General features: G+C 64.1%; 49 protein-coding genes and 1 pseudogene (1 of these 50 only partly in view). 28 read left to right on the top strand and 22 right to left on the bottom strand.

The features are described 5' to 3' along the window. Positions 1-539, bottom strand: the 5' portion of a protein-coding gene (locus tag CAG31_RS25955; protein WP_085586602.1) for an NAD-dependent epimerase/dehydratase family protein. It extends 400 nt beyond the left edge of the window; the window shows 539 of its 939 coding nt (coding positions 1-539); it begins with the start codon at positions 537-539; its stop codon lies off the left edge, out of view. Between the two features lie 232 nt (positions 540-771). On the opposite strand from CAG31_RS25955, the gene CAG31_RS25950 reads away from it, so the two are divergent. After that, positions 772-2,286, top strand: coding sequence for a sensor domain-containing diguanylate cyclase (locus CAG31_RS25950; RefSeq protein ID WP_139831399.1), 1,515 nt, complete (start codon positions 772-774; stop codon positions 2,284-2,286). A 15-nt stretch (positions 2,287-2,301) separates the two neighbouring features. Here CAG31_RS25950 and prpR read toward each other — a convergent pair whose 3' ends face one another. After that, the gene (gene prpR / locus CAG31_RS25945; RefSeq protein ID WP_085586598.1) at positions 2,302-4,254 is read right to left on the bottom strand and encodes a propionate catabolism operon regulatory protein PrpR; all 1,953 of its coding nucleotides are present in this window, start codon (positions 4,252-4,254) and stop codon (positions 2,302-2,304) included. A gap of 203 nt (positions 4,255-4,457) precedes the next feature. Between prpR and CAG31_RS25940 the strand changes: the two genes are divergently transcribed. From CAG31_RS25940 to CAG31_RS25900, 9 genes are all read left to right on the top strand, one after another. Then, on the top strand, positions 4,458-5,516 hold the full coding sequence (locus tag CAG31_RS25940) for a phosphotransferase family protein (RefSeq protein WP_085586596.1): 1,059 nt from the start codon (positions 4,458-4,460) through the stop codon (positions 5,514-5,516). After that, positions 5,513-5,869: a DUF6285 domain-containing protein gene (locus CAG31_RS25935; protein ID WP_085586594.1), complete on the top strand. Its 357-nt coding sequence runs from the start codon at positions 5,513-5,515 to the stop codon at positions 5,867-5,869. Before CAG31_RS25940 ends, CAG31_RS25935 begins: the two co-directional genes overlap by 4 nt. A 53-nt stretch (positions 5,870-5,922) precedes the next feature. Continuing rightward, the gene (locus tag CAG31_RS25930; RefSeq protein WP_085586592.1) at positions 5,923-7,095 is read left to right on the top strand and encodes an acyl-CoA dehydrogenase family protein; all 1,173 of its coding nucleotides are present in this window, start codon (positions 5,923-5,925) and stop codon (positions 7,093-7,095) included. Beyond that, the gene (locus tag CAG31_RS25925; protein WP_085586590.1) at positions 7,095-7,862 is read left to right on the top strand and encodes an SDR family NAD(P)-dependent oxidoreductase; all 768 of its coding nucleotides are present in this window, start codon (positions 7,095-7,097) and stop codon (positions 7,860-7,862) included. Before CAG31_RS25930 ends, CAG31_RS25925 begins: the two co-directional genes overlap by 1 nt. 94 nt (positions 7,863-7,956) lie before the next feature. Next, the gene (locus CAG31_RS25920; protein ID WP_256575588.1) at positions 7,957-9,615 is read left to right on the top strand and encodes an acyl-CoA synthetase; all 1,659 of its coding nucleotides are present in this window, start codon (positions 7,957-7,959) and stop codon (positions 9,613-9,615) included. Positions 9,616-9,766: 151 nt separating this feature from the next. Then, positions 9,767-10,924: an iron-containing alcohol dehydrogenase gene (locus CAG31_RS25915; RefSeq protein ID WP_085586588.1), complete on the top strand. Its 1,158-nt coding sequence runs from the start codon at positions 9,767-9,769 to the stop codon at positions 10,922-10,924. Between the two features lie 10 nt (positions 10,925-10,934). After that, positions 10,935-12,266: an APC family permease gene (locus tag CAG31_RS25910; protein ID WP_085586586.1), complete on the top strand. Its 1,332-nt coding sequence runs from the start codon at positions 10,935-10,937 to the stop codon at positions 12,264-12,266. An 89-nt stretch (positions 12,267-12,355) separates the two neighbouring features. Beyond that, positions 12,356-13,609: a diaminobutyrate--2-oxoglutarate transaminase gene (locus CAG31_RS25905; RefSeq protein WP_085586584.1), complete on the top strand. Its 1,254-nt coding sequence runs from the start codon at positions 12,356-12,358 to the stop codon at positions 13,607-13,609. 138 nt (positions 13,610-13,747) lie between these two features. Continuing rightward, positions 13,748-14,599, top strand: a complete 852-nt coding sequence (locus CAG31_RS25900) for an aminotransferase class III-fold pyridoxal phosphate-dependent enzyme (RefSeq protein WP_256575587.1) — start codon at positions 13,748-13,750, stop codon at positions 14,597-14,599. Between the two features lie 19 nt (positions 14,600-14,618). Here the strand turns inward: CAG31_RS25900 and CAG31_RS25895 are convergent, their stop codons facing one another. Beyond that, positions 14,619-15,257 (bottom strand): paraquat-inducible protein A, encoded by a 639-nt coding sequence (locus CAG31_RS25895; RefSeq protein WP_085586582.1) that lies wholly within the window; start codon positions 15,255-15,257, stop codon positions 14,619-14,621. Between the two features lie 226 nt (positions 15,258-15,483). Here CAG31_RS25895 and CAG31_RS25890 point away from each other — a divergent pair, with 226 nt between their 5' ends. From CAG31_RS25890 to CAG31_RS25870, 5 genes are all read left to right on the top strand, one after another. Then, positions 15,484-16,104 (top strand): paraquat-inducible protein A, encoded by a 621-nt coding sequence (locus CAG31_RS25890; RefSeq protein ID WP_085586580.1) that lies wholly within the window; start codon positions 15,484-15,486, stop codon positions 16,102-16,104. Then, the gene (locus tag CAG31_RS25885; protein ID WP_085586578.1) at positions 16,097-18,409 is read left to right on the top strand and encodes a PqiB family protein; all 2,313 of its coding nucleotides are present in this window, start codon (positions 16,097-16,099) and stop codon (positions 18,407-18,409) included. The genes CAG31_RS25890 and CAG31_RS25885 overlap by 8 nt, the downstream gene beginning before the upstream one ends. A 40-nt stretch (positions 18,410-18,449) precedes the next feature. Continuing rightward, positions 18,450-18,965: a transcriptional regulator gene (locus CAG31_RS25880; protein ID WP_085586576.1), complete on the top strand. Its 516-nt coding sequence runs from the start codon at positions 18,450-18,452 to the stop codon at positions 18,963-18,965. Positions 18,966-19,339: 374 nt separating this feature from the next. Continuing rightward, positions 19,340-20,866, top strand: a complete 1,527-nt coding sequence (locus tag CAG31_RS25875) for an NAD(P)/FAD-dependent oxidoreductase (protein ID WP_085586574.1) — start codon at positions 19,340-19,342, stop codon at positions 20,864-20,866. Further along, the gene (locus CAG31_RS25870; protein WP_085586572.1) at positions 20,863-21,738 is read left to right on the top strand and encodes an alpha/beta fold hydrolase; all 876 of its coding nucleotides are present in this window, start codon (positions 20,863-20,865) and stop codon (positions 21,736-21,738) included. The genes CAG31_RS25875 and CAG31_RS25870 overlap by 4 nt, the downstream gene beginning before the upstream one ends. A gap of 284 nt (positions 21,739-22,022) precedes the next feature. Here CAG31_RS25870 and CAG31_RS25865 read toward each other — a convergent pair whose 3' ends face one another. Further along, positions 22,023-22,634, bottom strand: coding sequence for a TetR/AcrR family transcriptional regulator (locus CAG31_RS25865; RefSeq protein WP_085586570.1), 612 nt, complete (start codon positions 22,632-22,634; stop codon positions 22,023-22,025). A gap of 401 nt (positions 22,635-23,035) precedes the next feature. On the opposite strand from CAG31_RS25865, the gene CAG31_RS25860 reads away from it, so the two are divergent. From CAG31_RS25860 to CAG31_RS25830, 8 genes are all read left to right on the top strand, one after another. Further along, the gene (locus CAG31_RS25860) at positions 23,036-23,923 is read left to right on the top strand and encodes a phytanoyl-CoA dioxygenase family protein (protein ID WP_085586568.1); all 888 of its coding nucleotides are present in this window, start codon (positions 23,036-23,038) and stop codon (positions 23,921-23,923) included. 124 nt (positions 23,924-24,047) lie between these two features. Beyond that, positions 24,048-25,418 carry an FAD-binding oxidoreductase gene (locus CAG31_RS25855; protein WP_085586566.1) on the top strand — a complete coding sequence of 457 codons (1,371 nt, stop codon included), beginning with the start codon at positions 24,048-24,050 and terminating at the stop codon, positions 25,416-25,418. Positions 25,419-25,466: 48 nt separating this feature from the next. Then, complete coding sequence (locus tag CAG31_RS25850; protein WP_085586564.1) at positions 25,467-26,129, top strand: hypothetical protein; 663 nt, start codon at positions 25,467-25,469, stop codon at positions 26,127-26,129. A gap of 81 nt (positions 26,130-26,210) precedes the next feature. Beyond that, a complete protein-coding gene (locus CAG31_RS28525; RefSeq protein WP_170930071.1) occupies positions 26,211-26,357 on the top strand; it encodes a hypothetical protein in 147 nt (48 codons plus the stop codon). Positions 26,358-26,780: 423 nt separating this feature from the next. Then, on the top strand, positions 26,781-28,202 hold the full coding sequence (locus tag CAG31_RS25845; protein WP_085586562.1) for a DUF1329 domain-containing protein: 1,422 nt from the start codon (positions 26,781-26,783) through the stop codon (positions 28,200-28,202). Between the two features lie 26 nt (positions 28,203-28,228). Beyond that, positions 28,229-29,872: a DUF1302 domain-containing protein gene (locus CAG31_RS25840; protein WP_368665201.1), complete on the top strand. Its 1,644-nt coding sequence runs from the start codon at positions 28,229-28,231 to the stop codon at positions 29,870-29,872. 8 nt (positions 29,873-29,880) lie between these two features. Continuing rightward, positions 29,881-32,295, top strand: a complete 2,415-nt coding sequence (locus CAG31_RS25835) for an RND family transporter (protein ID WP_085586558.1) — start codon at positions 29,881-29,883, stop codon at positions 32,293-32,295. A 10-nt stretch (positions 32,296-32,305) separates the two neighbouring features. Next, entirely contained in the window at positions 32,306-33,277 is a 972-nt protein-coding gene (locus CAG31_RS25830; protein ID WP_085586555.1) for a YCF48-related protein, read from the top strand. A gap of 62 nt (positions 33,278-33,339) precedes the next feature. On the opposite strand, the gene CAG31_RS25825 is transcribed toward CAG31_RS25830, so the two are convergent. Then, positions 33,340-34,209 (bottom strand): phytanoyl-CoA dioxygenase family protein, encoded by an 870-nt coding sequence (locus tag CAG31_RS25825; protein WP_085586553.1) that lies wholly within the window; start codon positions 34,207-34,209, stop codon positions 33,340-33,342. 252 nt (positions 34,210-34,461) lie between these two features. On the opposite strand from CAG31_RS25825, the gene CAG31_RS25820 reads away from it, so the two are divergent. Beyond that, on the top strand, positions 34,462-35,721 hold the full coding sequence (locus tag CAG31_RS25820; protein ID WP_218189833.1) for a CdaR family transcriptional regulator: 1,260 nt from the start codon (positions 34,462-34,464) through the stop codon (positions 35,719-35,721). A gap of 78 nt (positions 35,722-35,799) precedes the next feature. After that, entirely contained in the window at positions 35,800-36,342 is a 543-nt protein-coding gene (locus CAG31_RS25815) for a hypothetical protein (protein WP_085586551.1), read from the top strand. A 25-nt stretch (positions 36,343-36,367) separates the two neighbouring features. Here the strand turns inward: CAG31_RS25815 and CAG31_RS25810 are convergent, their stop codons facing one another. The 13 genes from CAG31_RS25810 to CAG31_RS25750 form a co-directional block, all read right to left on the bottom strand. After that, positions 36,368-37,417, bottom strand: coding sequence for a hypothetical protein (locus CAG31_RS25810; RefSeq protein ID WP_085586549.1), 1,050 nt, complete (start codon positions 37,415-37,417; stop codon positions 36,368-36,370). Between the two features lie 72 nt (positions 37,418-37,489). Beyond that, positions 37,490-39,865, bottom strand: coding sequence for a hypothetical protein (locus CAG31_RS25805; protein ID WP_085586546.1), 2,376 nt, complete (start codon positions 39,863-39,865; stop codon positions 37,490-37,492). Between the two features lie 10 nt (positions 39,866-39,875). Then, positions 39,876-41,015, bottom strand: coding sequence for a hypothetical protein (locus tag CAG31_RS25800; protein WP_085586544.1), 1,140 nt, complete (start codon positions 41,013-41,015; stop codon positions 39,876-39,878). Next, on the bottom strand, positions 40,994-42,439 hold the full coding sequence (locus CAG31_RS25795; RefSeq protein WP_085586542.1) for an alkaline phosphatase family protein: 1,446 nt from the start codon (positions 42,437-42,439) through the stop codon (positions 40,994-40,996). Before CAG31_RS25795 ends, CAG31_RS25800 begins: the two co-directional genes overlap by 22 nt. Continuing rightward, a complete protein-coding gene (gene eboE / locus CAG31_RS25790) occupies positions 42,429-43,661 on the bottom strand; it encodes a metabolite traffic protein EboE (RefSeq protein ID WP_085586540.1) in 1,233 nt (410 codons plus the stop codon). The genes CAG31_RS25795 and eboE overlap by 11 nt, the downstream gene beginning before the upstream one ends. Then, a complete protein-coding gene (locus CAG31_RS25785) occupies positions 43,658-44,542 on the bottom strand; it encodes a TatD family hydrolase (RefSeq protein WP_085586538.1) in 885 nt (294 codons plus the stop codon). Before CAG31_RS25785 ends, eboE begins: the two co-directional genes overlap by 4 nt. A gap of 36 nt (positions 44,543-44,578) precedes the next feature. Next, positions 44,579-45,349 (bottom strand): EboA domain-containing protein, encoded by a 771-nt coding sequence (locus CAG31_RS25780; RefSeq protein WP_085586536.1) that lies wholly within the window; start codon positions 45,347-45,349, stop codon positions 44,579-44,581. Beyond that, positions 45,346-46,233, bottom strand: a complete 888-nt coding sequence (locus tag CAG31_RS25775) for a UbiA family prenyltransferase (protein ID WP_085586534.1) — start codon at positions 46,231-46,233, stop codon at positions 45,346-45,348. Before CAG31_RS25775 ends, CAG31_RS25780 begins: the two co-directional genes overlap by 4 nt. Beyond that, positions 46,230-48,104: a 3-dehydroquinate synthase gene (locus tag CAG31_RS25770; RefSeq protein ID WP_085586532.1), complete on the bottom strand. Its 1,875-nt coding sequence runs from the start codon at positions 48,102-48,104 to the stop codon at positions 46,230-46,232. Before CAG31_RS25770 ends, CAG31_RS25775 begins: the two co-directional genes overlap by 4 nt. 332 nt (positions 48,105-48,436) lie before the next feature. Continuing rightward, on the bottom strand, positions 48,437-49,636 hold the full coding sequence (locus CAG31_RS25765) for an ATP-binding protein (protein WP_085586530.1): 1,200 nt from the start codon (positions 49,634-49,636) through the stop codon (positions 48,437-48,439). 10 nt (positions 49,637-49,646) lie between these two features. Then, positions 49,647-50,336: a response regulator gene (locus tag CAG31_RS25760; RefSeq protein ID WP_085586528.1), complete on the bottom strand. Its 690-nt coding sequence runs from the start codon at positions 50,334-50,336 to the stop codon at positions 49,647-49,649. A 72-nt stretch (positions 50,337-50,408) separates the two neighbouring features. Further along, positions 50,409-51,233 carry a MipA/OmpV family protein gene (locus CAG31_RS25755; RefSeq protein WP_085586526.1) on the bottom strand — a complete coding sequence of 275 codons (825 nt, stop codon included), beginning with the start codon at positions 51,231-51,233 and terminating at the stop codon, positions 50,409-50,411. Between the two features lie 176 nt (positions 51,234-51,409). Then, the gene (locus CAG31_RS25750) at positions 51,410-52,366 is read right to left on the bottom strand and encodes a GlxA family transcriptional regulator (RefSeq protein WP_085586524.1); all 957 of its coding nucleotides are present in this window, start codon (positions 52,364-52,366) and stop codon (positions 51,410-51,412) included. Positions 52,367-52,388: 22 nt separating this feature from the next. Here CAG31_RS25750 and CAG31_RS25745 point away from each other — a divergent pair, with 22 nt between their 5' ends. Together CAG31_RS25745 and CAG31_RS25740 are read left to right on the top strand one after the other, a co-directional pair. After that, on the top strand, positions 52,389-53,483 hold the full coding sequence (locus CAG31_RS25745) for an SLAC1 anion channel family protein (RefSeq protein WP_256575586.1): 1,095 nt from the start codon (positions 52,389-52,391) through the stop codon (positions 53,481-53,483). 73 nt (positions 53,484-53,556) lie between these two features. Next, entirely contained in the window at positions 53,557-53,883 is a 327-nt protein-coding gene (locus tag CAG31_RS25740; protein ID WP_085586520.1) for a multidrug efflux SMR transporter, read from the top strand. Between the two features lie 9 nt (positions 53,884-53,892). Here the strand turns inward: CAG31_RS25740 and CAG31_RS25735 are convergent, their stop codons facing one another. Next, positions 53,893-54,804 carry a LysR family transcriptional regulator gene (locus CAG31_RS25735; RefSeq protein ID WP_085586518.1) on the bottom strand — a complete coding sequence of 304 codons (912 nt, stop codon included), beginning with the start codon at positions 54,802-54,804 and terminating at the stop codon, positions 53,893-53,895. A gap of 103 nt (positions 54,805-54,907) precedes the next feature. On the opposite strand from CAG31_RS25735, the gene CAG31_RS25730 reads away from it, so the two are divergent. Continuing rightward, on the top strand, positions 54,908-55,660 hold the full coding sequence (locus tag CAG31_RS25730; RefSeq protein WP_085586516.1) for an SDR family NAD(P)-dependent oxidoreductase: 753 nt from the start codon (positions 54,908-54,910) through the stop codon (positions 55,658-55,660). A gap of 192 nt (positions 55,661-55,852) precedes the next feature. Here the strand turns inward: CAG31_RS25730 and CAG31_RS25725 are convergent. The 3 genes and pseudogenes from CAG31_RS25725 to CAG31_RS25715 form a co-directional block, all read right to left on the bottom strand. Further along, positions 55,853-56,023: pseudogene (locus CAG31_RS25725) on the bottom strand (RHS domain-containing protein); the annotation flags it as partial. A 210-nt stretch (positions 56,024-56,233) separates the two neighbouring features. Beyond that, positions 56,234-56,566 (bottom strand): hypothetical protein, encoded by a 333-nt coding sequence (locus CAG31_RS25720; protein WP_085586514.1) that lies wholly within the window; start codon positions 56,564-56,566, stop codon positions 56,234-56,236. A gap of 1 nt (position 56,567) precedes the next feature. Then, positions 56,568-57,246, bottom strand: a 679-nt coding sequence (locus tag CAG31_RS25715; RefSeq protein WP_139832659.1) for an RHS repeat-associated core domain-containing protein, incomplete at its 5' end; no start/stop codon positions are given.

Here is a 57,246-nt window from a genome sequence, read left to right as displayed (position 1 = left end):
GTCTTGCCGGCCTTGAGGTTGTCGAGGATCAGCGCGTTGGTGAAGCTCTGGGTCTTGCCTGGCCCATAGAACTCCGGAGCGCGGCCGATGACGACCGGGATCTCGCTTCGCTGCATTTCCCGCAGGACCATGGACGCCATCTGTGCGCGCACCCGGCCTTTGCGGCCGAACGGCTCGAACGGAGCGTCTTCGCTCAGCACGCGGGCATCTTGGGGGTACATGTAGGTGTTGTCGAAATACACGAACTTCGCCCCGGCCGCGCGGGTCGCGTCGAGTGCGTTTTGCAGCATCTCGGGGAATTGGGTTTCCCACACCTGGGTGTCCGGCGGCAGCCCGGCGGTGAAGTAGACGATGCTGCTGCCTTTCACTGCCTTGGTCGCTTGTTCGGCATCCAAAAGGTCGGCCGGCGCCAAGGTGTCGGTGTCATTGACCTTGAGGGGCTTGCGGCTGACGAGCCGGATGTCTTGCGTATGGTTTCGGTGCAGTTCGCGAACCAGCTCCATGGCGATCTGGCCGGTTGCTCCCAGGACGGTTTGCATGGTGTTTCCTATGAGGATTGAGGATGTCGAGTCGGGGTGGTGTGCACCCTAAGATTAAAGCTGCCTTTAAGGTCAAGCGCATTCTTTGGGCGGCGGCGGGCAAACCAGGAGCCCGACGGGCGGATTTTTCGCCGGCCGCCTAAAGTTCGGACGGGCCCGGCAGAAAACTCGTAGGCCTCGCCGGGCGCTCCGTCCGGTGATCGACCCCTTCGGTTTGCAGACTCCCACCGCCATGAATGCCTTGTTGCTGTCACCCCACCTGATCGGTACCAACATCCTGATTGCCAGCGCCATCATTTGCCTGGCCCTGTGGTACTACTCGCGGCCCCATCCGGGGCCCGGCCTTTGGACGTGCGGCGTCCTGCTGGTGACGGTGGGCCAGTACCTGGCGCAGGGCACCGCCTATACGGCCTCGCTGCCCTACAACGTCTTGTGCCACAGCTTGCTGACCGCGGGAGAAACGGTTCTGGTCATCGGCGTGTTCCGTTTCCTCGGCCGCCCCACGCCCTGGTGGCTGATACCGGTGACTTTCCTGGCGGCGGCGCCCTGGTGGCTTTGGCACTGGCTTTTGCAGCCGTTGGAGACCGGTGACGTGGTGGCCCTGTACGCGTTCCTCAGCGCCTTCATCCGGGGAATGGCTTGTTATGCGCTGCTGCGGCTGCCGGGCGACCGTCGGCTGCACAGCGCGCGGATCTTCGCCGCGCTGATGTTTGGCTTGCTGGCCTTGAGCGCGGCCGGCAGCGGGGTGCTCGGTCTGTTCGAGGGGTTGTCGCAAAGCCAGGGGCGCCAAGACGTCGAGCCGGCCGCCGAAATGCTTGCCTACAACGTGGGTTATCCGTTGTGGATCCTGTGCCTGTTCGGCCTGACGCTGCTCAGCCTGCGCCGCTTCCTTTTGGCGTCCCAGAGCAGTGCGGTGCGTTTCGAGCGCCTGATGAACATCACCAGCGCCGCCGTGGTGATCGTGCGCGACGGCCGGATTGTCGATGCCAACCCGGTGCTCAAGCACCTGTTCGGCTGTCCGCGGGAATTCTTGTACGAGCGTCCGCTGGTAGACCTGTTCGAAACCGACGAAGACTTGCAGAAACAGCTGGGCCGCTGCGACGGTGTGCCGATGGACCGGGTGGCGGTGCGCTGCGACGGCAATCGGTTCGCTGCGGAGCTGACGGTCGCGGCGCTGGACGATGGCACCCAGGTGGCGGAGATCCGCGACGTCAGCGGCCGCAAATCCCTGGAACAGGAACTGCGCCGGACCGCCGCGCGGGACGCCTTGACCGGCGTCCTCAACCGCCGGGCCTTCATCGAGCAAGCTCAGCTTGAACTGACCAAAACCCGCCAACAAGGCCGTCCGGCGTGCCTGGCGATGTTCGACATCGATCACTTCAAGCGCGTCAACGACACCCATGGCCACCTGGTGGGCGACCAAGCGCTCAAGGCCTTCAGCGCCGTGTGCGAAAGCCATGTCCGGCGCACAGACCTGTTTGCCCGCTATGGCGGCGAGGAGTTCGTGCTGTTGCTGCCGCAGACCGACCGTGAACAGGCCTTGGCCTTGCTGGAACGCCTGCGCGAGACCTGGAGCCAGCACCGGTTGCCGGTGCCCGGCGGCGAGCTGGCGTCGACCGTCAGCATCGGCATGGTGCAGCTCGACGGCGACGCTTCGCTTGAGCATTGGGTCAGCCTGGCCGACCAGGCCCTGTACCGGGCCAAGCATGAGGGGCGCAACCGCACGCGGGTGCATGCGGCCGAGTGAGCCCTCAATGCCTCATCACTGAACGGAGCGCAGCCGTCGCCACAACGTGGTCCGGCTGATGCCGAGCCGGCGCGCCGCTTCATCGAGGTTGCCCTGACAACTGTCCAGCGTTTCCTGCACGTGCCGCAGTTGCGCGGCCTTGCCGATCATCTGCAAGTCCGATTCCCGTGAAGACGTTTTCGGGGCCGGGGTCAGGGCTGGGCCTTCGCACAGTTCGGGCAGCACGCGGGCCAGGTATTGCTCGTCCAGGCCGTGGTCGTGCAGCAGTTCGCGGGCGGAGAGCATCGCCCGTTCTATCACGTTCTCCAGTTCCCGGACATTGCCCGGCCAGGCATAACGGCTCAGGTGCGGGAGCAGGGCGGCCGGGATGTCGGCGGCCCCCAGGGGCTGGCCCTGGACCAGCAGGCGCTGGCTGATGCCCCGGCAGATGAGGGCGATGTCCTCTGGCCGTTCGCGTAGCGGGGTGGTCTGCAGGCGCAGGATGTTGAGGCGGTAGTAGAGATCGCTGCGAAAGTCGCCTTCGTCCATGGCGGTGCGCAGGTTCTGGTGGGTGGCGGCGATGATCCGCACGTCGATGGAGATCGGCTCGGTGCCGCCCAGGCGCAGCACCTCGCGCTCTTGCAGCACGCGCAGAAGGCGGGTCTGCAACGACACCGGCATGTCGCCGATCTCGTCGAGAAACAGCGTGCCGCGGTGCGCCGCTTCGAACAGGCCGGGCTTGCCGCCCTTGCGCGAACCGCTGAAGGCGCCTTCCTCGTAGCCGAACAGTTCGCTTTCCAGCAGCGATTCCGGGAACGCCGCGCAGTTGATGCCGACAAACGGGCCCTGCCGGCGGGGGCTCTCGTTGTGGATGCCTTGGGCCAGCAGTTCCTTGCCGGTGCCGCTTTCGCCGGTGATCAGGATCGTCGAGTGGCTGACGGCGAACCGTTTGGCCAATTGCAGCATGTCGCGGTTGGCCTGGCTGTTGCCGGCGAGCTGCTCAAGCCGGTAGCGGGCCGTGAACGCGCCCGGACGGCGGGTGGAGCGGATGCGTTGGTCGGCCCGCTGCACGGCGGTGATGTCCTGGCAGGTCAGGACCAGGCCGGTGCGCTCGCCGTTCTCAAGGATGGGCAACAGGTTGCTGACCACCGCATGGGAGCCGAGCCGGATCACCCGGTTTTCCTCACCGCTGCCGTCCTCCAATGCCTGCGGCAGGTCCAGTTCGGGGCACAGCTGCTGCAAGGGGCGGCCCAGCGCTTCGCCGGCCGGCAGATCGAGCAAGTGGGCAAGGGCCGGGTTGAGCGATTGCACCACGCCTTGGTTGTCGACCGCCGCCACGCCGGTGGGGATGTGTTGCAGCACGGCGTTCAAGTGGCGACGCTTGGCGATCTCGATGCGTTGGCTGTCGAGGATGCCCAACGCCTCTTCCAGTGCCTTGCGCACGGTGTCCTCGCTCAGCGACAGCACGCCGTGCAGGCCGGCCTGCAGCGCCAGTTCCACCACCGTCGACGAACCGATGATGCTGCGGCAGCCCAGCCGGGCGGCGTGTTCGACCGCTTGGCGGGCTTCTTCCAGCGAGGTGTAGGCGGCCTGGTGCACCTGCACGGTGAACAGCGCGTTCATGGCTTGCAGGTCGTGGTTGATGCTGTTGTAGCTGAGCAGGGCCACTTGCGGGGAGTGCTCGCGGGCCCGCCCCAGCGCCCGCAGCAGGTCATCGCCGCCAACGTGCATCGTCAGCACCGGCCGCGCCAGGTGCTTGCGCAGGTAGGCGGCCGTGGCGCCGGCGCAGACGAACACATCGGCTTCGCCGCGCTGTTCCAGCTCGCGGGCGGTCTGCAGCGCTTCGGACACCGAGGTGTCGAGCACTTCAATGTGCGTGTCGGGGTAATCCCCGGTGAGCCCGGCCACCACTTGGGCGAGGCGGCTGCGCTGCCGGGGGCGCTGCAGGTGGCTGATCAGCACGACGACCTTTGAGGCGGGAGAGTGCATGGCGAGACCTGTTCAGGAGTGAAATGTCCCAATACTGAACCAATTCATTTCAGGTGTGAAACGCGGGTTCTGTTCATGCCTACCCGCGAAAGATCTCAAACGCCCGAACCGCGTGGCCCGCAGCCCATCGCTGCAAAGTTGGCCCAGGCATTGCTCTAGCTGACCCGACAACTTCAAAAAGTGCAGGCGGGGCCCTTGGATCCATGAGCAGTTCCCTAACTAAGCATCAGGCTGATGATTCGTTCTCGACCAAGACCAGCGACGGGAATCTGGTCGACTTCATCCGCCAGCAAGCCGAAGCGACCCGGGTGGTCATTGAGGCCCGCAAACGCCTGAGCGGTGGCGCCATCCAGGAAAACTGGCTGCTTGAACTGCAGATCGAAGGCGGCCCGTGGGCCGGCGCGCGGCGCTGGGTGTTGCGCAGCGACGCGCTCTCGGCGCTGCCGGCCAGCCTTGGCCGCGAGCAGGAGTTCGCCGTGCTGCAAGCGGTGCACCAGGCCGGGGTGAAAGTGCCGCGGCCGCTCTGGCTGTGCCGTGACACGAGCGTCCATGGGCGGGTGTTCTTCCTGATGGAACATGTGCCGGGCGTTGCGGCCGGACGCCTGCTCAGCGCCGACGCGGGCCCCCAAGGCCGGACGCGCCTGGCCGCTCAACTCGGTGCCAACCTGGCGCGTCTGCATCAGCTTCGCCCGCCGTGCGCCGCGCTGGCGTTCCTGCCCGTACCGGAGGTGTCGCCGGCCCTGAGCACCGTCAGCGCCTACCGCCGTTACCTCGACACCCTTGACGAGGCCTATCCGGTCCTGGAGTGGGGCCTGCGTTGGTGCGAGCTCAACGCACCGCGCAGCACGCACCTTTGCCTGCTGCACCGCGACTACCGCACCGGCAACTACCTGGCCAGCGAACAAGGGCTGGAGGCGGTGCTGGATTGGGAGTTCACCGGCTGGGGCGACCCTTGCGAGGACCTGGGCTGGTTCACCGCCCGTTGCTGGCGCTTCACCCGGCCGGATCTGGAGGCGGGCGGCATCGGCCGGCTCGAGGATTTCCTGGCCGGCTACCACTCGGTTTCGCCGCTGCGCATCGAACCCGGCCAACTGCATTACTGGCAGGTCATGGCGACGTTGCGCTGGGCCGTGATCGCCCTGCAGCAAGGCCAACGCCACCTGTCCGGCGAAGAGCCTTCCCTTGAGCTGGCACTGACCGCGCGCCTACTGCCGGAGCTCGAACTCGACATCCTGAACCTGACCTGCGGAGACGCGCCATGACCCAGCCGAACGCCCATGAACTGCTGGAGATCGCCCGTCAGACCCTGCTGGAACAGTTGCTGCCTGCGCTGCCCGGGGAACTGCGCTACCCGCTGCTGATGATCGCCAATGCCATGGCCATCGCCGCCCGCGAAAACCGTCTGCAAGCCGATGCCCGCTGCCAGGAACTGGCGTTGCTCAGCGTCCTGACCGGCGACGGCGGGGCGCCGCTGCGCGAGGCCCGCCGGCAACTGGCCCGGGACATCCGCCAGGGCCATCACGATGCCGCGCACAGCCAGCGCTCGCTGACCGAGGCCTTGCGCCAGATGACGCTCACCCGGCTGGCGATCAGCAATCCCAAAGCCGTGCCGTGAGCGCCGCGCCGCCCTCCATTTCCCGAACTGCCAAGAGAAAAAGAAGGATAACCATGAACTTCACCCTCCCGGACGAGCTGCTTGAACTGCAGCGTAAAACCCGCGAATTCATCGCCGAGCAGGTCATCCCGTTCGAGAACGACCCGCGCCAGGGCGCCCATGGCCCCAGCGACGCCCTGCGCGTGGACTTGCAGGCCCGCGCCCGGGCCGCCGGCCTGCTGACGCCCCACGCCAGCCTTGAGATGGGCGGTCTGGGCCTGAGCCATGTGGCCAAGGCAATCGTGTTCGAGGAGGCGGGGTATTCGCCGCTGGGCCCGGTGGCGATGAACATCCATGCCCCGGACGAAGGCAACATCCACCTGATGGACGTGGTGGCCACCGACGCGCAGAAGGACCGCTGGCTGCGGCCTCTGGTGCAGGGGCACGTGCGTTCCTGTTTCGCCATGACCGAACCGGCGCCGGGCTCGGGCTCCGACCCTTCGATGCTGCGCACCACCGCCGTCCGCGACGGCGACGATTACCTGATCAATGGCCGCAAATGGCTGATCACCGGGGCCGAGGGCGCCGGCTTCGCCATCATCATGGCGCGCATGGAGGACGGCACCGCGACCATGTTCCTCACCGACATGCAGCGCGAAGGGATCGTCCATGAACGTCAGTTGGACTCGCTGGACAGCTGCTTCACCGGCGGCCACGGGCAGTTGCGCTTCGACAACCTGCGCGTGCCGGCCAGCGACGTGCTGGGGGAGATCGGCAAAGGCTTCCGTTACGCCCAGGTGCGCCTGGCGCCGGCACGCCTGACCCACTGCATGCGCTGGCTGGGGGCGGCGCGACGCGCCCATGACATCGCCTGCGACTACGCACGCACCCGGGAAACCTTCGGCAAGCCGCTGGGCGAACACCAGGGCGTCGGCTTCATGCTGGCCGACAACCTGATGGACCTGCACGTGGTGCGCCTGGCGATCTGGCACTGCGCCTGGGTGCTGGACGAGGGCGGGCGCGGCAACGTCGATTCGAGCATGACCAAAGTGATCAGCGCCGAAGCGCTGTGGCGGGTGGTGGACCGTTGCGTGCAGGTCCTGGGCGGGCGCGGGGTCACCGGGGAGACCGTGGTGGAACGGATCTTCCGCGACATCCGCCCATTCCGCATCTACGACGGCCCGAGCGAAGTGCACCGCATGAGCCTGGCGAAGAAGCTGCTCGACCAACGTCTGGGGGATCGGTGATGCAACCCTCTATTGCCCGACTGTTCGACCTTGAGGGGCGCCGCGCCTTGGTCACCGGCGCCTCCAGCGGCCTCGGCCGCCATTTCGCGATGACGTTGGCCACCGCCGGCGCCGAAGTGATCGTGACGGCCAGGCGCCTGGAGCCGTTGCAGACGCTGGTGGCGGCGATCGAGGCGGCCGGCGGCCGTGCCCGGGCCTTCGCCCTCGACGTGACCTGCCGCGATGACGTCTGCCGGGTGCTCGATGCCGCCGGATCGCTGGATGTGCTGGTCAATAACGCCGGAGTCAGCGACAGCCAGCCTTTGCTGGACTGCGACGACCAGGCCTGGGACCGCGTGCTGGACACCAACCTCAAAGGCGCCTGGACGGTGGCCCAGGAAAGCGCCCGGCGGATGATCGCCGCCGGGCACGGCGGCAGCCTGATCAATGTCACTTCGATTCTCGCCAGTCGGGTGGCGGGGGCCATTGCGCCGTACGTGGCGGCCAAGGCCGGCCTGGCCCACCTGACCCGCGCCATGGCCCTGGAACTGGCGCGCCACGGGATCCGCGTGAACGCCTTGGCGCCGGGGTACGTGATGACCGATCTGAACGAGGACTTCCTCACCGGCGAGGCCGGCGAAAAGCTGCGTCTGCGCATTCCCGGCCGCCGCTTCAGCCAGCCGCAGGACCTGGACGGCGCGTTGCTGCTGCTCGCCAGCGATGCCGGCCGGGCCATGAGCGGCGCCGAGATCGTGGTCGACGCCGGGCACCTGTGCAGCAGCCTGTGAGGCGCCCTAACGCAAGAACAACAAGAACCCGCAACGGACAGGAGGTGTGTATGAATGTGCGATGCCTGGGCGATGTCTTGATGGAGGGGCGGTCATGATGACCTCGACCTTCGAGCACGGACTGGCCCCCAACGAAGCCAACCACGTGCCGCTGTCGCCGCTGTCGTTCCTCAAGCGCGCCGCGCAGGTGTACCCGGAACGCGATGCGGTGGTCTACGGCGAGCGGCGCTACAGCTACCGCCAGTTGCACCAGCGCAGCCGCGCCCTGGCCAGCGCCCTGGAGCATGTCGGCGTGCGGCCGGGAGAGCGTGTGGCCATTTTGGCACCGAACGTCCCGGAAATGCTGGAGGCCCACTACGGCGTGCCCGGTGCCGGGGCCGTGCTGGTCTGCATCAACATCCGCCTGGAGGCGCGCAGCATCGCTTTCATCCTGCGCCACTGCGCCGCGAAGGTGCTGATCTGCGACCGCGAGTTCGGCCCGGTGGTCCGGCAGGCCTTGGCCCTGCTCGATTCGCCGCCGCTGCTGGTGGGGATCGACGACAGCCAGGCTGAGGGACCGGCTCACGACCTGGACTGCAGCCTGGACTACGAAAGCTTCCTGGCCCAAGGCGACCCCGGCCGACCGCTGACCGCGCCGCAGAACGAATGGCAGTCCATCGCCATCAACTACACCTCAGGCACCACCGGCGACCCCAAAGGCGTGGTGCTGCATCACCGCGGCGCCTACCTCAATGCCTGCGCCGGGGCGCTGATCTTTCAGCTCGGCCCGCGCAGCGTCTACCTGTGGACCTTGCCGATGTTCCACTGCAACGGCTGGAGCCACACCTGGGCGGTGACCCTGTCCGGTGGCACCCATGTGTGCCTGCGCAAGGTGCAGGCCGATGCCATCCACGCTGCCATCGCCGAGCACGGGGTGACCCACTTGAGCGCCGCCCCGGTGGTGATGTCGATGCTGATCCACGCCGAGCACGGCAACTCGGCAACGCCGTCGACGAGCGTGTCGGTGATCACCGGCGGGGCGGCGCCGCCCAGTGCGGTGATCGCCGCGATGGAGGCTCGCGGCTTCAACATCACCCACGCCTACGGCATGACCGAAAGCTACGGCCCCAGCACCTTGTGCCTGTGGCAGCCGGGCATCGACGAGCTGCCGCTGGAGGCCCGGGCCCGGTTCATGAGCCGCCAGGGCGTCGCCCACCCGATGCTCGAAGAGGCCACGGTGCTGGACATGGACACCGGCCGGCCGGTGCCTGCCGATGGCGCGACCCTGGGCGAGCTGGTGGTGCGCGGCAACACCGTGATGAAAGGCTACCTGGACAACCCGCAGGCCACCCGCGATGCCCTGGCCGACGGCTGGCTGCACACCGGCGACCTGGCCGTGCTGCACCCGGACGGTTATGTGGAGATCAAGGACCGGGCCAAGGACATCATCATTTCCGGCGGCGAGAACATCAGCTCGCTGGAGATCGAAGAAGTGCTCTACCAGCACCCGTCCGTGATCGAAGCCGCCGTGGTGGCGCGCCCCGATGCGCGCTGGGGCGAAACCCCGCACGCCTTCGTCACCCTGCGCGAGGACGCCTTGGCCGACATCAGCGGCGACGACCTGATCCGCTGGTGCCGCGAGCGCCTGGCGCACTTCAAGGCGCCGCGGCATGTGTCGTTGATGCCGCTGCCGAAGACGGCCACCGGCAAGATCCAGAAATTCGTGCTGCGCGAGTGGGCACGGCAACAGGAGACCGCCGATACCGGATCCTGACGGCTGCACATTGAACAACAACAAGATCAACACAGGACGTGACCCCGGCGTTGCACACGCCGGGATTCGGGCAGGACGTACAGCCCGAACGATGTAACTGCCGAGAACCCGAACAACGACAAAAACTGAGCCTGACCGGCAAGAGGTACGTATGAAATTCCAATTCCTACTCCCCACCAAAGTCGTCATGGAACCTGGCCTGCGCGAGCGCACGGGCGAGCATCTGCGTGAGCTGGGCCTTGCGCGCGTCCTCATCGTGACGGACGCCGGGGTCAAGGCAGCCGGGCTGTTGACCGGCATCTACGCCAGCCTGGACGCGTCGGGCATTGCGTTCGAGGAGATCTCGGACGTCAAGGCCAACCCCCGCAGCGATGACATCAACCGCACGGCGCAGGCACTCCGGGGCCGAGGCATCGACGGCCTGCTGGCCATCGGCGGCGGCAGCGCGATGGACGCCGCCAAGGCCTTGAGCGTGCTGCTCACCCACGACGGCCGGATCGAAGATTACGAAGGTTCCTTCAAGCTCACCCACGGGGTGCTGCCGATCGTGGCGATCCCCACCACGGCGGGCACCGGCAGCGAGGTGACGTGCTTCTCGGTGATCACCGACACCGCGCGCCACTTCAAGATGAACCTGTTGGACTACCGGATCGGCCCGGTGCTGGCGCTGCTCGACTCGAACATCACCGCGACGCTGCCGCCGGCCATCGCCGCCGCGACCGGCATGGACGCCCTGACGCACGCCATCGAGGCCTACACCTGCCGCGTGTCGAACCCGATCAGCGACGGCCTGGCGCTGCATGCCATCCGCCTGATCAGCCAACACTTGAAGGCCGCCGTGCAGGAGCCGGACAACCTGGAGGCCCGCGAGCAGATGCTCGTGGCCAGCCTGATCGCCGGCATGGCCTTCGGCAACGCCGACGTCGGCAGCGTGCACTGCATTTCCGAGGCCATCGGCGGCATGTACGACACGCCGCACGGCGTGGGCAACGCGATCTTCCTGCCGTTTGTGTTCGGCCACAACATCGATGCGGACCTTCTGCGCCATGCCCAGGTCGCCTACGCGCTGGGCATCGACCCGAGCCTGGCGCCGGCCAGCGCCGCCCAAGCGGCGGTCGAGTACCTGTTCCAGATGAGCAAGGCCCTGGGCATCCCCCGTTTCGCCGACGTGAAAGGGGTCCGTGAAGAAGACTTCCTGACCATCGCCGACAAGTCGAAGAAGAACTTCTCCGACCCCAGCAACGCCAAGGCCATGACCGTGGAGACCTACCACGCGATCATCGTCGCCGCTTACCGCTTCGCCGGTTGAGGGGGAGATCATGAGCCAGTCAACTTCCGATGCTTCGTTGAAGCGCGCCCTGGGCCCGTTTTCCGTGCTGCTGTTCGGTCTGGCGTTCCTGGCGCCGCTGATCGTGTTCGGCACCTACGGGGTGATCTCCCAGGCCAGCGAGAACACCACGGCCTTGTCCTACGCGATTGCCGCGCTGGGCGTCATCGTCACCGCGTTGAGCTACGGCCGCCTGGTCCGGGTGTTCCCGGCCGCCGGTTCGGCCTACACCTATACCCGCAAGATGCTGAACCCGAACCTTGGGTTCATGGTGGGCTGGGCGGCGCTGCTCGATTATTTCTTCATCCCGATGCTGATCTGGCTGCTGGGGGCCAGTTACCTCAGCATGGCCTTCCCGGATGTGCCGCAGTGGGTGTGGATCGTCGGCTTCATCGTCTCCAGCACGGTGCTCAACGTCCTGGGCATCCAGGTGGCGAACCGCTTCAACATCATGTTGATGGTTGTCCAGATGGCGATCATCGCGGTCTTCATCGGCCTCTGCTGGCACTACATCGTTGCGGCCAACGGCCCCGGCGGGCTGCTGTCGGCCAGTCCGTTCTTCAACCCGGACGTGCCGTTCGCCACGACCATGGCCGGTGCAGCCATCGCCGCCTATTCGTTCCTGGGCTTCGACGCGCTGTCCACATTGAGCGAGGAGACCAAGGATCCGAGCCGGACGATTCCGCGGGCGATCCTGCTGGTCGCGGTGATCGGCGGGGTGCTGTATGTGGGCTCGTCGTACTTCATGCACCTGACGCATCCCTCCATGGCGTTCGCCAACGTGGACGGCGCGGCGTTCGAGATCGCCCGGATGATCGGCGGCGATGTGTTCTTCGCTGCGGTGCTGGCGGGGATCATCATCGCGCACTTCGCGGCGGGGCTGTCGTTCCAGGCGAGCGTCGGCCGGCTGCTGTACGCCCTCGGCCGGGACAACCAGCTGCCGCGTAAGCTGTTCGGCAGCTTGCACCCTCGCTTCCGCACGCCGGTGTTCAACATTCTGCTGTCCGGGGCGTTCGGCACCGTGGGGTTTGCCCTGACGATCGCCACCGCAACGTCCCTGGTGAACTTCGGCGCCTTCGTCGCGTTCACCGCGGTCAACCTGTGCGCCTTGCGGCTCACCTTCGATGCCGGATACCGGGACGGCGCCGGACTGCTGCGGGGCGTGATCCTGCCGGTCATCGGCGTGATCACCGCCGGCTGGATGCTCATCAGCCTGGACAAGGATGCGCTGATCCTGGGGTGCGCCTGGTTGGGCATCGGCACCGTTTACCTGGCGTGCCGCACCGGTTTCTTCCGCAGCCCCGTGCCGGACGCCTTGGCTTAGGTTTCCCTCCATCCATCGACACAAGGGATTGTGAATCCCCCGGGCCTGTCAACTCCAGACAGGCCCGGATCCATTGCAAGAGGCTACGCATGAACAACATAGAGACCTTCGAAAAGCTTGAATCCAACGTGCGGATGTATTGCCGCGACCTGCCCGTGGTGTTCGATACCGCCCTGGGCAGCAAGATCCGCGGCGAAGACGGCCGCGACTACCTGGACTTCTTCGCCGGGGCCGGCGCCCTCAACTACGGCCACAACGACCCGCGCATGCGGGACGCCTTGATCGAGTACCTGTCGGCCAACGGCATCACCCATGCCCTGGACCTGCACACCGGCATGAAGCGCCGCTTCCTGGAGTCGATCAAGCGCGACCTGTTCGATCCGCGCGGCTGGGACTACAAGGTGCAGTTCACAGGTCCCACCGGCGCGGACGCCGTCGAGGCCGCGCTGAAGCTGGCGCGCAAGGCCACCGGGCGCAGCAAGGTCGTCTCGTTCTATGGCGCCTACCACGGCATGACGGCCGGGGCCCTGGCCGTCACCGGCAACCGTACCCGGCGCGGTGCCGCGTTGTCCTCTGAGGTGATTTTCGTGCCCTACGAGGACAGCCCGTACGGCGAGTTCGACAGCATCGGCTTTCTCGAACGCCTGGCCGACGACCAGGCTAGCGGAACGGAACTGCCTGCGGCGGTCATCGTGGAGTCGGTGCAGATCCAGGCGGGCGTTTATGCGGCCTCGGACCTCTGGCTGCAACGGCTGCGCCAGTGGACCTCGGACCACGGCGTGCTCCTCATCTGCGACGAGGTCCAGGCCGGCTGCGGCCGCACCGGCGACTTCTTCGGCTTCGAGCGCTCAGGGATCCAGCCGGACCTGGTGACCTGCGCGAAATCCATCGGCGGCTTCGGCCTGCCGATGGCCATCGTGCTGATCCGTTCCGCGCTGGACGTGTGGCAGCCGGGCGACCACATCGGCACGTTCCGCGGCAATCAGTTGGCGTTCCTGACCGCGCAGATCGCCCTCGGCTACTGGCACGACGAGGCCTTCCTGAAACTGCTGGCCGAGAACATGGCGCTGATGGAGCGGGGCGTGGCCGACATCGCCGAAATCCCCGGCGTCGTCGGCGCGCGCTGCCGTGGGATGGTGGCCGGCATCGACTTCGGCCGCGGCAACGTCGCGCTGACCAAGGACGCCCAGCAACGCGCCCTGCGGGCAGGCCTGCTGGCCGACCGCTGCGGGCCGAACGGGGAAATCATCAAGCTGATGCCGCCGATCAACACGCCGACCGATCAGTTGGGTGAGGGCCTGAAGATCTTCGCCGAATCGGTCGCCGCCGCACTGAGCCAGTAAACCGGCCAGCCCCTTGCAGCGCGCCGAGGTTGGCGCTGCAAGGGGCCTTATCGCCCCCACTTCGCAGCAGGAAAATCCGCGAATGAACAGCGTGACTTCCCGTCGATCCACCGCGATTTCGATCTGCCGGCGATTCCGGTGCACCACCTGACCTGCCCCAACTATTACCGCCTCGCCAAACCGGGGGAGTCGCAAGAGGCGTTCTCGTTGCGCCTGGCAGAGGAACTGGAGCGGCACATCCTGGTGGAGGGGCCTGAGACCATCGCCGCGTTCATCGGCGAGCCCGTCATCGCCGCAGGCGGCGTGCTGCCGCCGCCCAAGGGCTATTGGGCGGCGATCCAGGCAGTGTGCAAACGCTACGACATCCTGCTGGTGATCGACGAAATCGTCACCGGCTTCGGCCGGCTCGGCACGATATTCGGTTCCGAGCTGTACGGGATCCAGCCCGACATCCTGGTGCTGTCCAAGCAGCTCACCTCATCCTATCTGCCGCTGGCGGCGCTGCTGGTGTCCGATGCCCTCCATGACGTGCTGGTGAGCCAAAGCGAGCGGCTGGGGGCGTTCGTGCATGGCTTGACCGCCACCGGGCATCCTGTCGCCACGGCCGTGGCGCTGGAGAACATCCGCATCATCGAAGAGCGCGATCTCGTGGGCCATGTCCAGCGCTTGGCGCCTGTGTTCCAGGAGCGGCTGCAGGCCTTCGCCGATCACCCGTTGGTGGGCGATGTGCGGGGCGTCGGCCTGATGGGCGGGATCGAACTGGTGGCGGACAAGGCGCGCAAGCAGCCGTTCAGCCAACCGGGGATCCTGGGCAGCTACGTCTTCAGGCAGGCTCACAAGCATGGGCTGATCGTTCGTGCCATCTACGACACCATCGCGTTCTGCCCGCCGCTGATCACCACGCAGGACGACGTGGACGCGATCTTCGAAGCGTTCGGCAAGACACTGCATGACGCGACGGAATGGGCCCATTCCCAAGGCCTGATCTGACGGCAGGCGCTGCCCGGCGTTAATCGTCGGACAGCGCCTCCCAGACCTGGTGGGACGGCATGCTCAGTTCCAGCCAGACCTGGGTCAGCAGCAGCGCGACGAAGCAGGCCAGGCCGATGCCCAGGCTCAGGTCGGCGATGTCGACCAGCTTGACGATGGAGACCAGGATCCCGAACAGGTAGACCTCAAGCATGCCCCATTCGCGCAGGTGGTGATAACTGCGGTACAGCTGCAGGCCGGCCCGGCGCGCCACCTTGAACCGCACGCTCAACAGCACCAGCAACTGGCACAGCAGCTTGAGCAGCGGGATGGCCATGCTGCTCAGCAACACCACCACCGCGACCCCTTGCATGCCGCTTTCGAACAGCCCGAGCACGCCGCCCCAGACCGTTTCGCTGCGGGTCTGCCCGAGCAGGCTCAGGTGCATGATCGGCAGGAAGTTGGCCGGAATGTAGAGGAGCAGGGCGGTCAGCACCAGCGCGAGGGAACGCCTCTGCCAGTGGGGGCGATGCACGGCCAGCTCGTAGCCGCAGCACGGGCAGCAGTATTTCTCGCCGGGCGCGAGCGGTTCGCGGCGCATGAGCAGGTCGCACTCATGGCAGGCGAGCAGCGCGTCGAGGGGAAGATCCGGCAAGCGGCCGGTAGGTAAAGGGGACATCGGGTGCCGGGTCTCTGGAAAAAGAACAGCCAAGATAAAAATAAATCATATGAGACAATATTGACTCATTAGGGATTGAAAAGTAGCATTCGCGCCGTTTTCAATCAAGCCTCAGGTGAGTCATGGGCACAGTGCGCGCAAGCGGGAGCGGAGGTTCACGGGCCCAGGAGGGGCATCCGGCGTCTGTCGGCAATGGTTCGGCGCAAGCCGCGCGAGGAGGGTAGCCATGCGTGCGATCGATGCCGGCATCCAGGTCTGCGGCGACTGCCATCAACTCAATCCCATCGACGGCCCGCAGCCTGCGCATTGCAGCCGTTGCGAGTCGCTGCTGCATGTGCGCCGCCCTGACAGCATCCGGCGCACCTGGGCCTTGCTGATCACCGCGACGATTCTCTACATCCCGGCCAACCTGCTGCCGATCATGACGGTCAGCGTCCTGGGCAAGGGCGCGCCGGCCACCATCATGAGCGGCGTCATCAGCCTGCTGCAGTTGGGGATGATCCCCATCGCCCTGGTGGTGTTCGTGGCCAGCATCGTGGTGCCCACCTTCAAGCTGGCCGGGATCGCGCTGCTGCTCTATTCGGTGCAGCGGCACCAGCCGATGTCCGCCCGCCAGCGGATCGTCATGTACCGCTTCATCGAGTGGGTGGGCCGCTGGTCCATGCTCGACATCTTCGTCATCGCCATCCTGGTGGCGCTGGTGAACTTCGGCAACCTGGCGCGCATCGAGGCCAACCTCGGCGCCGCCGCCTTCGCCGGCGTGGTGGTGCTGACCATGCTCGCCGCCCTGACTTTCGACCCCCGGCTCATTTGGGACAACACCGACGTGGACAATGAACATGAGTGACCTCCCCACCCCGACGAAACGCCCCACCTCCAACTGGTCGGCGATCTGGATTCTGCCGCTGCTGGCCTTGGTCATCGGCGCCTGGCTGACCTGGCGCGCCTATGACGAGGCCGGCCCGGTCATCCAGGTGCGCTTCGAGAGCGGCGACGGCATCCAGGCCAAGAAGACCGAGGTGCTGTACAAGGGCATCGCGGTCGGCAAGGTGGTGGAACTGAATGTCAGCGACGACATCAAGGGCGTGCTCGCCACCATCGAAATGAACAAGGAAACCCAGCATTACCTGAACGAAGACACCCACTTCTGGCTGGTCAAGCCGCGGGTGTCGCTGGCGGGCGTCACGGGCCTGGAGACGCTGGTCTCCGGGGTCTACATCGCCGTCGATCCGGCCAAGGGCGACAAGGGCGATCAAGGCGTGCGCGCCTACACGGCCCTGAAGGAGCCGCCGCCCATGTCCGAAAAGGTCCCGGGCCTGCACATCACCCTCAAGGCCGATCGCCTCGGTTCCCTGGAGCAGGGCAGCCCGGTGTTCTACAAGCAGATCCTGGTGGGCCAGGTGAAGAATTTTCAGCTGGGGGAGGATCAGCGCACCATCGAGATCAAGGTGCACATCGAACCGGCCTATGCGGACCTGGTGCGCAAGCACACGCGTTTCTGGAACGCCAGCGGCCTGTCGATCTCCGGCGGCCTGTCGGGGTTCAAGGTACGCAGCGAATCGCTGCTGACCCTGGCCGCCGGCGGCATTGCCTTCGCCACGCCGGACAACCACCGCGACAGCCCGCCCACAGACAGCAGCAAGCCTTTTCGCCTGTACGAGGACTATGACGCGGCCCAGGTCGGCCTGCGGGTGTCGCTGAAGATGAAGGATCTGAGCGACATCCAGCCGGGGCAGACGCAGGTCATGTACAACGGCGTGCAGGTCGGCCTGGTCAAGAGCGTCGACATGAACCAGGACTTCAGCGGCGCCACCGCCGAGCTGGCGATGGATCCTCGGGTCGAGGCCATGCTGCTGGAGGGCACCGAGTTCTGGACCGTCAAGCCGAACATCTCGCTGGCCGGGATCACCGGCCTGGACGCGCTGGTGAAGGGCAACTACATCGCCGTGCGTTTCCCCAAGAGCGGCGCGCCGCGGCGCGAGTTCAGCGTCCTTTCCAAGGCACCGGCCATGGACATCAACGTGCCGGGCCTGCACCTGGTGCTGACCAGCGACAAGCGCGGCTCGGTGGAGGTCGGCGCGCCGGTGCTCTACCGGCAGATCCGTGTCGGCAGCGTGCAGAGCTACCAACTGTCCGGGGACAACCGGCAGGTGATGATCGGGGTGCATGTCGAGCCGGAGTTTGCGCGCCTGGTGAACAGCTCCACGCGGTTCTGGAACGCCAGCGGCGTGACCCTGAGCGGCGATTTGACGGGCCTGAAGGTCAAGAGCGAGTCGCTGCAGACCCTGATCAACGGCGGCATCGCCTTCGACACCCCGGATGCGAAAGCGCCGGCCTCGGGCAAGGACCGGCGGTTCTCCCTCTACGACAGCGAAGAGGCCGCACTGGCCCAGGGCGTGGAGATCCAGCTGAGCGTCGAGGACGGCGAAGGCCTGCGCGAAGGCACGCCCATCCGCTTCAAGGGGCTGACGATCGGCAAGGTCGAGAGCGTCGACCTTAAGGCCGACCTGTCCGGCGTACAGCTCAAGGCGCGCCTGTTGCCCAATGGCGAATCGTTCGCCCGCAGCGGCACGCGCTTCTGGGTGGTGCGCCCGGCGCTGGGCCTGCTGCGCACGGAACACCTCGGCACGCTGGTCAGCGGGCCTTACATCGAGGCCTTGGCCGGCAGTCGTCCGGGAGAGCGCCAGACGCGGTTCCAGGCCCTGGCCGAAGCACCGAACCTGCTGGGGCAGGGCAGCGGCCTGCGCCTGACCCTGAGCGCCGTGGACAAGGGTTCGATCAAGCTCGGCAGCCCGGTGACCTACCGCAAGATGCCGGTGGGCAAGGTGGTCGACATGAACCTGGGGCCGCAGGCGGACCGGGTGCTGATCAGCGTCCTGATCGAGCCGCGTTACGCGCCGCTGGTGCACACCGGCAGCCGCTTCTGGAACGCCAGCGGAATCGGCATCGAGGCCGGCCTGTTCAAAGGGGTGTCGGTGCGCACCGAATCCCTGGAGGCCATGGTCGCAGGCGGCATCGCCTTCGCCACGCCGGACAACGGGCAAATGGGCGAGCCGGCCCGGCCGGGCCAGACCTTCGCGCTGTTCGAGGCCGTCGATGAGCAATGGCTGGTGTGGGCGCCGAAGATCCCGCTCAAGGAAACCGCGCAATGATCGCGCCGAATTTTTTGGTTAACGCAACAGGAGTCAACTGATGTCCAGGCACCTCATTTTTGCCGCTTTATTCGCTGTCGGCTGCGCGTATGCCGCACCGGCCCAGGAACCCTTGCCGTCGGTGGACCAGGTGATGAGCGAAAACAAGGAGAAGATCAACAACCAGATCGAAACCCTGAACTACAAGCGCAAGCGCATGGTGGAGGCCAACATGGCGCTCGACGGCGCGCAGGCCGAAACCTTCTGGCCGATCTACACCCGCTACCGCAACGAAACGGATGGCCTGAACCGCGACACGTTCCAGCTGCTGCTTGAGTATGCGCGGGCCTACGGCTCCGGCGCGGTCACCGATGAGGATGCGGCGAAGATGATCAAGGTCTACAAGACCCTGCACGTCAAACGGCAGATGCTCCTGAACCGCTACATCGATGAGGTGGCCGAGAAGATGTCCCCGGTGACCGCCATGCGCTTCCTGCAGATCGAAGAGCAGCTGGATGCGGCGGACATGCTGGAAACCGGGCAACGCATCCCGTTGGTGGGCAAGGCCAAGATGTGACGGCCGCTGCATGAGGCCACGGGCCGGCGGTTCAGCCTGGCGCGTGGTCTGCTTTTCCTCGCAATACTTCCTCGAAACACCTCCTCAATGTCTCTCTCGATGCTCGCTCGCGGCGTGATGCCGCAGGCGGGCCGTTGTCTGCTGATCGGCTACAGTCCTCAAGACCCTTCATTGCTCCCCCTCAAACACGAAGTTTGACGCGAGCGCACACAGGGGGAGGTTGCGCAGGGCTGCTTGTTTGTTGTGCAGATTGCACCAAAACAGTCGGATCGTGGTGCATTTTGTACCTTGTTGCGTGGCGACAGCGCGACTTACCATGATCGCATGATCAAATCACATGATCAGGTCTCTATAACACAACAACAGGAGGCGACATGTCTTCTCACGCAGTTCTTCCCACCGAGCCGCTGGATGTCCTGATCATGGGCGCTGGCGTGTCCGGCATCGGCGCCGCGGCTTATCTGCGACGCAACCAGCCGGGCAAGGCCTTTGCGATTCTTGAGTCTCGTGAGCGAGCGGGGGGAACGTGGGATTTGTTTCGCTACCCTGGCATCCGTTCCGACTCGGACCTGTTCACCTTCGGTTTCGATTTCAAGCCCTGGACCAAAGACAAATCCCTGGCGGACGCCAAGGACATCCTCGAGTACCTGAGCGAGACGGTCGACGAGTACGGGCTGGAGCCCTACATCCAGTACCAGCAGAAGGTCGTGTCGGCCAACTGGCAGAGCGAAAAAGGCCTGTGGGCGGTTCAGGTCGAGGACGGTCACCTGGGCGTCACCCGTACGGTTGAGTGCCGCTGGCTGTTCGGCGCCGGCGGCTATTACCGCTACGACCAAGGCTTCAGCCCGCGCTTCGAGGGCGCGGAGCAGTTCAAGGGCCAGATCGTTCACCCGCAGCACTGGCCGGAAGACCTGGACTACACCGGCAAGCACGTGGTCGTGATCGGCAGCGGCGCCACGGCGGTGACGCTGATTCCGGCCATGGCGGACAAGGTGGCCAGCATCACCATGCTGCAGCGCACGCCGTCCTACATCATCAATCAGCCGGCCAAGGATGCCGTGGCCGCGTTCCTGCGCAAAGTGCTGCCGGCGCAGACCGCCTATTCGTTGACCCGCTGGAAGAACGCCAAAATCACATTGGGCTTCTGGGGTTTCTGCCAGCGTTTCCCGAAACTCGCCCGCAAGCTGCTCCTTTGGCTGACCCGTCAGGAACTGCCGAAAGACTATCCGGTGGACGTGCACTTCAACCCGCCGTACGACCCTTGGGACCAGCGGCTGTGCTCGGTGCCGGAAGGGGATCTGTTCAAGGCCATCAGCGCGGGCAAGGCGTCCGTGGAGACCGACCACATCCAGCGGTTCACCGAGTCGGGCGTGCTGCTCAAGTCCGGAAAGGAACTGAAGGCCGACATCATCGTCACGGCCACGGGGCTCAATGTGCAGCTCTTCGGCGGCATCACCCTGCACAAGGACGGCCAGCCGGTGACCCTGAGCCAGACCCTGGCCTACAAAGGCATGATGCTGTCCGGTGTTCCGAACTTCGCCTTCGCGGTGGGCTACACCAACTCGTCCTGGACGTTGAAGGTGTGCCTGCTGTGCGACCACTTCTGCCGTCTGCTGGGTTTCATGGACGAGCAGGGCCACACCGTCTGCGAGCCCCAGGCGCCTGAAGGGATCGAGACCCGTCCGCTGCTGGACTTCGGTGCCGGCTACGTGCAGCGCGCCCTGGACGGCATGCCGCGCCAAGGCCCGTGCGAGCCGTGGGTGATGTCGATGGACTACTTCCGCGACGTCAAACTGCTGCGTCGCGGGACGGTGGCCGAAGACTGCCTCAAGTTCACCTTGGCACCTGCTGTCCGCCGGCAGGAAACCGTCGGCCTGGAGCCTGTGAGTGAAGGTCGATGAGCAAAGACAACTTCTGTGAATTGGCGGGCAAGGGACGTCTCTGTTACCGCAGCTACGGGGCTGAAGCCGACCCGGCCGTGATCCTGGTGGTGGGCCTGGGGCTGCAACTGACCTACTGGCCGCAGGCGATCATCGCCGGCCTGGTCGGCCAGGGTCTGCGCGTCATCACCCTGGACAACCGTGATTCGGGCCGGTCCTTCTTCACCGATGCGACGCCGCCGACGGTCTTGCAGCAGTTTTTCCGCAAGGCCACTGACGGCTACGACCTGGGCCACATGGCGGATGACGTGATCGGGCTGATGGACAGCCTGCAGCTGGAAGCAGCGCACGTGGTGGGGATGTCCATGGGCGGCATGATCGCCCAGACGCTGGCGGCGCGTTACCCGCAGCGGGTCATCACCCTGACCTCGATTTTTTCCACCACCGGATCGCTCCGCGTGGGGCAGCCGGCACTCAAGGCGCTGATGAAGCTGCTGCGTCGCCCGCCCAGGAACCAGACGGAAAGCGTACGGGACTATGTGGACATCATGCGCGTCATCGGCTCCACGCTGGAGTGGAGCGAAGACAGCTTGCGCAGTTATGCCGCGCAAGCCTGGGGTCGGGGAGGGGATGAGCTGAACAATGTGGGAACCGCCAGGCAGATCGGCGCCATCATCAACTCGGGTGACCGCACCCATGAACTGAAGCAAATAAGGTGCAGCACACTGGTCATTCACGGGGATAAGGATCTGATGGTCGCCACCAGCGGAGGGTTCGCCACCGCCGACGCTATCCCCGGATCGAAGTTGGTTCTTCTGCCGGGCATGGGGCATGACTTTCCCAACTCGCTAAACGACACGCTACTTTCGCTATTGGCAGGGCATATGCTGTAAGCAGCATTTGTCTCATTTAGGGGAGTGCAGTTTGCTCCCCTCTTTTTACATGCTCACGTTTGAATTTTTTTATTTCTGCTTCGCCTGCCTTATTTCAAATGACGCGTTCAACTAGTCATTATTTTTTGCGCACTCGTTTTATAACTTTCTCACCGACTTGAAGTTGCCTGCTCTCTATTGCGCCGGCGTTATGTTTATTTCTCGACAACGCTGTCGAGCGGGCAGGGGACAGACGCAATCGGAAACTTGAAAAGTTCTGAGCGTCAGGGTCCCGCGCCGGCTTCTTATGACGTTCTGGCTGCTTCGGGAGCCTTTTCGAAAGTCGCCACCAACAGCTTCAATGCCTGACAGGCCGCGTCGGTGTCCGTCTTCAGACGCTCCGCGTCGCTGTGGGCGGACCAAGCGACCAGCAGCCCGTCGAGCAGATTGATCAGCAAACGGCTGACGGTGACCAACGCGGTTTTGTCCAGCCCCGCGCCCACGACCTTTTCGATGGCCTGCTCTGTCGCCCGGCCGGCATCGGCATAGATCTGGGTCGCCATGGCCGGATTGTTGCGCAACGACCAGGTGAAAAGCTCGGACTGCGCAATGGCCAGATCAGGGTGGGTCATGAACCAGTCGACCGCCTGGCGCAGCATTTCCCCCACGGCTTCGGCGGCGGTGGCGCCCGTCGGAATCTGCTCCAAAGCCTGTTGCGGCGTGTTGATCAGCGACTCGTACACCGCATAGAACAGTTCATCCTTGGTGTGGAAGGTGTAGTGCAACGACGCCAGCGGAGACTCGGCCTCTGCGGCGATCCGGCGAGTCGTCGCGTTGGCGGCGCCGTACTTCGCGATCACCTTCACGGTGGCGTCGATGAAATCTTGTCTGCGCACTTCCGCGCCCATTCTGGCCATAGGCTCAGCCTCCTTTTCGGTGTTTCCGTCAGTAACCCGGTTCAGTGTCTGCGGGGATGGATGCTAACGCATGGCTGCGTCTCAATCCATGCGTGCTTGGGCAGGGATCAATGATTTCCTTTCCTGCCATGTGAGTGTTTCGTAAGTACCCGGCCTGAAGTGACACATCAAAGAGAACTCCGGAAAAAAGTGGGTAGGTTGGTATCGCTTATATCCAACTTACAGGGTTCAGGCATTCAACTTTCTCGGTTTTGCGCCTCCTCAAAGAATGGCATGTGTATTGCTTTAATCAAGCGACCTGATCAAATGATCATATCGAGCGATCAAAATTGTCCTTTATATAGCCAAGTCTGTGGAACGGCCTCTTTCTGACGTGAAATCCAATAGGCAGGAATTGATAAATGCAAACACTCACACTCAAGACTTTAAGCAGCAGCGATTCTGTCGAGGCGGTGGTCGAAACCATTAAGCGTGACGGCGGCGTCATCATCTCCGATTTTGTTTCGCAGCAAACGCTGCAGGCCCTTAAAGAAGAACTCGACCGTTACCTGAACGCCACGCCTTGCGGTGTCGATCCCTACTTTGCGGGCACCCAGACCCGGCGTGTCGCGCGCATTTTCGAACGCAGCGACACCGCCATCGAGGTCGCGCTGAACCCGCTCTTCATCGAGACGGCCAGAAAAATCCTGCAGACCCCGACCCACGTATGGGTGGGCAGCGACCGCATCCCGATCGAACCCAACATCCAACTGAGCATGACCCAGGCGATCCAGATCGGATCGGGGCAAGGCTTGCAGCCTCTGCACCGCGACGATGCCACCTCGCTCTGGCGTCACCCGCAGTTCGGCCGCGAGGCCCGGTTGCAGATTATGGTGGCCATCACCGACTTCACCGAAGAGAACGGCGCAACGCGCGTCATCCCCGGCAGCCACACCTGGGACGACGAGCGCATGCCGACCCAGGAAGAAACCGTGGCGGCCGAGATGAAGGCCGGTTCCGCACTGTTGTGGATGGGCTCGGTGTACCACGGCGGCGGGGCCAACACCACGGCGCAGCCACGCACCGGCCTGACCATGGCCTACGACCTGGCCTTCTTGCGGCTGGAAGAAAACCATTTTCTGTCGATCCCGATCGAACGCGTCCGGCAACTGCCCAGCGAGCTGCAACGCCTGCTGGGCTGGAGCGCCAGCAGCACGCTGCTCGGCTGGGTGGAAATCGACGGGCAGATGCGGGACCCACAAGAACTGCTTGCCCTGGAGTCCTTCTCCGAGGTCGGGAAAGGCATCTAAGCCCCCACAGAAAGGCCCTGCCGGCAACACGGTCAGCCCGCTGACCGAACGGCGACGACACGCTCCCTTTGGGCGGCGCGTGCCGTCGTGCCCGGTGGGATGGATGCACAGAGGAGCGAAACAGATGAATGCCTCAAACAACGCGATCGGCAACAGCGGTGCCGGACCGCTGAAATTTCGCAGCCTGGGCGGCTGGGTGGAGCGCCCGATCGACCTGCAACCGGAACTCGTCGGCGACGAACAGGCCGATGTGATCGTGGTCGGTGGCGGTTTCGCCGGGATGTCGACTGCGCTCGAACTGAATGCGGCCGGCGCCAAGGTCATTGTCCTGGAACAGGAGTTCGCCGGGTTCGGCGCCAGCGGACGCAACGCCGGCTATCTGCTCGGCAGCATGGGCATCGAGTTTGACCTCTTCGTCAAACGCGTCGGACTGGAAAGGGCCCGGCAGTTCGTCCGGCTCTACGACGACGGGGTGATCTATGTGGAAAGGCGCTTGACGGAGCTGGGCATCGACTGCGACTACAACCCCTCCGGCGTCATCCGCGCAGCGGTCCATCCTTCCCAGGAAAAGCGCCTGCGCGCCAACATGAAGCTGGGGCATGAGTTGGGTTCGGTGACGCGCTTCATCGACCCGGCGGAAATGCGTGCCCGTGAAATCCCGCCGGCCTTCCTGTTCGGGAGCGGGCAATGCGGCGGCACCCTGAACCCCGGCAAGTACATCTCCGGCCTGCGCCGCGCGGCGCTCGCCGCCGGCGTGAAACTGTACGAACGCACGCCGTTGCTGTCCTTCAGCGAAGGACCGTCCATCACCTGCAAGACCCCGTCGGGCAGCGCGACCGCACCGGTCATGGTGCTGACGACCAACGCCTACACCCCCCAGTTGGGGCTGCTGCGCAACAAGGTGGCGCCGATCCGGGTGTCGGCGATCGAAACCCAGCGACTCTCGCCGGAGCAATTGGCGTCCCTGGGCTGGAAGAACCGGGAAGGGCTGATCACCCCGCACTTCACCATGGAGAGCCACCGCCTGACCGCCCACGACACGATGGTGCTGACCACCAAACAGCTGGGCTACGCCTACGGTTCCAAGACCCCCAATGTGCCGGACGACAGCGCTTATGCCGCGTTGGTGCGCGGGCTGCGCGAGCGCTTTCCCACCTTGCAGGGCCTCGGCATCCAGCATTGCTGGAGCGGCTACATCAGCGCGGCCTACGACGCATTGCCCGTGGTCGGCACGACCGGCGAGAAACACAACATCTTCTATGCGGCGGGCTGCTCCGGCCACGGCCTGGCCTCGCAATCGGTGATGGGCTCGTACCTCGCCGCACGGATCAACGGCACGGATCCCTCGCACCTGACGGCGCTGGAGCACAAGACGCCTTCGATGCTGCCCGAGCCGTTCCAGTGGTGCGCGTTGAAGACGGCGTTTGCGGCGGCCAAATGGATGGATGAACGAACCAACCGCAAAGTCCGCGAGGACAGCGCCCGCAAGCGCTGAAAACCCTGGCGCAGGTAAGGCGCCACAACACTATAAGAGGCTGTCATTGTGGAACTGATCGATGCGTGCGCACTGGTCTCGTGCATTGTCCTGGTGATTTCCGGGCTGTGCTACGGGGTGGGATTCATCAGAAAAGGCAATTACCTGCTGGGGCTGGAGTTCCTGATCGTGGGTATCTCTGCCACGAACTTCACCACTTACATCGCCACGGGCTGGAAAGGCAATTACGAGGTCGCGCTGTTTCTCGACGCCTTTTCGCGGGGCGTCGGCGTGCCGATCATCGCCACGCTGGGATTGATGGCCGTCACCCATGGTTACAAGCCATCCCGGGCGAAAGACATCACGCTGTTCGTCGGCGGATTTGCCGCGACCTTTTTCTACTACCTGTCCGACTTCACCAAAGGGGCGCTTCCTTACTTCTACGTGGTGATGTGGTCTCTCTACACCGTGTACCTGTGCTACTTCACGTGGCGGCTGGTGCGCGCAGGCGCCGGCTTCCATGCGCTGGCGACCGCGCTGGGCGGGGTGGCGGGGCTGACCATCGCGCTCAGGTATGACTTCTTCCCCATCGCCGGGGATGACACCAAGTTGGTGTTCATGACCCTCGCTTTCCTGACCTGGTCCTACTCGATCGTGCAGTCGTATTACGCCTACGGCGCCTTGGAGCGAACCCGCAAAGTGGCTTCCCGCTCGCTGCTGGGCGCCAGGTAAGGCTCAAGCCTCGCGATGAGGCGGATGTGTAGGACAGCAATCAAGTTCAAACAATAACAAGGTTGATTCTGGAGGTTTGCCATGCGTCGTTTCGGATTCGCTTGCTTTGGCGTCGCCCTGACCCTGAGCACCATCTACGTACTGAAAACAGAGTTTGTGAGGCTGTCACCCATGCCGCCGACCAAACATCCGATCGTCAGCATGAGCGATCTCTTCAAGCATATGTGAAGCGGGCAGGACAGCCCGACCCGATTCGAATTGCCGACGCGCGCCGACACAGAAGGTTCTACGCCGGTGCAAAAGGGATCGGGGCGCCCCGTGGCGGGGCAGCGCGAGGCGGAACACCGGGTGCGTACGGAGTGGGGCCTGAAATGGCCCTTGGGGCCCGAAGGGTCGAGTGAATCTTCGTAACAGGTGTTTCCATATTTTACAGAGCAGTGCGGGCCGTCGACGCACACAAATTCACAGCCAACCCATAACCCATTGATACGCCTGCGAAAAATCCAAATCCACGGATTTTGGCATATGGCTTGCTTTTCTGATCTTCGGACTTGATCAAATGATCATGTCAGGTGATCTACCCATGAGGCATCCAGCTTTTCTTGCATTTGGCGGTCGAGCCGCCGGTTAAAGCCCCCTGAGGATCTTGCAATGAATGACGTAGTTGAACATCCAAAAGGCGCAGTCTTTCCCCGTCATGCCATCCGGCAACTGATCGTGGGGATCGCTGCAGCGACGGTGGTGTTTTCGGCCCAGGCCGAGAGCGTGGAGCCCGCCATGCTGGGGACGAAGCTGACCCCCTTGGGCGGTGAGGTCGCCGCCAGCAAAAGCGGAGACATTCCGGCCTGGACGCAGCCGGGGCCCCAGGGCGCGGGATGGAGTTACGGGCAGGTCCGTGGCGACTTCTGGAAGTTCAAGGGCGACAAGCCCCTGTACAGCATCGACTCGAACAACGTCGTCCAATACGCCGCCAAGCTGTCTCCCGGCCAGCTTGAGCTGTTCAAGAAGATTCCCGGCTACCGCATGGATGTCTACCAGACCCGCCGCACCTGCGGCGCGCCGGACTTCGTGGCCGAGAACACCAAGCAGAACATCGGCTTCGCCAAGCTTGACGCCGCGGGGCTCGCCCTCGAAGAAGCCCATGTGCCCGGCATTCCGTTTCCTGCCCCCAAGAACGGCGCCGAGGTGATGTGGAACATGAAGATGCGTTACCGCGGCGTCGGCGTCGAAATCCCGCGCAGCGTTTCCGGGATCTCGCCGCGCAAGGGCGGGGAGTGGTCACGCCAGTCGGTGGACATATTCTTCTTCACGCCGTGGGGCAAGAAGGGCAGTGCGCTGTTCTCGTCGGTCGGGCGCCTGGAGAACGCCACCTTCTTCAACTACCTGGAGCCGGCGGCGCTGGCCGGTCAGGCCGCGGTGCAGACCGCCGTCGCCGGCGAACAGGCCACCACCTTCTACTACTTCCCCGGCCAACGCCGTGTGCGGCGCATGCCGTCGTACTCCTACGACGCGCCGCAGATCGGCCTCGACAACCAGTACACCGTCGATGAAGGGAACGTGTTTTTCGGCACCATGGACCGCTTCGACTGGAAGCTGGTCGGCAAGCAGGAGCTGCTGGTGCCCTACAACATGTTCGGCGCCTACGACACCGCCGCCAAAGTGGAAGCCTTCGCCGGCAACGACTCGGTGGCGCCGCAGGCACGCCGCTATGAGCTGCACCGCGTTTGGGTCGTCGAAGCCAACGTGCGCCAGGGCATGCGCCACCAGGCGCCGAAGCGTCTGTTCTACATCGACGAGGACAGCTGGAACGCGGTGATGGCCGTCGACTACGACAAGCAGGGGCAGATCTGGAAAGTGCGCGAAGGGCTCTCCACGCCCGTGTACGAAACCGGCACCTGCGATGTGGAAGCCCAGATCCAGTACAACCTGGTGGACGGCCGCTACCTCTTCGACATGACCACGGTCGGCGCGGGCAAGAGCGACATCCGCTGGCTCACCGAGGACAACGCCAGCCCGCGCCTGAAAAGGGATTTCTTCACCTCCGATAACCTGCGAGCCATCAGCGAACGCTAACGAACGTCGTCAGATCGAGAGCCAGCATGAAAAAAACAATTACGAAAGCTTCAGGCCTTGTCATCGCGTGCGCCACCCCATTTGCAATGGGCTTCACGTTTGAAACCGAAACGATCCGCGGCTCGTTCGACTCCACGATCACCGCAGGCATGGGCCTGCGCACGGAGTCGCGCGCCTGCAACCTGATCAACCAGGGCGTCACCGGGCACAACGCGCCCTCGGGCTGCCTGGCACAGAGCTCGGGTGTCGCCGACCAGGGCGACCTGAACTACGACCGCGGCGACCTGTTCACCAACTACCTCAAAGGCACGCACGAGCTGCTGCTCAAAATGCCCAACGACGTCAGCTTCTTGGCGCGCGGCAGCTGGATCCGCGACTTCGCCGCCACCGACACCACCGGCACCCAGTCCTTCAACACCCCCGCGAGCGTCGGCAGCGACGGCCTCAGCGACTCTGCCCACGACGACCTCGCGTTCAAGGCCCGACTGCTCGACCTGTGGGTGAGCAAGGGCTTCGACGTGGGCGAACAGCGCGTCCGGGCGCGCCTGGGCAACCAGGTGATCAACTGGGGCGAAAGCCTGTTCGTGGCCGGCGGCATCAACAACACCAACGCCTACGACTACCAGGCCCTGGCGCGCCCCGGCGTCCAGCTCAAGGAGGCCGTGCTGCCGGCGCCGATGCTCAGCGTCGCTTCCGGCCTGGGCTCGGGGCTCAACATCGAGACCTACTACCAGTTCGGCTGGAACAAGAGCGAATTGCCGCCGGTGGGCAGCTACTGGTCCACGAGCAACGGCCCGGGCAAGGGCATGGGCGATTACGGGTTCTCCGACAAGAAGGCCCGCGACAGCGGCCAGTGGGGCCTTTCGCTGCGCTGGCAGCCGGAGGACAGCGACATCAACTACGGCCTGTACGTGATGCGCTACCACGACAAGTTGCCGACTTTGAGCGTGGCGCTCGATCCGAACACCTTCGCCGTGGCACCCACCTGGGAGTACCAGGAAGACCGCATGATGTACGGCGTCAGCGCGAACATGCCGATCGGCGACTGGGCGGTCGGCACTGAGCTGTCGTACCGGCCCAAGGATGCGGTGATGCTCAATCCGGTCGTCGACCTGTGCGCGAACAACGGCGGCAAATGCTGGAAGGACGAAAAGAAATTCCAGTGGCACCTGACCGGCCTGTACAGCTTCACGCCGTCCAACTCGCCGACGCTGCTGGACTTCACCGGGGCCAGCACCGGCACCTTGCTGTCGGAACTGGTGGTCATCAAGTACCCGGGGCTGCATGACGAGGTCAACGGCGAGCCGCTCGCGCCCGGCCTGAACACGTGGCAACTGGATCCGGCGATCCCGCCCAAGGCCCACGGCAACAAGACGTCCTCGGGCATCAACCTGGACATGAGCCTGACCTACGACGGTACGTTGCTGCCGGGCTGGCAAGTCACGCCGGGGATCTTCTACTCGCGCTCGCTGGGGGGACGCACGCCGAACCTCACCGCCACCTTCACGGAAGACGCCAGCAGCATGAACCTGTACCTCAACTTCGTGCGCAACCCGGCCAGTTGGCAGGTGAACCTCAACTACGCCAAGTTCATGGGCGGCGACACGCCTTACGACCAGCTCTACCGTGACCGAGATTATGTCGGCATCGCGATCTCCCGCTCATTGTGAGGCCTGCCGTGAATGGTTCTGTGAAATTGACTGAAGCAAGGACGCGCGGCCTGCTGCCGCGCGTCGAGGGCGTCCTGTTCGGGCATCGCCGGCTGGTGCTGGCGAGCCTGGCCGTCTTCACCCTGATCATGGCGTGGTTCGCCGTACAGCTGCGCATGGATGCCGGCTTCGAAAAGCAACTGCCCATCGGCCACGAGTACATCAAGACCTTCGAGGCCTACCGCAACGACCTGATGGGCGCGAACCGCCTGACCATCGTGGTCAAGGCCCGTCACGGCGCGATCTGGAGCGCGCCGGGCCTCAAGCGGCTCTACGACGTCACCCAGGCGATCACCTTCCTGCCCGGCGTGTCCCGCAGCAGCGTGCGTTCGCTGTGGACGCCCAATGCCTTCGTCAACGAGATCACCGAAGAGGGCTTCCGGGCCGACCCGTTGGTGCCGGGGACGGTGACGCCCGAACGTCTGGACGATGAAATCATCGCGACCATCGCCAACTCCAGCGCCCAGGGTGGCTTCATCGGCACCCTGGTCTCGCGGGATCAGAGCAGTGCGATGATCACCGCGGAGCTCAATGAGTTCGACGCCAACGGCGCCCACCTGGACTACGTCGCGTTCAACCACGCGCTGGAAAAGGAAGTCCGGCAGCGCTTCGAGGACGGCGATTTCGAGATCCAGATGATCGGCTTCGCCAAGCAGATCGGCGACATCGCCGACGGCGCTTCGGCGGTGCTGGAGTTCTGCCTGCTGGCGTTGCTGCTGACGGCGGCTGCGGTCTACTGGTACTGCCACTCGCTGCGCTTCACCTTGCTGGCCTTGGTGTGCTCCCTGGCGTCGCTGGTGTGGCAGTTCGGCAGCCTGCGCCTGTTGGGCTACGGCCTCGATCCGCTGGCGGTGCTGGTGCCGTTCCTGGTCTTCGCCATCGGGGTGTCCCATGGCGTGCAGCAGATCAACTTCATCGTGCGTGAGATCGCCGTCGGCAAGAGCGCCGAGCAGGCGGCGCGCGCAAGCTTCACCGGGCTGCTGGTGCCCGGCACTTTGGCGCTGGTGACGGCGCTGGTGTCCTTCGTGACGTTGCTGCTGATCCCGATTCCCATGGTGCGGGAGCTGGCGATCACCGCGTCGCTCGGTGTGGCCTACAAGATCGTCACCAACCTGGTGATGCTGCCGTTGGTGGCGTCCTTGCTCAAGGTGGACGACAAGTACGCTGCCGCGCAGGAAGTCTCCCGCCAGCGCCGCACCCGCTGGCTGCACGGCCTGAGCCGGCTCGCCGAGCGGCGCAACGCACAGTGGGTGCTGGGCGTGGCCTTGGCGGTCTTCGTGGTGGCGATCTGGCAAAGCCATGACCGGGTCGTCGGCACACTGCAGGCCGGCGCCCCTGAGTTGCGCGAAGACTCGCGCTTCAACCGCGACGCCGTGTCCATCGCCAGCAACTACGACATCGGCCTCGATTGGCTTAGCGTGGTGTTCGAGGCCAACCGTGACAGCACCGGCGAAGACAGCCAGGCTGCCTGCGAGAACGTCGCGGCGGGGCAGTACCAGGACCGTTTCGTCTGGGCCATGCAGGGCGTGCCCGGGGTTTTGTCCGTCGCCTCGTTCTCGTCCACCATGCGCCAGTTCAACGAGGGCTACAACGAAGGCAACCCGAAGATGGGCGCGGTGCCCATCGACCCGATGAACTACGCCGCACTGGCCACCGAAGTCGCGCGCACACCCGGGCTGATGCGTTCCGATTGCAGCATGTCGGCGGTGCACCTGTATCTGGCCGATCACAAGGCCACCACGATCAACCGGGTGGTGGACGCGGCCAAGGCCTTGCGCAGCGAAAACCCGTCGCCCGACGTCACGGTGCGCCTCGCTTCCGGCAACGCCGGCGTGCTGGCCGCCATCAACGAAGAGGTGGAGAAGAGCGAAACCCCGATGCTGCTGTACGTCTACGCCGCCATTGCGTTGCTGGTGTTCGTCGTCTACCGCGACTGGCGGGCGGTGCTGGTCTGCTGCCTGCCGCTGACCATCGGCACCTTCATCGGCTACTGGTTCATGAAGGAACTGCAGATCGGCCTGACCATCGCCACCTTGCCGGTGATGGTGTTGGCGGTGGGCATCGGCGTCGATTACGCGTTCTACATCTACAACCGCCTGCAACTGCACCAGGCTTTTGGCCAGCCCATCACCAAAGCCGTGGAGCATGCGTTGCTGGAAGTCGGCATGGCGACCATCTTCACCGCCATCACCCTGGCGATCGGCGTCGCCACCTGGGCGTTCTCCGACCTCAAGTTCCAGGCCGACATGGGCAAGCTGCTGGCGTTCATGTTCATCGTCAACATGGTCATGGCCATGACCGTGCTGCCGGCCTTTGCGGTCTGGCTGGAACGGGTTTTCCCGCGCAGGCGCCCCGTGCGCATGATCGGCGCGCTGATGCATTGAGGAGAGAGTCATGCGTAACGGTTTTTTGTCCATCGGCGTGTTGATCGCCGCAATGCTGCCGCCGTTTTCCTTGCAGGCTAAGCCGTTGCAGGTGGTGCCGGCGGTGCAGTCGGAACATGCCAGCCAGGCCACCATGCTCGATGCGGTCTGGGCCGGCGAGCGGGTGGTCGCGGTCGGCGACCACGGGATCGTGCTGCTGTCGGACGACCACGGTAAAAGCTTTCGCCAGGCCAGCTCGGTGCCCCTGTCCACGCCGCTGACGGGGGTTTCGTTCGTCGACGCCAAACGGGGCTGGGCCGTGGGCCATTGGGGCGCGATCCTGGTGACTGCGGACGGCGGCGACTCCTGGCAGGTCCAGCGCATGTCCAACGAAGAGGACCGGCCGCTGTTCGCCGTGCATTTCTTCAATGCCCAACAAGGTGTCGCCGTGGGGCTGTGGTCCCTGGTGCTGACCACCGAGGACGGCGGACTGACGTGGACGGAGCAGACCTTGCAAGCGCCACCCGGTTCGAAGAAGGCGGACCTCAATCTGATGGGGCTGTTTGCCGATGGCCAACACAAACTCTATGCCACCGCCGAACACGGCCAGGTTCTGCTTTCCGAGGATGAAGGCAAAAGCTGGCGGTACATCAGCACCGGTTACGAGGGCACGTTGTGGTCCGGCGCCGTGTTGGCGGACGGCAGCCTGCTGCTGGGCGGCCAGCGCGGCACGCTGATGCATGGCACGGCCGAGGGCAAGGACTTTCGCCGAGTGCCGACCCAGAGCAAAGGTTCCGTCACCTCGGTGGCGGTGTCCGGCGGTCGGGTGCTGGCGGTCGGGCTGGACGGGCTGATGATGAAGAGCAGCGATGGGGGAGAGCGCTTCGAGGAGAGTCAGTCGGTGGATGGACTTTCGCTGACGGCGGCACTGCTCGACCCGCAAGGGGCGCCGGTGCTGTTTTCCCGCCGTGGCGTGTTGCTCACGTCGTCGACAGGGCAGTGAAAACGGTTCGGGGGAAGGCGGTTGCCTTCCCCCGAACCTTTTGCATCGGTCAGAGCTTGAGGTCAGAGCTTGAGATAATCCGCCAGGTCCGCGTAGTCATGCTGCCACAGACCCGGGCTGGCAAGGGGGTACTGCGAACGGAAGCCGATGATCTTCTGCACGCGAGGGGAAAGGGTTCTGACCACTTCAAGCGGCACGATCAACGGATAGGCTTCCTCGGGCGTCAAGATCGAGGCCTGCAGCGGGATCGTCAGGCCACGACGGAATTGGTCGGCCGTGACGTTGGCGCCGCCGCCATGAACCACTTTGCCCCCGAACAGCACGGCGTCACCGGCCTTCAGCTCGACGGGAATGGTCATCTCGGGCGATCCCACATCCTCGAAATTGTCCCAATCCTGGCTGCCTGGAATCACCCGAGTCGCGCCGTTTTCTTCGGTGAAGTCGGTCAGGGCCAGCATCAGGTTGGTGATGGCTCGCGGCGCATGCTTGTCCATGGCCACGAACGGATAGTACTGGGCCGAGTCCCGATGCAGCATCTGCGCGGTGTTGCCCGGGCCGATCTCGATGAGTTGCGCGGTGGTCAGCCACCAGTCGCCGCATTCCGACTCGTAAAGTTCACGGCCGATTTCGTGGAAGAGGTCATCATCGAGGATCTCTTCGCGGAATGTCTTGCTGTAGGTAATGAGGTTGGTGAGCCGCTTGGTTTGATAGCCATGAAAATCCTTGACCAACTGAAGTTCATGTTTCGAACCGGCATTCAACGCCGCAAGCGGTGCGTCCAGTTCGTGGTTGAGGCGTGCGACTTGCTCCGGCGTCATGAAGCCCCGGATGATGACCGCACCCGCGCCGTCACTGAGCGAGACGATTTCCTGCGCTGAGTTTGAGCGGGTGACGATAGGCAGGCTGGCGGTTGAATTTCGATCGCTGGACATTGAAGCGACTCCAATTAAAGAGGAACGGATTTCGCGCAGGCGGGCGCTCAGAGACGCATTGAACTGCGTCACTGGACAGGCCGGCCGTTACGGAAGTGACTGCACTGAACTCAAGACAAGTGTGCAGAAGCAGGGTGCTTCTTTAGGGTCATTTGGTTCAGGCAGTGGGTTCATGCTATTTTTGCCGGGCACTTTCGACAAGATACAAAGTGCACCATTCCAATGGCTTTTTTGGGTTGATTTGAACATAACATGAACACCACCGCACAACCCTGGCCACGCCCGTCGGAAGCCGTTCGCGAGCTCATGCGCAAAGGCGCGGAGAGGGCGCAAAGCCTGCCGCCGGAATGGATCGAGCGCCTGAACCAGTCACTGTTTTCGTCGCCCGAGGACGAGAAGCTGCTGGAGGATCCGGTGATCCTCGCGGCGTGCCGACGGGCCAACCGCTCGGAGCTGCTGCATTGGGCGAACGCCAACATGCAGCGCCCTGGCGAGCCGGTGGGGGTTTATGTGTCCGCCGACATGGTGGACACCGCCCGGGAGCTGGCGCGCAGAGGGCTGTCGGAAGTCCTGATGAACTCCGCCAGAACCACGCAAAGCGCGGCCTGGGAAATGTGGATGAAGATGGCCTTCGGCCTGACGCAGGATCCGGTGCTGCTTGAAGAGTTGCTGGAGGTGTCGTCCCGCTCCATCTCGGAGTTCATCGCCGGCAACATGCGGGTGATCACCCAGATCGTCCTGGAAGAAAAGAGCGCACTGACCCACCACGACCACATCGACAAGCGCAGCCTGGTCACGCGGCTGCTCGATGGCCGCGACGTGGACACCGAACAGTTGAGCCAGCGGCTGGGCTACTCCCTCCAGCAGAAACACTATGCCTACGTCATCTGGAGCGAGATCCAGGATGCCGAGATCCGCCCGCTGGAAGAGATGGCCCGCGCCCTGGCTCGCCTGACCGGCACCGCGGCGCCCCTGATCGTGTTTGCAGGTCCCGCCACCGTTTGGCTCTGGGCCGGCGCGGCAAAGCCTTTGGACCCAAGCTTGCTGCAGGGCGTGGTTCAGCAGTTCCCGAAGATCCGCGCGGCCATCGGCTCTCCTGCGGCGGGCCTGAACGGCTTCCGGCGTTCGCACCTGGAGGCGCTGAACACGCAAAGCCTGGTGGGGCGCCTGGCCGGCGCGCCGGCGGTCACCCGCATCGACCAGGTGCGGATGGTTTCCCTCATGACCCAGGACGCCCGGGCGTCCAAGCAGTTTGTGGTGAGTACCCTCGGTCGGCTGGCGACCGAGTCCACGGTGCTTCAGCACGCACTGCATGCGTTCCTGGCCAACGGTTGCAACATCACCCAGACCGCCGAGGCCCTGGGCACCCACCGCAATACGTTGCTGCGCCGTCTGGAGCGGGCCCAGGACCTGTTGCCCATCGAGTTTGCCGACCACCGTATCCAGATTGCCGCAGCCCTTGAACTGTTGATCTGGAACACCCCGCTGAATGAAGACGACAGCCTTGCGTGAGTCGGTTCCGCTCACGGTTCTGCCATTCGGTTCCTATATTGTTGATCATCCCTGTTTGCTGTTTTTGAGGAGCTGTCGATGCACCCCGTAACCCCGGCAGAAGAACGTCGTTTCGCATTCGAAGCCCGCCGCCTGACCATCGAAACGCTGGTCAAAATCTATCTTGAGCAAATTTCCGTCTCGCGCGGATTGGTGACGGTGTACCTGCGCCTGATGTTCACGCTGTCGCTCGGCGCGTTGGCCGGCGTAGTGACGCTGTACGGCGCGATACTGCGCTTCAGCGTGTCCGCCAGCCTCGACATGATCACTGCGCTGGAGGCGGGGTGCGCGGTCATGGCCCTGGGCTCGCTGGTGGCTTCCGCCATGCTCTCGGCCCGCGCCTTGCAGCAAGGCGCGTTCGACGCGGCGCCGTTCCTGCATGATCCGTTTCCCAATGCAGGCTCGGTGATCGACTCGATCTTCGAGTCGAAGGACCTCGACGAGCAGCAGATACTCGAACGGCTGTATTTCGCGGTCGGCAAAGTGGTCGAGCATCAGCCCAAGCTTCGGGTCAGCACGCGGGTGACGACGATGCTGCTGATCTTCGGGCTGCTGATGACCGGGGCTTCATTCCTGATTTGAGGTTTCGGCGCAGGGCCTTTCCCCTTTAGAGTTGCACCCGACGCAACCGGCCGCGCAGCGGCACCACGCCGCCCTCCGGCGTGGGCAGCGGCCGGCCCGTCAGGCCCATGCCTTCGCTGATCAGCACCGCGTCCTGCAGCACGCACAGGTTGGAGGGGGTGTCGAGGTCGCGGGCGAGCACGGTCACTTGGGCGGTTGTCAGGTCGCAGCGCAGCAGCCGTCCGCTGAATCGGGTGAAGCCGCCGTGCCGGGGCTCGCCTTGCCAGTCGGCGGTCAAGGGTTGCTGCAGGCGCTCGCAGAGTTCCAGCACCAGTACATCCCCCTCGGGGCTCAGGGCCAGCCCGGTGGGCAGTTGCAGGCCGTCGATCAGGCGCTCGATCTGCCCGCTGTCCGGCCACACCCGGACCACCTGGCCGGCCTTGTCGGCGAAGTCGATGCCCTTGCGATCCGGATCGCCGTGCAGTTCGCCGGAGAACAGGCTGATCAGCACGGCGTCCGTCGCCGGTTCGTGCACCAGGGTGACGGGCACCGCTTCCTGGCCCTGATCCAGGTCGGGCAACCGGACCAGCACGTGTTCCTCTTGGCCGGGCCTGAACGCCACCAGTTCGTTGGTATCGGGCTTGACTGCCAGCCAGCTGCGGCGCCCCGGGTGGTAGCACAGGGCGTTGAGGTTGCCCCGGCTGTGGCACACCGGTTCCGGCGGGCTGTAGTGCAGGTCGAGCAGTTTGGAGCCTTCGACGTAATCGGTCTGGCTGACCAGGCAGCGGCCGTCACCGAACGCGATGTCCGACAGCCCCATGATTTCGTCCCGCAGCATGCGGGCCTGCATGTTCATGGCGCGGAAACCCTGCGCCAGGGTTTCCCGAGGCAGGTAAGCGCCGGGGGTGTGCGGATCTGGCCGCAGCCGGCTGATCCGGCCGCTGAACGGTTCGTCCGGCAGGCCGGACCCGGCCTCGGCCAGCAGCAGGCTGCCGTCGGCCTCGGCGCAGACGCCGCGGGGGTTCAGCAGGCCTTCGGCGATGATCGTCTGGGGGCGCAGAACCTCGTGGGGCTGCGCCGGGATGTGCATGGGCATGGGTCTCTCTCCGTGGACAAGCGCCGGGTGACAGGCCTGTCACCCGGCGTTCCTGCGTGAAGCGCTGCCGCTTCAGGCCTTGCGTGGCGGGTAGTCGCTCAGGCTGAGCGGGACGGGTGGGTAGTTATGCTTGACCAGCGCGTTCGCCCACAGCTCCAGGATCGCCCGCCGGCTCTGCGGCAGGTCCCGGGTGATGGGCATCGCCAGGGTGCTTTCTTCCTGGTACTCCTTGCTGATCAGCACGATGAACTGGTCGATGGCACCTTCGATCCGCGGCAGCGAATTGAGCGGCATGTACTTGTTCATGATCGGGTACAGGTAATAGAAGGGCTCCAGGATGCGCGGGTAGATGAAGGTCGTCCAAATCAGCTCGCCGGCGTCGGCTTGCCGGTAGATGCTGTTCCACGCATCCACGAAGTCCTGCTCCATCTGCGGCTCCCGCGGCAGGACGCGCAGCGGCGAGAGGAAGTCGAGGTAGGCCTGCCCCGTCTCGAAACTGAAGGGGATGGCCGGCGGCTGCCCGCTGTCGTGCAAGAAGAAACGCAGGGTCGGGAAGCCTGCCGCCCGTCCGGTGACGGTCAACCGGGCAACGCCGTTGGCGTCGGTCTGGATCCGGGTATAGCTGTACTGTACCGAGCCGTTGGGCTCATCCTTCAGTTGCCCTTCTGCCAGGATGGGGTTCTCGTACGACAGGCAGGGGCTCAGGGCCACCGAGCCTGGCGTGGGCAGGTACTGCCGGTAGCTGACCGGCTGCTCGGTGGGGGACGACACGGCTTCGCGGGTCGCGACGAGCTGACGGCCCGTACCTTCGTTGACCTTGCGGGCAACCGCAGGCATGCCTTCGAACTGGGGCAGGTTGGAGGTGTTCTTCGAACGGTCTTGCGGATGATCGATGAACAGGGTGAAGTCGGCGGGGTTGCTGAACGCCAGGTAGTAATCGGACGTGCCGACGAGGTAAGGGTTGTTGTACTCCGCCACCGTCAGCACGGTGCCTTGCGGCGCGGGCTGGCCGTCGCGCTGCACCATGATGTGCAGCGTGCGGCTCTCGCCCACGTCGATGAAGCTGCCGCTTTCGACCACTTCGGCGGTCCACATCTGCTGGGTTGCGGCCACCACGGGGGGAGACGTCTGCAATTGCAGCTCAAGGGTGCCGCTTTGCAGTTGCTTCTGCGCCTCGGCGTCGAGCGGCAGATCGAGGATGCCCGAGCGTTTGTCGAACTCGGACTGCCGGTATTCCTTGAAGCCGAAACCCGCCAACGGGGTGAACTGGTCGCCTTGGCGTATCCCGAGCTTGTAGTTGCCGGCCTCGAACTTTTCCGCCACCGGTATGGGGGCCTTCGAGTCGAACGCGTAGCTGGGGAAGGTGTTCAACAGATCCAGCGACAAGGTGTCGCCATGGGCCTGCGCCGAGATGACGCCCAGCGTCACCTTGTTGTCGGCTTGTCCGATGCCGGTGACGGGAACCGGCTTGGCCGGAACCAGACGCCGGCCCGACGGCGCCGTCGGGTACTCGCCGTCCAGCCACAGGCCCAGGGTGCCTGATGTGCGGCTGTAGGCCGGGTTGAAGAAGATGCTGCCGACGTTGTCCAGCCCTTGCTGGTACATGTCCTGCAGCTTCGCCAACGCCAAGGGCGAATCGGAACGGGTATCGACGAAGGGGTAGTTGTTGAACACGCCGTTCCTGTCGTAGCAGGTCAGGTAGGAGGAAAACCGGAACATCAAGCCTTGGGCGTTCTGCTGTTCCATCTGTTCCTTGAGGTTTCGCAGCAGGGCCGAATCGCCGACGGCCCAGTTCAGGTTCTCTCTCGGGAAGCAGGTTTGCCAGGTGACGGTCACGTAGATCAGGCCGCGCAGCGTCGCCGCCCAGTTGAAGTTGAGGAAGCGGTCCAGCATCCGGTACTGCCGGTTGAGCGTCAGGCCGCACTGGTCGTCGCCCAGCACCAGTTTGTCGAAGTACAGCGCCGTGAAGGTGTTCTCCCAGGGGCTGACGTCGACGAAGCGGGCCGCCGTGGGGCTGGTGCTGCCGAACGGGTTGCCGATCAGGTTGTAGGTCTGGTTGATCAGCGGATCCTGATCGACGTAACCGCCGTTGGGCAACTCGCCGCCGATGATGACGGAGCGGGTCTGGTCGTAGTTGACGGTGCCGCAGGCGTTGTCGCCGAACAGATCCCATTCACCGGGCAGCATGGTGGGGGAGCTCATGCCGACGTTGCCCGGCACCTGGGTGACGTAGGCGGGTGCCTCGTGCAGCACCCGTGGGGTGATGATCCAGGGCATCAGGTCGGCGGCGGCGTTTTCCGGCGTGACGTTGTAGTGCTCCAGGAACCGCCAGTTCATCTCCATCTTCACCGCGTCGTAGAGCGGGTAGGTGTCGTTGTTGTTGGCCGTCGGCGGGTTCCAGAACATATGGCCGTTCATGTAGATGCGGGGGAAGTTCAGTACGCTCATGTCATGCTCCTTAGCGTTGCCACTGGGCGCGCTTCAGCGACCAGACAAAATCCAGTTTGTTGTAACCGGCGAAATCCGATGCCGGCACCAAGGCAGTGGGGTAAACGATGCCTCCTTGCTGTTTCAGAGCGAAATTGAAGTAGCCGTCTTTCTTCGAGTACGCGGCGGTGTCGTGGCAAGCGAAACACGAGGACTGGCTCTGGAAGGCCGACTCCAGCTGAGAGTTGGCGAGCAGGGTGGGGGTCGTCCGAATCTGCGTGCCGATCTGTTCGTATTGCGCCAACTGCGGGAACTGGCCCTGGAACTGCGTGTTGACCGGCTGCGCCGCCGGGGTGGGGCCGGTGCTGTTGGTCATTGGGGTGGGCGGGATCGCATTGGTCACGGTGTACTTGCTGTTGTTGCGGTTCTCGAAGGTGGTCCACACCCAGCCGGGGTTCAGCTTGTTGATCACGTGCAGTGCGCTCAGCGCGGCGTAGCCGACCTGATACCCGTCCTTGTCCTGGTAGTAGGCCTGGCCGATGTAGTAACCGTCGTCTTCCAGCCGCTTCTGGTAGGCCGGGTCATTGCCGATCCACAGCCAGCCGGACTTCAGCTCCCAGGCGTCGGAAGGGAAGGCCAGGTTGCTGGTCAGAGCGTACTGACCGTTCATGTTGTAGACCTGCTTCTCGACGATGTAGTCGAAGGTGCCTTCGCCCATCAGCAACTGGAACCGCACCGGCTTGCCGCGCTCGGCCTCCGGCACGTCACCGCCCATTTCCAGGATCAGCCCGTCCACCTGCTGAATGGCGTTGAGGTTGTGGAACACCCGGTTCAGGTTCATCTTCTGCTGCGTGGCCTTGTCCAGCACGGCCTGGGGCGTCGGCACGCGCTGGGCGTAGGGCAGGGGCTGGGCGCCGTTGCTCAGGTACACCTGGTCCGACGGTTTCATGGTTTCCCAGACCCGGTCGGGGCTGTTCGCGGACGCCGGCTGGTTCAGACAGGCGAACCAGTTCCAGCTCATGGTTTCCGGGCTTTGCGCGAATTCGGCCCGGGTCTTGTTCAGGTCGCCGCCGAATTGCAGGAAGTTGCTGCAATCGAAGGTGTCGTTCGTTCCCGCCTGGGCTAATCCTGCCAGGGTACTGAGAACGGTTATGGAGATGGCTCGCCGCATGTGAGCTCCTTGGCATTGGCCAGGTGGGTGTAGGTCTGCCCCAGGAAATGCCGAAGGAGCAGTTGTTGCACCGCCGTCGCCGCCAAACGCTGCGGCAACGGCAGGTCGCAATCGGTGATGAGCAAAGGGCCGGTCTGTTCGTCGGCAGGCGGCCGGCCATGGCTGCCGCGGACCAGTGCCGTGTCCAGCGGAATCAGATCCATGTAGTAGCGAAAGCCGAGCTTCTTCTGCAGCAGGCGGCGCGCCACTCTCAGTTTCGGAAAACGGATGGCCGGGTCGATGAACAGCTCCAGCGGGTCGTAACCCGGCTTGCGGTGGATGTCCACGGTGCGGGCGAAGTCGGGTGCCTTGCGGTCGTCGAGCCAGTAGCGGTAGTCGAACCAGTGTCCCGCGGCAGCCACGGCCACCAACTCGCCGCTGCGCGGGTGATTCAGCTGGCGGGCGCGCTGTTCGCTGTTGTCCAGCACCTGTTCGATGCCCGGTTCCCGCTGCAGCAGCGCCTTGACCCGAGGGATGTCGCGGGCGTGCTTCACATAGATGTGCGCGACCTGATGATCGACCACCGCGAAGGCGGCGCTGGCCCCCGGATCCAGCAGCTCCCAGGTCAGCGACTGGCGCACCTGCAGCAGGCCTTCCGAACGCAGTGTGCGGTTGATCGACACCGAACGTTCGACGGCTTCGATCCCGTACTCGGACAGCAGCATCACCGCCGCGCCCTGTTCCCGGGCGAAGTCCAGCAGGCGGCCGACCTCGCTGTCGATGGCCTGCACTTCGGCGCCGACCGAAGGATGATCGGGCCCTACCCGTTGCAGGCTGTAGTCGAGGTGCGGCAGGTAGATCAGTTGCAGGTCGGGCCGGTTGAGCCGGAATTCCAGCAGGGCGCAATCGACGATCCAGCGGCTGGAGGCGATGCCGGCCGCCGGTCCCCAGAAGCCCGGGAACGGGAACTCGCCGATCTGCGCCTCGATGCGCTCGTGCAGCCCCGGCGGCGACGAATACAGGCCGAACAGCTTGCGGCCGTCGGCCGGGTAGTGGGGGCGCGGGGTGATCGAGGCGTCCACGTCCGCGTACATGTTGTACCACCAGAACAACTGGCTGCAGCGAAACCCCGGCAGCTCGCGCTTGAGCACGTCCCAGACCTTCTCGCCCTGGATCAGCGCGTTGGGCTGCAGCCAGAAACGCACTTCGGCCTGGTCTCGGAAGTACCAGCCATTGCCGACGATGCCGTGCCCGGAGGGCGGCAGCCCGGTGAGGATCGACGCCTGCACGGTGGACGTGACGGCCGGAAACGACGGTTGCAGGCTGGCCATCTGTGCTGTCTTCAGCAGCGCATTGATGTGCGGCGTGTTGGGCCCCAGCAGCGCCGGGGTCAGCCCGACCACGTTGATCAGCAGCAACGGTTGACGCGGACGGTCAGAGGACATCGGCGCTGATCTCCTGTGCGTGGGCTTTCAGCAGGCGCCGCTGGCGGAGTTGCGCCTCGACCCAGCGCAGCTCGGCGCCGATCCCTTGAAGCAGCGACTGCTCATCGGCGGGCCGCAGCGACGTGGGCAACACGCCCCAACTGTAGGTCTCGACTTCCAGCACCGGACGAAAGTCCCCATGGTCGGCCAGATAGTCGAAGGTCTGCGCCAAGGCGATCTGACTGCCGCTGAGTTCAGGCAGCAGCAAGTGTTCGCTGAACAGCGGCACGTGGAAATGGATCCTCAGCTCGGGGAATCGCCCCGGATGCTTCGCGCAATCGTCGAGCGCAGCGGGCAGGTCCGGCCAGGCCCTCAAGCGGCCTTCGGCATCACGTGCCTTGACCTGATGCAGGTACGTGGCTTCTGAAAACGCGCTCAACACCTCGAGGATGTGCCGGGCCCGGTTTTCGTCCAGAGCGGCCAAGCGGCAGATCAGCGCGTTGGACAGCTGGATCTTGCCGACCGGCACCCCGGCCTGGCGCAACCGGCTCAGCGACTGATAGCAGTCTTCGAACATCACCGCCTGATGGCAGACGTCGAAACAGAGCGCCAGGTGATCATGGTGCGGATCGACGGCTTGCCAATGGCGGAAGAACGCGAGGGCCTGGTCGGTGTTCTCCAGCACGCAGTCGGGCTCCATCTCCAGACAGAACACGATCTTCTTCCCCATTTCCCGGTGCAGCTTGGCCAGCGACGCAGTGAGTTGGCGCAACTGATGCTCGGCCCGTTGCTGCAATGCCGGGCTCCAGCGGGCGGCATACCCCAAGGGGACAGTGGAGATCACGCCCTGAGGGCAGTCCGCCGGCAAGGCCTGCGCCAGCAGGTGCGCCAGGTCTAGGCTGTAGTCCAGGCGTTCCGGCATGGACCAGTCGGGCAGGTAGACGTCGGCCTTGACCGCGCCGTCATGGAACTGCCCGTAGGGAAAGCCGTTCAGCGAGGTCAGCCTCAGCCCTTTTTGTTGCAGCAGGCTCAGGAACTGCGAGCGTGCTGGCGCCTGCCGCAGCTCGGCGGCGGCGCGGGCGCAGATCCACAGGCCGCTGTCCTGTTCGCTGAAGCCCCGCAGCCGGCGCACGCCCTGAAAGTGCCGCTCGATGGAGGCCCGCAGCCCGGCCAGGTCACGGGTCGGGTGCACGTTGCTGCAATAGCCGACCTGGGCGGCCGTCCAACCGGCGGCTGCGCTCATTTGATCACCGGATCCTGACCGCGCAGGGCGGAGTTCTCTTGCCACTGCTTACGTTGGTCGATGGGCAGCGGCGTGCTGACCAGGGCCTTGTCGAGCTGGCCGCTCTGGGCGAAGAAGTCCACCGGGTTGTGGAACAGCACCTTTTCGACCTGGGCCTCGCTGAAGCCGGCGTCCAGCATGGCCTGGCCCGTCTTCGGCACTTTGAGCGGATCGCTGATGCCCCAGTCAGCGGCGCTGTTGACCACCATCTTGTCCGTGCCGTACTGCTGGAGCAGCGCGACCATGCGCGTTTCCGACATCTTGGTGTTGGGGTAGATCGAGTGGCCGCGCCAGCAAGCGGTCTCCATCACCAGCGGCAGGGTCAGTTCGTTGAGGTGATCGATGATCACCTGATGTTCCGGGATCCCGACTTCACGGATCACGGCCAGGGTGCGTTTGGTGCCGCCGATCTTGTCGCGGTGCGGGGTGTGCACCAGCACCGGCAGCTTGTGCCGCTTGGCCAGCTCCAGCTGGATGCACAGGAAACGGTCCTCGGCGGGCGTGATGTCGTCGTAGCCGATTTCGCCGACGGCCACGACGCCGTCCTTCACCAGATAGCGCGGCAGTATCTTCAGCACTTCGTCGGCCACCGACAGGTCATTGGCCTCCTTCGGGTTGAGGCCGATGGTGCAGAAATGATGGATGCCGAACATGCTGGCGCGAAAGCGTTCCCAGCCCAGCAGGGTGTCGAAGTAGTCCACGAAGCTGCCGACGCTGGTTCGGGCCTGGCCCTGCCAGAACGCCGGCTCGATCACCCCGGTGATGCCGGCGGCCGCCATGTTCTGGTAGTCGTCGGTGGTGCGGCTGACCATATGGATATGCGGATCGAAATACTTGGGCATGGTGACTCCTCGTCAAAGGCACAGGCGGGTTGGGCATCAGTTCGATGGGGTGCCGGCCAAGTGGGCGCGCCACTCCGGCGGCAAGCGGTGCTGCTGGTTCAGGTCTTCCAGCCGCTGGCGTTGCGCAGGGCCGAGCAGGCTGAAGGCGATCAGCCGGGGCAGGCCGGGGGACACCGTGCGCTCGGCGGCGAGCTGCTCTTCCAGCAGGTCGAGGGCCAGTTGGTTGAGGGTGACGCTTTGCCGCTGCGCCAGGCCGGTCAGGCGTGCGGTGTCGAGCCCCATGCCCAGTGCCTTCAGCACCAGTTGGTGGAAGGCCCGTTCGGGGTAATGGCGCGACGGGTAAGGGGTGTCGAGGGCGAGGGCGGCGAACACCCGGCTGTTGCTGGTGCGGCCGGCCTGCAACGCCAGCTCAAGGCAGTGGCCACGGCTGTCGAGCCAGTCGAGGGCTTTGAGCAGGGCGACTTTCTCGTGGTCGTCGCCCCACAGGAACAGTTGGTGCAGCAACGGCAGTTGCGCATCGCGAACGTTGTGTTCGAGCAGATCTGCCAGCAACAGTGCACGGGCCAGTTCAAGGGTGCTCCAGTCGCTGTCGGCCACGGCCTGTTCGCGCAGATGGCGCTTGCACTGGCTGCTCAGCAGCGCTGCGGTGTCGGCGTCCGGGGAGCGGGCCAGCCGTTCCTGCGCTTCGCGCCACCATTGCAGCTCGGTCGGATCGAGCTGACGGATCAGGGCCTGCTGCCGTTCGGCCAGGCATTCGCGGCGCATGTCGAGTGCGTCCGTGGGCGGTACGGTGACGTCCATGTTCATGTCGGTTTCACCCAGCGCTGAAAGTGGGGAAGCAGGAAAAACACCATCACGCAGAACAGGCTGCCCAGCGGTTGATCGGCCACGGCCATCACCAGCGCGTCGAACAGCGGCAGGGCCGCCAGCCCCGCACCGATGAAGGCGCGCACCTGCCGTCGCCGGCGATCGGCGAGGTGCTGCCGGTAGTGCCATCCCAGCCAGCCGAGCCACAGCAGCAACACCGGCCAGAACCACAGGTTGTCCGCGTACACCGCCAGGGCCAGCGGGCTGAGCATCAGGACCAGGGGCAAGCGGCTGAGCAACTGATTGCGGTGTTCCTGGCGGGCCAGGTAGGTCAGCCCGCTGATGTACACGCCCAGCAAAGCGGCGCAGAGCCAGATGGGCTCCGGCGGCACCGCCAGGCTGGCCGCTGCGGTGAGGTACAGCGCCGAGCGGCAGGCGCCCATCAGCCAGACGCTGTGCGCGTACTTCTTGTGCAGCAGGTTGTAGCCGAGGATGCAGCCCACCAGCAGGACGACGCTGCCCAGCAGCCAGTGCGGCTGCTCGGTCAGTCGGCTCAGGCCCAGCGTCGAGGCCGCCGCCAGTGCCAGCAACAGCCAGGCGGCGTGACGCACGTGTTCCCGGCTGACCAGGCCCAGGGTGATCGGCCGCGGGTTGTGGTGCAGCAGGTCCCAGTCGGCATCCAGCAGGTCGTTGAGCAGCATGCCGGCCAGGTACAGCAGCGAGAGCGTGACCAGCAGCAGGCTCCACACCAGCGACGACGGTGGCGCCAGGGCGCCGGCACTGCTGGCCAGCAGCGCAGCGGCCAAGGTGTTGGTCCACACCGTCGGCAGGTTGGAGATCCGGCCCAGGGTCATCCAGGTCTTGAGGCCCGACATCTGACTCATTGCGCGCAGCCCTCGTTCAAGGCGAGTGCCGAGGCACTGCGGGTGGACAGCCGGATCAGCGCCTGTTCCATCAGCCGGTCATCGATCTCATGCAGGTCGATGGATGCGCCGATGCGGTTCAGCAGCGGGATGGAAAGCTGCCCGCCCAGGTGCTGGCGGAACTCCTCCAGACCGAGCAGCACCCGCGAACGGCCCTGCGCGTCTTTCAGTGCCAGTTCCGGCGGCGACAGATTGAAGCCGAGCCGGGTCAGCAGGCCCAGCACACGCTCGGTTTCGGCATCGCTCAACAGGCCCAGGGCATTGGCGTAGAGCCCGTCCAGTGCCATGCCCACCGCGACCGCCTCCCCGTGGCGCAGGCGATGGTGGCTGAGATTCTCCAGCCTGTGCGCGGCCCAGTGGCCGTAGTCCAGCGGCCGCCCGTTACCGCGTTCGAAGGGGTCGCCGGCGCCGGTGATGTGCCCCAGGTGCAGCTCGGCGCAGCGGCGGATGGCGTAGCGGCTGGCCGGATGGTCGAAGCGGGCGAGGGCGTCGGCCTGTTGCTCCATCCATTGGAAAAACCCGTCGTCCTTGATCAGCGCCACCTTCACCGCCTCGGCCAGGCCGGCGATCTGGTCGCGGCGGCTGAGGCTGGTCAGCAACTGAAAGTCGTTGATCACGGCGCTGGCGGGGTAGAACGCGCCGAGCAGGTTCTTCTGGCCGAACGCATTGATGCCGTTCTTCACACCGATGCCGGCGTCGTTCTGGGCCAGCACCGTACTGGGGATGCGGATCAGGCGGATGCCCCGGTGGAAGGTCGCGCAGGCGTAGCCCACCGAGTCCAGCACGGCACCGCCGCCCAAGGCCAGGACGTAGCAGTGCCGATCCAGCCCGTGCTCCAGCATGTCGGCGTACAGCTGCTGCAGCACCTCGGCCGTCTTGCTCAGTTCGCCGGCCGGCACGGCGATGGGCGGGGCCTTCAAACGCAGCTCGCCGGCGTGGGCGGCGAACCAGGCTTCGATCTGTCCCGCCAGTTGCGGAGTGGCTTGCAGCAGCTGTTCGTCGGCGAACGCCAGCACGGTCACCGGGCCCCGTTGGCCAGCGGTGAGCTGTTGGTGCAGGCAGGGGTTTGACGGATCGAACAGATGGTCGGTGAACAGCACCGGATAGTCGTAACTCACGTTGAAGCGACCTTGCAGCGGACGCTCCGGCGCCGGCCTGCGCAGGCTCTTGAACAGGCTGTAACCGGCGATGAACAGACCCGGCAACACCATGCTGGCCAGGAGGGTCACCAGCAGCGCGTTCTGTTCGACGAGCAAGGTGCCGATGGCACTGTAGGCCAGCGCCAGGCCGGCATTGGCCAGGGTCGTCACCAGCACGAACGCGCGCAGCGGATAGCGCTGCATGCCGGCGGCCACCACCGAGGTTTCCGCCAGCACCGGCACGCCGCGCAGGCAGATCAACGACAGCGTGCCCAACCGTTGCGCCAGTTGCCCCGGCTTGCGCTGATGCAGCCCGAGACGGCCGGACAGCACCCGGAAATACCCGGCACCCAAGGCATACCCCAACCAGGCCCCCAGGCACAGGCCGATGAAGATCACCAGATACCCGCCGACACCGCCCAGGGCGGCCACGGCCAACAGCGCCACCATGCTCGAAGGCACCGGCAGCACGACGTCCAGGGCCAGCAGTGCGATCAGCACCAGGGCCAGGTTGATTTGCTGGGTAGGCGTGCGGGGAAGGTAGAGGTCGAGCTGGGCGATGAAGTCCTGGATCTGCTGCTCGAACAGCAGGAAGCTGGCGATCACAAGGCCCGAGAAGCAAAACACCGACACCCAGAAATGATCAGCTGGCCCGCGTGCGGAACGCACACGGTGCAAAAGACTGCGCTTCATCAAGCATCCCTCTTGATTCGTTTTGACTGAGATCCGTTTCAGTGACTAAAGGCAGTGTGCTGATGGTTTTCTGGGGAGGCGCCTCCTGGCTGGGTGATGGTGTTTTGATGTTATTTAAATGGAACTAACACAAAGCTAGACGGTCGCCGGGGTTTTGCAAGGGCACATCCTCCCACCGGGCGTTGACCGCGCGATGACGGTATTGGCTCAGCGTGGCGGCCATGCTGCGCTTGAGCGCGGGGCTGAATGAGCTCAGCGATTCGTAGCCCAGAGAAAGGGTGACGGTCGACACGTTGTCGGTGCCAGGCGCTGGGAGTGCGCCGCTGTCACGCTTAAAGATCATGCCCCTTTGATGTCGCAAGGTCGTCGCAGGCACAGGGCAAGCTGATTTCAATGTCCATTCCGCCTTGCGCACCTCGGCGCGCGGCGATCTCGCCGCCGTGGGCGGTGCAGATGGCCAAGGCAATCGAAAGCCCCAGCCCGCTGCCGCCCGCACCGCGGCTGCGCGACGGCTCCTGGCGCCAGAATCGCTGAAACACACGCTGCAGCGCCGCTTCGGACAATCCGGGGCCGCGGTCGCTGAAGATCAGCGTGAAGCGCTCCGGATCCGGGCGCCCCTGAATGTGCAGATCGCCCCCGGTGGCGGCGTAGCGCAGGTAATTGTCCAGAAGGATGTTGAACAGCTGGCCGATGCGGTTGCGGTCTGCGCTGATCGGCAGCGGCGAAAGGCCGCTGACCTTGACCTCGCGCCCGGCGTCGGCCAACTGCGGCTTGAACCAGTTGATCCGTTCGTGCAGCAGTTCCTCGACGTTGAAGGTGGTTCTCGTCAGGGGCAACTGACCCGCCTGGGCGAGGGACAACAGAAGCAAGTCATCGACCAGCAGGTTCAGGTGCTCCAATTGATTGAGCACCAGACCGAGCTGCTCTTCATTGGCGGGGAACACGGTGTCCATCATCCCGCGAACCCGGCCCATCGCGGCGTTGAGGGGCGTGCGCAACTCATGGGCCAGCACGGCGCTGGACGCCTGCACTTCTTGTTCGTAGAGCCTGAGCCGGCGGGTCATGCTGTTGAAGTCGCTGGTCAGGCGTTGCATCTCCAGCGGCATTCTTTCGCTGACACGAAGGCTCACGTTGAGGTTGCCGCCGGCGACCTTCTGCGCCGCCACGGCAATCCCGATGAACCGCCTCGACAGCGGGCGCACCAGCAGAAAACCGGTGGCGACGATCAGCGGAAGCGCGGCGGCCAAGAGCAGGGCGATGGTCCACCAGTCGGCGCCGGTGATGCCGGGACGGATGTCATCGAAATGGTAATAGCGGGTGATGTAGGCCCACAGTTCGGCCTCATGGCCGGCGGGTTGCTCCATGAGCGAGGCGAAGCGCTGTTGCGCGTGCAGGGGAATGTTGGCGTTGACCTCTTTCTGCCACCATAGGTAGCGGACCCACATGATCATCGCCATCGAGACGACGGCGCTGCCGGCGCTGATTCCCATGCGCCAGCCGACCCATTTCCACAGCGTGACCGGTTTGTTCATCGCTGCGGCCTCAATGGAAGCGGTAGCCGATCGAGCGCACCGTCACCAGCACACCAGTGATGCCCTGAAGCTCGAGTTTGCGCCGGATATTGTGGATATGCGTGTCGACCACCCGGATCAGCGCATCGCTCTCCGGCAAGCAGCGGGCCAACAGATCCTCCCGGCTGAACGCTTTCTGCGGCGAGCCCAGCAGGATCGCCAGCAGATTGAACTCGGTGGGGGTGAGGTCGACTGGCAGATCCGTGCCGTCCTCCTGAACCACACCGACCGAGCGGCTGTCGGTGTCCAGCCACAGTGACTCGAAACGCAGCCGGGACGCGGCCTTGGTGCCGGCCTGAACCCGACGCAGCACCGCATGCACCCGGGCGACGACTTCTTTGGGGTTGCACGGCTTGACCACGTAGTCGTCTGCGCCGTACCGCAGAGCGCCGAGCTTCTCCGGCTCATCGCCCATGGCGCTGACCATGATCACCGGCGTGTCGCCGCGCCGGCGCAGCGTCTTGAGCACTTCGGATCCGTTCATCACCGGCAGCATCATGTCGAGCAGCACCAGGTCGGGCTTGAGCCGCTGGTGCAGTTCGACGCCCATGAGTCCGTCCTTGGCGATCGCCACATCGAAGAAATCCCGTTTCAGGTAGGCCTCGAGAATGCTCGCGCTGTCGGCGTCATCCTCGACGATGAGGATCAGTTTGCTGGTCATAAGGGGCTCGAAGACAAGACTTGCCGCGGCCCGGGCAGGCGACGGCAAGGTACGGGGGAGGCTGGCGTGGCGTCAAAACGCGTAGTTTACACCCAGATAACTCACGGCCGTGGTGTCCTTGGTGATGATCGGGCTGTGGCGGACCTGGTCGGTGTAGTGGGTGAGTTCGACGCCGGCGATGGTCGACCAGTGCTCATCGAACGCGTGCATCCAAGTTAGTTCGGACGAGTAGGCATAGATGCCCTTGTCGGCCTTGTAGCTGGCGAAGCGCGACTTGGCGCTTTGTTGGTCGGTGACGCCGAAGTAGGTCTGGTTGAAACGCGCGTTGCCGGCGTGGGCATCGAAGCCCCAAGTGACCTTGTCGCGGGCGCCGTCGAACAGCTTGCTCTCGAACCCCAAAGCGTACTGATCGCCGCGTTTCTCTCCGCCGGTGCGCAGCTCGGCCTTGGCCCTCAGTGCCAGCCACGAGGTGAGTTGCTGGGCGGCATGCAGGTTGAGCACGGTGGAGCTGCCGACTTCGCCCATGCCTTTGAGCTTGTCCGAGCCGTAGCGGTACTTGCTGTCGCCGTCCGCGCGACCGGCGTCCTGGCCGATCGAGGCACTGGCGCTGAAACCTGAAGGCGACTGCCATTGCAGGCCCAGGCCTTCCTTGAGGTCAAAGAAAAACATCCCGCGTTCGACGCGAAGCATCGGCAGGGCCGTCGATGTGTAGTTCTCCGAACCCAGGTAGCGAGGGCCGTAGGCAGCGCCGAGGCCAAGGGTGACATCGGTCTTGTCGCCCCAGAGGCCGGTGTCGCCTGCGCGCGGCTCATCGGCCTGCGCGCCGGTGGCGATCAGCGAGGCATTGAATGTCAGGGAGAGGATCAGACCTTTACGAAGTCCATTGATGACGCGCACGCGGGTATTCCTTATCAAGATCAAAAAGAGGGAGAGGGGCTTCGTCGGGGAACCGTCGATGAGGGTTTGCACGGTTCTGCAACGAGCAGACGGAGGGAGCTTACGGAGCCATTCACAAGGCCGGCTCAAGGGTTTTTCAAGATTTGATCAAGATGGGGAAAAGTTCTGGGCGTCGGTCACACCGATGAAAACCGCTTCCGATAATCGCTCGGCCCCACCCCGAGACGACGCATGAAGGCTCTCCTGAAACCATCGGTATTGGCATAGCCGACCGTGTCGGCCAAGCGCTTGAGGGAGACGTCCGAATCTTCGATCAGGCGCCTGGCGGCATCGATGCGGGCCAGCTCCACGAACTCCGCCGGCGTCGAGCCGGCCTCGGCCTTGAAGGTGCGGGCGAAGTTGCGCTCGCTCATGCCGGCGCGAACGGCGAGGGCAGGGACGCTCAAGTCCGCCTTCAGGTGCTGCAGCACATAATCCTGCACCTCCCGGATCACGCTGCGTTCGGCCGTCTGGGCCGCCAACTGCGCGCTGAACTGCGACTGCCCGCCCGGGCGCTTGAAGAACATCACCATCTCCCGCGCCACGCTGAGCGCCAGTTCCCGGCCGTGATCTTCCTCGACCATCGCCAGGGCCAGGTCCATGCCGGCGGTGACGCCCGCCGAGGTGTACACGTTGCCGTCCTTGATGAAGATGCTGTCGGCGTCGACCAGGGTCTGTGGGTTTTCCCTGGCCAATTTCGCGCTGGCGTTCCAGTGCGTCGTGACGCGACGTCCGTCGAGCAGACCGGCGGCCGCCAGGAGGAACGCGCCGCTGCACACCGAGCCGATGCGGCGCACCGATCTGGCCTGCTTGCGCAGCCAATCCTGCAGGGCTGGGTTCAGGGCGATCTCGTCGATGTGCGGGCTGCCGGCCACGAGCAAGGTATCGATCCGGCCTTTATAGGTCTCGAAGGTCTGATCGACGCTGAGCTTCAGGCCGCTTGAGCCTTTGATCATCCCCTTGTCGGTGCCGATCACTTCCACGCGATAGGCCCGTGGATTGCCCAATTGCTTGGCCGCTTCAGCGAAGACATCCGCCGGGCCGACCACGTCCAGCAGTTGTACGCGGGGGAAGGCGAGGAGTGTGATGCGCATGGTGTCTGTCCTGGTCGAATGATTGGCTGAATACGTCGTCATGCGACTGTTTCAGCCAAAGGCTCATTGGCTGAAAATAGCCACAACAGCAAATTCAGTCAAACGGGAGACTGCCATGAACACTGCCTGCACCCCCAGCGTCGCTGCGGCTCAATCGATAGCTGCCCGCACGACCTCCATCAAGAATCTGCCGATCAATCTGTTCGGCGCCGTCATGGGCCTGGCAGGCCTGGGGCTGGCTTGGCGCTTGAACGGTCAGTACTTCGGCATCGGCGGCCTGCTGGGTGAAGCGATCGGTGCGTTTGCAGGACTCGTGTTCGTGCTGCTGACGCTGGGTTACCTGGGCAAATGGGTCAAGCATCCGGAAGCAGTGCGCGGTGAGTTCAATCATCCGGTCGCCAGCAACTTTTTCGGTACGGTCACCATCGCGCTGTTGCTGCTGTCTGCGGTGGCGGCGCCTCATAGTGCGCTGCTCGGCGAGGTACTTTGGATCGTGGGCAGCGGATTGACCGTGCTGCTGGCAGGCCTGGTGGTTTCACGGCTGCTGTCGGGCAGTCAGGATCCGTCCAATGCCGTGCCTGCCTGGCTGATTCCCGGCGTCGCCACCCTGGATATCGCGGTCACCGGAGCGCACATGCCCATGGCCTGGGCTGCCGAGTTCAATCTGTTCGCCATGGCCGTGGGCGCGGTGTTGGCGCTGGTGTTCTACAGCCGAATCTTTTCGCGGCTGGTCCATCAGGCCGCGCTGGCCAAAGGCATGGTGCCGTCGCTGATGGTGTTGATCGCGCCCTTCGAAGTCGGCTTCCTGGCGTACACCAACGTGTTCGGCGAGATCGACCGGTTTGCCAGCGTGTTGTTCTACTTCGGCCTGTTCCTGTTCGGGGTGCTGAGCTTCAAGGTGTTCCGCCGCGATGTGCCTTTCGCGCCTTCGTGGTGGGCCATCAGCTTTCCCATCGCAGCCCTGAGCAACGCCGCGCTGAAGTATGCACATGCCCAGGACAGCATCCTGCTGACGGCCATCGCTGTGTTCATCCTGCTGTTCCTCACAGCGGCACTGACGGTGTTGACCGTGAAGACACTGGCCAGCCTGGTGCGCGGCAAGCTGTTGGCCAACTGATTGACGTCTACCTCCCCTTTGGCGAGCCCTGAGCGGCTCGTCTTTTTTTTACCCTCGAAAAAGGTTTTGTCCCATGACGTACGGCACCTCCTGGCTGCTGCTGATCCTCGCCGGTTTTCTGGAGATCGCCTTTGCGATCGGCCTGAAATCCGCCAATGGCCTGGAGAGGCCTTGGATTCTCGCCGGCACCTTGGTGGTGTTGGTTGGCAGCTTGTCCTTACTGACGATGGCGCTGCGGATCCTGCCGGTCGGAACGGCCTATGCAGTGTGGACCGGTATTGGCGCGGCGGGGACGGCGCTGGTGGGAATGTACTGGTTGGGGGATGGGGTTTCGTTTTGGCGGTTTTTCTGGATCGGGTTGATTCTGGTGAGCGTCGCGGGGCTTCGTTGGGGAGTGTGAGCGGCCAAGTCACTCCTGCCAACCTGGCCTTGAAAGATGCTCGGCAAAGAAATCGGAAAGGGCTTGAACCTTTCTCGGCCTTGCACGCGCTGACGGGGTCACGAAATACAGACCGCCTCGCGTCATGTGCCACTCAGGCAGGATGCGTTCCAGACGTCCATCGGCCAGGTATTCGGCGGCGATGAACTCCGGAAGCTCAGCGATGGCCACCCCGGCCAGCAATGGCGCGACCAGGGCGTCAGCGTTGGTGACGCGCAACGGGCCGTTGGGTGTTACATCCTGTTCGCTGCCGTCATCGTGGGTGAAGCGCCATACTTGGCTTCGTGCCCGATAGGCGTAGCTCATGCACGCATGGGCGGCCAAATCGCGCGGATGGGTCGGATGGCCATGCAGGGCCAGATAGGAGGGGGCTGCCACCAGGTGCTGGCTAACCGAACAGATCCGTCGAGCGACCAGAGAGGAATCGGGGAGGGCAGCGATCCGCAGTGCCGCGTCGAAGCCGTCGGCGACCAGGTCAACGGTTGAGTCCGACAGGTGCAGATCCAGCTCAAGCGCCGGGTAGCGCGCCAGCAGCTCAGGGAGTAACGGTGTGACCCAGCGCAGGCCGAACGACATGGGTACGGCCAGCCGCACCAATCCCCGTGGCTGCACAGACAGTTCCTGGGCGTCGCTTTCCATCTCTTCAGCCTGGCGATACATCGCACTCGCTTGCTCGACCATGCGCCGGCCGAACTCCGTCATCGAGAGTTGGCGTGACGTGCGGTTGAACAAGCGACCGCCTAGCCGTTCCTCCAGGCGCGCGACCGCTCGCGACACCGTAGGCACCGACACGCCCATGGCCCGTGCGGCGGCCGCGTAAGAGCCTTCTTCGGCCACTTTGGCGAACATCGCCAGCCCTTCGAAATCCGGAATTCTTGGCATTTCAATTCTGCAATGATGACTTTCAAATGATTCTATTTTGAAAACATCCCGAGGTCGATACGCTTCTCCCACACCAAATCACAACCCCCACGGGAGAAACATCATGAGCAAGAAACTCGAAGGCAAAATCGCACTGGTAACCGGCGGCACCACCGGCATCGGCCTCGCCACCGCCAAACGCTTCGCCGAGGAAGGCGCCCACGTCTACATCACCGGCCGCCGCCAAGCGGAACTGGACAAGGCCGTGGAACTGGTCGGCAACGCCACGGGCATCGCCGTCGACTCCACGCGGCTCGACCAGCTCGATGCGCTGTATGCCCGCATCAACCAGACCCACGGACGCCTCGACGTGCTGTTCGCCAACGCCGGCGGCGGCTCCATGCTGCCACTGGGCGAAATCACAGAAGCCCACTACGACGACACCTTCGATCGTAACGTGAAAGGCGTGCTGTTCACCGTACAGAAGGCCTTGCCACTGCTGGCACAGAACGCGTCCATCATCCTCACGGGCTCCACGGCCGGCAGCTCGGGCACCGCGGCGTTCAGCGTCTACTCAGCCTCCAAAGCCGCGGTACGGGCCTTCGCCCGCAGCTGGATCCTGGATCTGAAGGATCGCGCAGTCCGGGTCAACACCCTGAGCCCGGGTGCGACCCGTACGCCCGGCCTGGTCGACCTGGCTGGCCAAGATGCAGCGCAACAGCAAGGGTTGCTCGACTACCTGGCTTCGCAAGTGCCGATGGGACGAGTGGGTGAGCCCGTCGAGATCGCCAATGCGGCGGTGTTCCTTGCGAGCGATGATTCGAGCTTTGTGAATGGGGCTGAATTGTTTGTCGATGGGGGGCAGGCGCAGGTTTGAGTCTGACGGTTTGCGAAGCACGCTGCGGTGGCCCGGTGATGGGGCTGCCGCAGCGTTTTGTGCGCGGTGCAGAGGTTGAGTGGGGCGTGGATGATCGGAACGACTGTGACAGGGGGGCCCAGAATCAGGTTTGTCGGATAAGAACGTCCCTGCTGCGGTATGGGTGCTGCTGGCCAACTAAGCACTGACGGCGGAGGCTAGGTTGCCGTAGGCGCGGTACTTGGCCGACCACATGATCTCGCCGCTGTAGTCGGTGAGTTCCTGCGGGGTGCCGAGGTGGTCGAGCTGGTAGTAGAAGCCTTCGCCGTCGAGCATCGCGAGCGGGCGGAAGGTGCCGGGTTCGTAGATGTAACTGCGGTAACGAAATGGAGGCAGATTGTTTCTTGAAGTTTTCAAAGTCAATTTGCGGCCATTGCATATTTTAAGTTAATAGATTGACTGTCCAACATAAAGCACTCAATAAGGATTGATTTTTTGTGCTTTTCTGTTATTGAGCCTTTTTGTCTGCCTCTAGTCGTCTAGAGGCAGGCTTATGGAGGGGGTAAAAACGTCTTCCTATCGAGAAAATAATTTCTAGAAGTAAAAGAAAATCCCAGTTTTTTTATCTATTGCTATTTTGATGAGATTGCTTATCTTGGAAAGTTCTTCTATGTAGGTTTTATTACTGATATCTTCTAGTATTTTTAGTGAGACTGCAAGATCGCCCTGATCCTGGATGCTTTCGTCTTCATACTCATCAATTATTTTCCCAAGCTCAGAGTTTAATTTGTCAAATAATCCTGTATTGGATAGTTCGCGAAATGTTTCCTCTGTAAGGGAAAGCTCTTCTAGGTCGCCAGGAAGAGACTCATCAATGTCGAGCCGATGCATCGCATCAAGGGAAAGTGGCACTGAAATAACTTTCAATTCATGGCTCCTTGTTGAAGTGCGTAACTTCGTTGTATTCGCTTTGCGTTCTACCTGTTTGTTTACCGTTTGGTAGCGTTTTGTTGCTTGGAACTATTCCGTCCAAGTTAAGATATTTGCGCTTTCCAGGAAGGGAAGGGTCGTATATGCGGAAATAATTTCCGTTCATATCTTCTACAACTTCTACACCGTTTTGAGGATTTTTATAGATTCGTTTGCCCTTTTCTGTCGTGGTGATGGTTGGGTTGGGGCCTGCGAATTTTTCGACTGCATTATTCAAGTTTGCCTTAGGCCAATTCGCCGCATACTGAGCAGCCCTTGCAGCACCTCCAGTTTCAGGTGCCTTTTGTTCTCCCTCATCCACTTGGGGCTTTGTCGAAGAATCGCCGGAGTTAACATCCGGTTTACAGCCATCTCCTCCAGGACAGTTGTTCAACCCCAACGGATCCACCCACCCCGTAGGGTTAGGCACGTACTGGTAGTTGTTCAACCCACCCGCCAGCTTGATCGGATCCGGCGTCAGGAACCGTCCAGTCCCCGGATTGTAGTAGCGATGGCGGTTGTAGTGTAGGCCTGTCTCTGCGTCGAAGTACTGGCCCTGGAAGCGCAGCGGGTTGTCGATTTCGGCCACGTCGAGGGCGGCGAGGTTGCCGTAGGCGCGGTACTTGGCCGACCACATG

Source organism: Pseudomonas sp. R25(2017) (genome assembly GCF_002112565.1).
Taxonomy (GTDB): Bacteria; Pseudomonadota; Gammaproteobacteria; order Pseudomonadales; family Pseudomonadaceae; genus Aquipseudomonas; species Aquipseudomonas ekonensis.
Note: the sequence above shows the minus strand (reverse complement) of the source record. Positions and strands in the feature narration are given on the sequence as shown.

Excerpts from the sequence above, each read along its gene's own strand:
- CAG31_RS25950 (WP_139831399.1), top strand. The coding sequence starts at position 772 with ATGAATGCCTTGTTGCTGTCACCCCACCTGATCGGTACCAACATCCTG.
- prpR (WP_085586598.1), bottom strand. The coding sequence starts at position 4,254 with ATGCACTCTCCCGCCTCAAAGGTCGTCGTGCTGATCAGCCACCTGCAG.
- CAG31_RS25940 (WP_085586596.1), top strand. The coding sequence starts at position 4,458 with ATGAGCAGTTCCCTAACTAAGCATCAGGCTGATGATTCGTTCTCGACC.
- CAG31_RS25935 (WP_085586594.1), top strand. The coding sequence starts at position 5,513 with ATGACCCAGCCGAACGCCCATGAACTGCTGGAGATCGCCCGTCAGACC.
- CAG31_RS25930 (WP_085586592.1), top strand. The coding sequence starts at position 5,923 with ATGAACTTCACCCTCCCGGACGAGCTGCTTGAACTGCAGCGTAAAACC.
- CAG31_RS25925 (WP_085586590.1), top strand. The coding sequence starts at position 7,095 with ATGCAACCCTCTATTGCCCGACTGTTCGACCTTGAGGGGCGCCGCGCC.
- CAG31_RS25920 (WP_256575588.1), top strand. The coding sequence starts at position 7,957 with ATGATGACCTCGACCTTCGAGCACGGACTGGCCCCCAACGAAGCCAAC.
- CAG31_RS25915 (WP_085586588.1), top strand. The coding sequence starts at position 9,767 with ATGAAATTCCAATTCCTACTCCCCACCAAAGTCGTCATGGAACCTGGC.
- CAG31_RS25910 (WP_085586586.1), top strand. The coding sequence starts at position 10,935 with ATGAGCCAGTCAACTTCCGATGCTTCGTTGAAGCGCGCCCTGGGCCCG.
- CAG31_RS25905 (WP_085586584.1), top strand. The coding sequence starts at position 12,356 with ATGAACAACATAGAGACCTTCGAAAAGCTTGAATCCAACGTGCGGATG.
- CAG31_RS25895 (WP_085586582.1), bottom strand. The coding sequence starts at position 15,257 with ATGTCCCCTTTACCTACCGGCCGCTTGCCGGATCTTCCCCTCGACGCG.
- CAG31_RS25890 (WP_085586580.1), top strand. The coding sequence starts at position 15,484 with ATGCGTGCGATCGATGCCGGCATCCAGGTCTGCGGCGACTGCCATCAA.
- CAG31_RS25885 (WP_085586578.1), top strand. The coding sequence starts at position 16,097 with ATGAGTGACCTCCCCACCCCGACGAAACGCCCCACCTCCAACTGGTCG.
- CAG31_RS25880 (WP_085586576.1), top strand. The coding sequence starts at position 18,450 with ATGTCCAGGCACCTCATTTTTGCCGCTTTATTCGCTGTCGGCTGCGCG.
- CAG31_RS25875 (WP_085586574.1), top strand. The coding sequence starts at position 19,340 with ATGTCTTCTCACGCAGTTCTTCCCACCGAGCCGCTGGATGTCCTGATC.
- CAG31_RS25870 (WP_085586572.1), top strand. The coding sequence starts at position 20,863 with ATGAGCAAAGACAACTTCTGTGAATTGGCGGGCAAGGGACGTCTCTGT.
- CAG31_RS25865 (WP_085586570.1), bottom strand. The coding sequence starts at position 22,634 with ATGGCCAGAATGGGCGCGGAAGTGCGCAGACAAGATTTCATCGACGCC.
- CAG31_RS25860 (WP_085586568.1), top strand. The coding sequence starts at position 23,036 with ATGCAAACACTCACACTCAAGACTTTAAGCAGCAGCGATTCTGTCGAG.
- CAG31_RS25855 (WP_085586566.1), top strand. The coding sequence starts at position 24,048 with ATGAATGCCTCAAACAACGCGATCGGCAACAGCGGTGCCGGACCGCTG.
- CAG31_RS28525 (WP_170930071.1), top strand. The coding sequence starts at position 26,211 with ATGCGTCGTTTCGGATTCGCTTGCTTTGGCGTCGCCCTGACCCTGAGC.
- CAG31_RS25845 (WP_085586562.1), top strand. The coding sequence starts at position 26,781 with ATGAATGACGTAGTTGAACATCCAAAAGGCGCAGTCTTTCCCCGTCAT.
- CAG31_RS25840 (WP_368665201.1), top strand. The coding sequence starts at position 28,229 with ATGAAAAAAACAATTACGAAAGCTTCAGGCCTTGTCATCGCGTGCGCC.
- CAG31_RS25830 (WP_085586555.1), top strand. The coding sequence starts at position 32,306 with ATGCGTAACGGTTTTTTGTCCATCGGCGTGTTGATCGCCGCAATGCTG.
- CAG31_RS25825 (WP_085586553.1), bottom strand. The coding sequence starts at position 34,209 with ATGTCCAGCGATCGAAATTCAACCGCCAGCCTGCCTATCGTCACCCGC.
- CAG31_RS25820 (WP_218189833.1), top strand. The coding sequence starts at position 34,462 with ATGAACACCACCGCACAACCCTGGCCACGCCCGTCGGAAGCCGTTCGC.
- CAG31_RS25815 (WP_085586551.1), top strand. The coding sequence starts at position 35,800 with ATGCACCCCGTAACCCCGGCAGAAGAACGTCGTTTCGCATTCGAAGCC.
- CAG31_RS25810 (WP_085586549.1), bottom strand. The coding sequence starts at position 37,417 with ATGCCCATGCACATCCCGGCGCAGCCCCACGAGGTTCTGCGCCCCCAG.
- CAG31_RS25805 (WP_085586546.1), bottom strand. The coding sequence starts at position 39,865 with ATGAGCGTACTGAACTTCCCCCGCATCTACATGAACGGCCATATGTTC.
- CAG31_RS25800 (WP_085586544.1), bottom strand. The coding sequence starts at position 41,015 with ATGCGGCGAGCCATCTCCATAACCGTTCTCAGTACCCTGGCAGGATTA.
- CAG31_RS25795 (WP_085586542.1), bottom strand. The coding sequence starts at position 42,439 with ATGTCCTCTGACCGTCCGCGTCAACCGTTGCTGCTGATCAACGTGGTC.
- eboE (WP_085586540.1), bottom strand. The coding sequence starts at position 43,661 with ATGAGCGCAGCCGCCGGTTGGACGGCCGCCCAGGTCGGCTATTGCAGC.
- CAG31_RS25785 (WP_085586538.1), bottom strand. The coding sequence starts at position 44,542 with ATGCCCAAGTATTTCGATCCGCATATCCATATGGTCAGCCGCACCACC.
- CAG31_RS25780 (WP_085586536.1), bottom strand. The coding sequence starts at position 45,349 with ATGAACATGGACGTCACCGTACCGCCCACGGACGCACTCGACATGCGC.
- CAG31_RS25775 (WP_085586534.1), bottom strand. The coding sequence starts at position 46,233 with ATGAGTCAGATGTCGGGCCTCAAGACCTGGATGACCCTGGGCCGGATC.
- CAG31_RS25770 (WP_085586532.1), bottom strand. The coding sequence starts at position 48,104 with ATGAAGCGCAGTCTTTTGCACCGTGTGCGTTCCGCACGCGGGCCAGCT.
- CAG31_RS25765 (WP_085586530.1), bottom strand. The coding sequence starts at position 49,636 with ATGAACAAACCGGTCACGCTGTGGAAATGGGTCGGCTGGCGCATGGGA.
- CAG31_RS25760 (WP_085586528.1), bottom strand. The coding sequence starts at position 50,336 with ATGACCAGCAAACTGATCCTCATCGTCGAGGATGACGCCGACAGCGCG.
- CAG31_RS25750 (WP_085586524.1), bottom strand. The coding sequence starts at position 52,366 with ATGCGCATCACACTCCTCGCCTTCCCCCGCGTACAACTGCTGGACGTG.
- CAG31_RS25740 (WP_085586520.1), top strand. The coding sequence starts at position 53,557 with ATGACGTACGGCACCTCCTGGCTGCTGCTGATCCTCGCCGGTTTTCTG.
- CAG31_RS25735 (WP_085586518.1), bottom strand. The coding sequence starts at position 54,804 with ATGCCAAGAATTCCGGATTTCGAAGGGCTGGCGATGTTCGCCAAAGTG.
- CAG31_RS25730 (WP_085586516.1), top strand. The coding sequence starts at position 54,908 with ATGAGCAAGAAACTCGAAGGCAAAATCGCACTGGTAACCGGCGGCACC.